The organism is Chitinophaga sp. W2I13 (assembly GCF_050434005.1).
In the GTDB taxonomy this organism is placed as follows: Bacteria; Bacteroidota; Bacteroidia; order Chitinophagales; family Chitinophagaceae; genus Chitinophaga.
In genome coordinates, this window is sequence record NZ_JBNPWD010000001.1 from 692,059 (window position 1) to 749,729 (window position 57,671).

General features: G+C 47.7%; 43 protein-coding genes, 1 pseudogene and 2 riboswitches (2 of these 46 only partly in view). Of the genes and pseudogenes, 34 read left to right on the top strand and 10 right to left on the bottom strand.

Features of this window, described 5'->3' with window-relative positions:
• The 4 genes in view from QFZ48_RS02795 to QFZ48_RS02810 are tightly spaced (at most 11 nt apart) and all read left to right on the top strand, a layout consistent with a single transcriptional unit that may run on beyond the window.
• Window positions 1–1,495 carry the 3' portion of a RagB/SusD family nutrient uptake outer membrane protein gene (locus QFZ48_RS02795; RefSeq protein WP_429061055.1) on the top strand. The gene continues 5 nt to the left of window position 1, outside the view, so the window shows 1,495 of its 1,500 coding nt (coding positions 6–1,500); the start codon falls outside the window, past its left edge; it ends in the stop codon at window positions 1,493–1,495.
• 1 nt (window position 1,496) lies between these two features.
• On the top strand, window positions 1,497–2,546 hold the full coding sequence (locus QFZ48_RS02800) for a glycoside hydrolase family 130 protein (RefSeq protein ID WP_429045911.1): 1,050 nt from the start codon (window positions 1,497–1,499) through the stop codon (window positions 2,544–2,546).
• Window positions 2,547–2,552: 6 nt separating this feature from the next.
• Complete coding sequence (locus QFZ48_RS02805; protein WP_429045910.1) at window positions 2,553–3,815, top strand: MFS transporter; 1,263 nt, start codon at window positions 2,553–2,555, stop codon at window positions 3,813–3,815.
• An 11-nt stretch (window positions 3,816–3,826) separates the two neighbouring features.
• Window positions 3,827–5,443, top strand: coding sequence for a hypothetical protein (locus tag QFZ48_RS02810; protein WP_429061057.1), 1,617 nt, complete (start codon window positions 3,827–3,829; stop codon window positions 5,441–5,443).
• Between the two features lie 151 nt (window positions 5,444–5,594).
• On the opposite strand, the pseudogene QFZ48_RS02815 reads toward QFZ48_RS02810, so the two are convergent.
• The 4 genes and pseudogenes from QFZ48_RS02815 to QFZ48_RS02830 all read right to left on the bottom strand — a co-directional run bounded on the left by QFZ48_RS02815 (window position 5,595) and on the right by QFZ48_RS02830 (window position 10,542).
• A pseudogene (locus QFZ48_RS02815) lies at window positions 5,595–7,388 on the bottom strand (DUF885 domain-containing protein).
• 69 nt (window positions 7,389–7,457) lie between these two features.
• Window positions 7,458–8,258 carry a helix-turn-helix domain-containing protein gene (locus tag QFZ48_RS02820; protein WP_429061059.1) on the bottom strand — a complete coding sequence of 267 codons (801 nt, stop codon included), beginning with the start codon at window positions 8,256–8,258 and terminating at the stop codon, window positions 7,458–7,460.
• Window positions 8,259–8,276: 18 nt separating this feature from the next.
• Window positions 8,277–9,158 carry a nucleotidyltransferase domain-containing protein gene (locus QFZ48_RS02825; protein WP_429045903.1) on the bottom strand — a complete coding sequence of 294 codons (882 nt, stop codon included), beginning with the start codon at window positions 9,156–9,158 and terminating at the stop codon, window positions 8,277–8,279.
• 184 nt (window positions 9,159–9,342) lie between these two features.
• Window positions 9,343–10,542 carry an NAD(P)/FAD-dependent oxidoreductase gene (locus QFZ48_RS02830; RefSeq protein ID WP_429061061.1) on the bottom strand — a complete coding sequence of 400 codons (1,200 nt, stop codon included), beginning with the start codon at window positions 10,540–10,542 and terminating at the stop codon, window positions 9,343–9,345.
• 295 nt (window positions 10,543–10,837) lie between these two features.
• Here QFZ48_RS02830 and QFZ48_RS02835 point away from each other — a divergent pair, with 295 nt between their 5' ends.
• From QFZ48_RS02835 to QFZ48_RS02870, 8 genes are all read left to right on the top strand, one after another.
• Window positions 10,838–11,422 carry a TetR/AcrR family transcriptional regulator gene (locus QFZ48_RS02835; protein ID WP_429045899.1) on the top strand — a complete coding sequence of 195 codons (585 nt, stop codon included), beginning with the start codon at window positions 10,838–10,840 and terminating at the stop codon, window positions 11,420–11,422.
• Between the two features lie 48 nt (window positions 11,423–11,470).
• Window positions 11,471–12,208: an SDR family oxidoreductase gene (locus QFZ48_RS02840; RefSeq protein ID WP_429045897.1), complete on the top strand. Its 738-nt coding sequence runs from the start codon at window positions 11,471–11,473 to the stop codon at window positions 12,206–12,208.
• 46 nt (window positions 12,209–12,254) lie between these two features.
• Window positions 12,255–13,790, top strand: coding sequence for a DHA2 family efflux MFS transporter permease subunit (locus QFZ48_RS02845; protein WP_429061063.1), 1,536 nt, complete (start codon window positions 12,255–12,257; stop codon window positions 13,788–13,790).
• Window positions 13,791–14,036: 246 nt separating this feature from the next.
• Entirely contained in the window at window positions 14,037–14,636 is a 600-nt protein-coding gene (locus QFZ48_RS02850; protein ID WP_429045893.1) for an RNA polymerase sigma factor, read from the top strand.
• Window positions 14,637–14,758: 122 nt separating this feature from the next.
• On the top strand, window positions 14,759–15,961 hold the full coding sequence (locus QFZ48_RS02855) for a FecR family protein (RefSeq protein WP_429061065.1): 1,203 nt from the start codon (window positions 14,759–14,761) through the stop codon (window positions 15,959–15,961).
• 265 nt (window positions 15,962–16,226) lie between these two features.
• Complete coding sequence (locus QFZ48_RS02860; RefSeq protein WP_429061067.1) at window positions 16,227–19,553, top strand: TonB-dependent receptor; 3,327 nt, start codon at window positions 16,227–16,229, stop codon at window positions 19,551–19,553.
• Window positions 19,554–19,571: 18 nt separating this feature from the next.
• Window positions 19,572–21,149: a RagB/SusD family nutrient uptake outer membrane protein gene (locus tag QFZ48_RS02865; protein WP_429061069.1), complete on the top strand. Its 1,578-nt coding sequence runs from the start codon at window positions 19,572–19,574 to the stop codon at window positions 21,147–21,149.
• A gap of 76 nt (window positions 21,150–21,225) precedes the next feature.
• Window positions 21,226–24,129, top strand: coding sequence for a glycoside hydrolase family 2 TIM barrel-domain containing protein (locus QFZ48_RS02870; protein ID WP_429061071.1), 2,904 nt, complete (start codon window positions 21,226–21,228; stop codon window positions 24,127–24,129).
• 4 nt (window positions 24,130–24,133) lie between these two features.
• Here QFZ48_RS02870 and QFZ48_RS02875 read toward each other — a convergent pair whose 3' ends face one another.
• Window positions 24,134–24,796: a dihydrofolate reductase family protein gene (locus QFZ48_RS02875; protein WP_429061072.1), complete on the bottom strand. Its 663-nt coding sequence runs from the start codon at window positions 24,794–24,796 to the stop codon at window positions 24,134–24,136.
• 110 nt (window positions 24,797–24,906) lie between these two features.
• Window positions 24,907–25,461, bottom strand: a complete 555-nt coding sequence (locus tag QFZ48_RS02880) for an RNA polymerase sigma factor (protein ID WP_429045881.1) — start codon at window positions 25,459–25,461, stop codon at window positions 24,907–24,909.
• Between the two features lie 188 nt (window positions 25,462–25,649).
• Between QFZ48_RS02880 and QFZ48_RS02885 the strand changes: the two genes are divergently transcribed.
• Genes QFZ48_RS02885 through QFZ48_RS02905 form a run of 5 tightly spaced genes read left to right on the top strand, consistent with a single transcriptional unit; the run spans window position 25,650 to window position 32,687 of the window.
• Window positions 25,650–26,798 carry a FecR family protein gene (locus QFZ48_RS02885; protein ID WP_429065452.1) on the top strand — a complete coding sequence of 383 codons (1,149 nt, stop codon included), beginning with the start codon at window positions 25,650–25,652 and terminating at the stop codon, window positions 26,796–26,798.
• 55 nt (window positions 26,799–26,853) lie between these two features.
• The gene (locus tag QFZ48_RS02890) at window positions 26,854–30,216 is read left to right on the top strand and encodes a TonB-dependent receptor (protein ID WP_429045877.1); all 3,363 of its coding nucleotides are present in this window, start codon (window positions 26,854–26,856) and stop codon (window positions 30,214–30,216) included.
• A gap of 2 nt (window positions 30,217–30,218) precedes the next feature.
• Window positions 30,219–31,877 (top strand): RagB/SusD family nutrient uptake outer membrane protein, encoded by a 1,659-nt coding sequence (locus tag QFZ48_RS02895; protein ID WP_429045875.1) that lies wholly within the window; start codon window positions 30,219–30,221, stop codon window positions 31,875–31,877.
• Window positions 31,878–31,897: 20 nt separating this feature from the next.
• Window positions 31,898–32,467 (top strand): endonuclease/exonuclease/phosphatase family protein, encoded by a 570-nt coding sequence (locus QFZ48_RS02900; RefSeq protein ID WP_429061074.1) that lies wholly within the window; start codon window positions 31,898–31,900, stop codon window positions 32,465–32,467.
• Complete coding sequence (locus tag QFZ48_RS02905; protein WP_429061077.1) at window positions 32,421–32,687, top strand: endonuclease/exonuclease/phosphatase family protein; 267 nt, start codon at window positions 32,421–32,423, stop codon at window positions 32,685–32,687. Before QFZ48_RS02900 ends, QFZ48_RS02905 begins: the two co-directional genes overlap by 47 nt.
• 42 nt (window positions 32,688–32,729) lie before the next feature.
• Here QFZ48_RS02905 and QFZ48_RS02910 read toward each other — a convergent pair whose 3' ends face one another.
• Window positions 32,730–33,497: a DUF72 domain-containing protein gene (locus QFZ48_RS02910; protein ID WP_429045872.1), complete on the bottom strand. Its 768-nt coding sequence runs from the start codon at window positions 33,495–33,497 to the stop codon at window positions 32,730–32,732.
• Between the two features lie 100 nt (window positions 33,498–33,597).
• Here QFZ48_RS02910 and QFZ48_RS02915 point away from each other — a divergent pair, with 100 nt between their 5' ends.
• The 5 genes from QFZ48_RS02915 (at window position 33,598) to QFZ48_RS02935 (ending at window position 39,265) form a co-directional block, all read left to right on the top strand.
• Window positions 33,598–34,011, top strand: a complete 414-nt coding sequence (locus QFZ48_RS02915) for a hypothetical protein (protein WP_429045871.1) — start codon at window positions 33,598–33,600, stop codon at window positions 34,009–34,011.
• Between the two features lie 42 nt (window positions 34,012–34,053).
• Window positions 34,054–34,524, top strand: coding sequence for a nuclear transport factor 2 family protein (locus tag QFZ48_RS02920; protein WP_429045869.1), 471 nt, complete (start codon window positions 34,054–34,056; stop codon window positions 34,522–34,524).
• A 265-nt stretch (window positions 34,525–34,789) separates the two neighbouring features.
• Window positions 34,790–34,996, top strand: a riboswitch (cobalamin riboswitch).
• Between the two features lie 121 nt (window positions 34,997–35,117).
• Window positions 35,118–37,136, top strand: coding sequence for a TonB-dependent receptor plug domain-containing protein (locus QFZ48_RS02925; protein ID WP_429061079.1), 2,019 nt, complete (start codon window positions 35,118–35,120; stop codon window positions 37,134–37,136).
• Window positions 37,137–37,141: 5 nt separating this feature from the next.
• The gene (locus tag QFZ48_RS02930) at window positions 37,142–38,293 is read left to right on the top strand and encodes a YncE family protein (RefSeq protein WP_429045867.1); all 1,152 of its coding nucleotides are present in this window, start codon (window positions 37,142–37,144) and stop codon (window positions 38,291–38,293) included.
• 24 nt (window positions 38,294–38,317) lie between these two features.
• On the top strand, window positions 38,318–39,265 hold the full coding sequence (locus QFZ48_RS02935; RefSeq protein WP_429045865.1) for a hypothetical protein: 948 nt from the start codon (window positions 38,318–38,320) through the stop codon (window positions 39,263–39,265).
• Between the two features lie 62 nt (window positions 39,266–39,327).
• Here the strand turns inward: QFZ48_RS02935 and QFZ48_RS02940 are convergent, their stop codons facing one another.
• Both QFZ48_RS02940 and metE read right to left on the bottom strand, forming a co-directional pair.
• A complete protein-coding gene (locus QFZ48_RS02940; protein ID WP_429045863.1) occupies window positions 39,328–39,711 on the bottom strand; it encodes an acyl-CoA thioesterase in 384 nt (127 codons plus the stop codon).
• A 20-nt stretch (window positions 39,712–39,731) separates the two neighbouring features.
• The gene (metE, locus tag QFZ48_RS02945) at window positions 39,732–42,023 is read right to left on the bottom strand and encodes a 5-methyltetrahydropteroyltriglutamate--homocysteine S-methyltransferase (RefSeq protein ID WP_429045862.1); all 2,292 of its coding nucleotides are present in this window, start codon (window positions 42,021–42,023) and stop codon (window positions 39,732–39,734) included.
• A 198-nt stretch (window positions 42,024–42,221) separates the two neighbouring features.
• A riboswitch (cobalamin riboswitch) is annotated at window positions 42,222–42,425 on the bottom strand.
• Between the two features lie 119 nt (window positions 42,426–42,544).
• Between metE and QFZ48_RS02950 the strand changes: the two genes are divergently transcribed.
• From QFZ48_RS02950 to trhA, 8 genes are all read left to right on the top strand, one after another.
• The gene (locus QFZ48_RS02950) at window positions 42,545–43,417 is read left to right on the top strand and encodes an SDR family oxidoreductase (protein WP_429061081.1); all 873 of its coding nucleotides are present in this window, start codon (window positions 42,545–42,547) and stop codon (window positions 43,415–43,417) included.
• 342 nt (window positions 43,418–43,759) lie between these two features.
• A complete protein-coding gene (locus tag QFZ48_RS02955; RefSeq protein WP_429045858.1) occupies window positions 43,760–44,356 on the top strand; it encodes an RNA polymerase sigma factor in 597 nt (198 codons plus the stop codon).
• Window positions 44,357–44,406: 50 nt separating this feature from the next.
• Window positions 44,407–45,606 (top strand): FecR family protein, encoded by a 1,200-nt coding sequence (locus QFZ48_RS02960; RefSeq protein ID WP_429061083.1) that lies wholly within the window; start codon window positions 44,407–44,409, stop codon window positions 45,604–45,606.
• Window positions 45,607–45,721: 115 nt separating this feature from the next.
• A complete protein-coding gene (locus QFZ48_RS02965) occupies window positions 45,722–49,075 on the top strand; it encodes a TonB-dependent receptor (protein WP_429061085.1) in 3,354 nt (1,117 codons plus the stop codon).
• A 19-nt stretch (window positions 49,076–49,094) separates the two neighbouring features.
• A complete protein-coding gene (locus QFZ48_RS02970; RefSeq protein ID WP_429061088.1) occupies window positions 49,095–50,624 on the top strand; it encodes a RagB/SusD family nutrient uptake outer membrane protein in 1,530 nt (509 codons plus the stop codon).
• A 36-nt stretch (window positions 50,625–50,660) separates the two neighbouring features.
• Window positions 50,661–52,097, top strand: a complete 1,437-nt coding sequence (locus QFZ48_RS02975) for an aryl-sulfate sulfotransferase (protein WP_429061090.1) — start codon at window positions 50,661–50,663, stop codon at window positions 52,095–52,097.
• Between the two features lie 29 nt (window positions 52,098–52,126).
• Window positions 52,127–53,128 (top strand): c-type cytochrome, encoded by a 1,002-nt coding sequence (locus QFZ48_RS02980; RefSeq protein WP_429045848.1) that lies wholly within the window; start codon window positions 52,127–52,129, stop codon window positions 53,126–53,128.
• A gap of 344 nt (window positions 53,129–53,472) precedes the next feature.
• Window positions 53,473–54,117, top strand: a complete 645-nt coding sequence (gene trhA / locus QFZ48_RS02985) for a PAQR family membrane homeostasis protein TrhA (protein WP_370912824.1) — start codon at window positions 53,473–53,475, stop codon at window positions 54,115–54,117.
• A gap of 14 nt (window positions 54,118–54,131) precedes the next feature.
• Here the strand turns inward: trhA and QFZ48_RS02990 are convergent, their stop codons facing one another.
• A complete protein-coding gene (locus QFZ48_RS02990) occupies window positions 54,132–55,016 on the bottom strand; it encodes an AraC family transcriptional regulator (RefSeq protein ID WP_429045847.1) in 885 nt (294 codons plus the stop codon).
• Between the two features lie 102 nt (window positions 55,017–55,118).
• Here QFZ48_RS02990 and QFZ48_RS02995 point away from each other — a divergent pair, with 102 nt between their 5' ends.
• The 4 genes from QFZ48_RS02995 to QFZ48_RS03010 form a co-directional block, all read left to right on the top strand.
• Window positions 55,119–56,072 (top strand): NADP-dependent oxidoreductase, encoded by a 954-nt coding sequence (locus QFZ48_RS02995; RefSeq protein WP_429045845.1) that lies wholly within the window; start codon window positions 55,119–55,121, stop codon window positions 56,070–56,072.
• An 87-nt stretch (window positions 56,073–56,159) separates the two neighbouring features.
• On the top strand, window positions 56,160–56,507 hold the full coding sequence (locus tag QFZ48_RS03000; protein WP_429061092.1) for an SDR family oxidoreductase: 348 nt from the start codon (window positions 56,160–56,162) through the stop codon (window positions 56,505–56,507).
• The gene (locus QFZ48_RS03005) at window positions 56,422–57,048 is read left to right on the top strand and encodes an NmrA family NAD(P)-binding protein (protein ID WP_429061094.1); all 627 of its coding nucleotides are present in this window, start codon (window positions 56,422–56,424) and stop codon (window positions 57,046–57,048) included. The genes QFZ48_RS03000 and QFZ48_RS03005 overlap by 86 nt, the downstream gene beginning before the upstream one ends.
• A gap of 2 nt (window positions 57,049–57,050) precedes the next feature.
• A protein-coding gene (locus QFZ48_RS03010) for a helix-turn-helix domain-containing protein (RefSeq protein ID WP_429045842.1) crosses the window boundary here: on the top strand, window positions 57,051–57,671 show its 5' portion. Its footprint extends 294 nt past the window's final position; only the first 621 of its 915 coding nucleotides appear in the window; its start codon is at window positions 57,051–57,053; its stop codon lies beyond the right edge, outside the window.

The window sequence follows — 57,671 nt, forward strand, 5'->3', positions numbered from 1 at the left end:
AAAATTAGTTGTTATTATATCAATTGCTGTTAGCATAATGAGCTGCACCAAGCAGCTGGAAAAATTCCCGCAGGGAAAGCTCACAGGAGGCAATGTTTTTACAGAAGCCAATGATTTTGTGATGGCTACTGATGCTGCATATCTGCCCATTACCAACCGTTTCCGCGGTGACTGGGGCTGGGATGATGGTAGCAGCATACCGCGCGATTGGGTAATAGGCGATCTGATGAGCGATGATGCGGTGAAAGGCGGCGGTAGTTTGGGCGACCAGGAAGACATGCGGCGGATGCAGACCTTTGGCATCTTCCCGGAAAATAATAATGTGCTGGGCATCTGGCGTTTTAACTATAAAGGGGTGGACGCCTGTAACACGCTGCTGGCGCAGGACGGCGCCGGCGTTCCCGGCCTGGATCCGGCATTGCTGAAACGGATGAAAGGCGAAGCATATTTTTTGCGCGCTTTTTATTACTTCCGGCTGGTGATCAACTTTGGCGATATCCCTTTGCTGGTGCCTGAAAAAAATATGACCGATAATACCGTGCGCACACCCGTGGCACAGGTGTATGAACAGATAGAAAGTGATCTGGCACAAGCCTTCAGTATGTTACCCGCCACCTATGATGCTGATAACTACCAACGGGCTACTACCGGCGCCGCGCACGCCCTGCTGGCCAAAACTTACCTGTACCGGCAGCGCTGGCAGGATTGCTTAAACCAGATTGCGGAAGTGGAAAAAGGTAATTACCAGTTGCTGGATCATTATGAAGATAATTTTAACGGTGTTGGAGAAAAGGCAGGTGAGATCATCTTTGCTGCCCGTCATGATGCAGGCAAAACACCTTCCCAGGGATCTGTACTAAATGCTGTATTCGCACCACAGGGCAAAGGCTGGGGCTTTGAAATTCCTACCAAAGACCTTGTAAATGCTTTTGAAACCGGTGATCCCCGCAGGGCGGCCACCCTTTTCCAGGCAGGCGATAAATACCTCGATGGCAGCAACTACGATCCGGCCTGGTCGCCGGTAACCGGTTTCAATGTGCGCAAGTTTATGAGCAATGTAAACCCCATCGATGATGGCGGAGTAGACTTTGCGTATATCCGTTTGGGTGATGTAATACTGTGGAAAGCCGAATGTCATGCTAACCTCGGTGCATTCACCGATGCACGCGCCGACCTGGAAAGAATAAGGGCGCGGGCACGCAAGTATGCAGCCAACCCGGCTACTGCCCTGCCGCCTGTTACCGCCAATGATAAAACAGCGCTCCTTACCGCCATCCAACATGAAAGACGCGTGGAACTTGCCATGGAAGGCCATCGTTATTATGACCTGGTGAGATGGACCCTGGCACAGACCATACTGGCCAAAGCCCCGGATGCCGATCCCCTGAAAGGATACAAGGACTACGGCAATGGCTGGCAATCTTTTAATAAGCTGTTGCCTATCCCGCAAAGAGAAGCAGACCTGCTGAAACTTAATCAAAACACCGGCTACTAATATGAACCAGGTTACCGCTAACCGCTTTATCGAAAATCCATTGCTGAAACCGTCGGATGTACGGCCCAGCAGGCCAGGTCTGGAAGTAGCCTGTTTGCTGAACCCGGGCGTTTTTGAGTACGATAATAAAATATGGCTGATCATCCGCGTAGCAGAAAGGCCGCAACAACAGCATGATATCATTTCATTCCCTGTACTGCTCAATGGCGGAATAGAAATCAGGGAAATCTTTAAAAATGATCCGCACCTGGATGCTACCGACCCGCGGATACTGCGTTATAAAGGCGACGACTACCTCACCACGCTTTCCCATTTGCGGCTGTTTTGCAGCGAAGACGGCATTCACTTCCACGAGCCTGAAGGCTATCCACAGCTGCATGGAGAAGGACCGCTGGAAGCATTTGGTGTGGAAGACTGCAGGGTAACAAAAATAGAAGACACCTATTATCTCACCTTCACCGCGGTATCATCAAATGGTGTGGGAGTAGGCATGCGCACTACCCGCGATTGGAAAACATTTTCAGATCAATGCATGATCATACCTCCGCATAATAAGGACTGTGCATTATTTGATGAAAAAATAAACGGCAGGTACTATGCCCTGCACCGGCCCAGCAGCGTGGACCTTGGCGGCAACTACATCTGGCTGGCACAGTCGCCGGATGGGGTGCATTGGGGAAAGCACCAATGCTTAATAAGGACCCGCCCGGGTTACTGGGACAGTGCAAGGGTAGGCGCCGGTGCGTCTCCCATTAAAACAACAGACGGATGGCTGGAAATTTATCACGGCGCCAATGAAAAGCACCAGTACGGGCTGGGCGCCGTTTTGCTGGACCTTAACGATCCATCCAAAGTGCTGGCACGCAGCGATGATCCTATTATGATACCCGAAGCCCCTTACGAGCTTACCGGCTTTTTCGGGCAGGTGGTTTTTACAAACGGGCATATTGTGAAAGGCAATGAAGTCACCATCTATTACGGCGCTGCCGACGAAGTAGTATGCGCTGCAAGGTTTTCTATCGGGGAAATACTTTCATCCTTAAAAAGATAACAACTTATGCTCAAAAACCTTTCTGCAGAAATAAAACATTTCAACCAGCAGCCGCAAAACTTCCGTATACTGGTGCTCACCAATATGATTTATGCACTCGTACTGCCGGTGATCGACATATTTGTGGCGGCTTATGTGATGCGTAACTCTAACGACCCTACGAAAGTGGTGATCTATCAGCTCACCATTTACACCGGTATCCCACTTACTTTCTTATTAAATGGTTTTTTGCTGAGCCGTTTCAACATTAAAACATTGTATTCGGCCGGTATGCTGCTGAGCGGCGTATCCATGATCGTGATGATGTCGCTCAAAACGCTGGACCTCACCGGCATTGGGATAGCGGGTATTATTATGGGCATGTCGTTTGGCTTCTATTGGGCCAACCGTGACTACCTGGCGTTATCCATCACCAATGATCAAAACCGCAATTATTACTATGGTCTTGAAACGTTCTTTTATACTATCATCGCCGTAGTAGTGCCTATCTGTATCGGCTGGTTTATAGAGTCCGGCGGTGAAATCAATGTCAACAATGCCTACCGCATTATTACCGGGCTGGTATTTATCATCACCATCCTTGCTTCGGTAGTATGCTTCAGGGGGCAGTTCCACAACCCGGATGAAAAAACGTTCCTGTACCTGCGCTTCCACCCTTACTGGCGCAAATTGCTGATGCTGGCATCTTTGAAGGGGTTAGCACAGGGTTACCTGGTAACGGCGCCCGCTATGCTGATCATGTTACTGCTGGGAAAAGAAGGGGCATTAGGCACCGCCCAATCGGTGGGTGCCATCATTGCCGCGGTGCTGATGTATATTATTGGCAGGGCGGCGAAACCGGAACACCGGATCACCATTTTTTCAGGAGGACTCATATGTTTTGCGCTGGCGGCTATTTTCAACGGCGCCTTTTATAACGCCACGGGCGTAGTAATCTTCATGCTATTCCTTTTGCTGGCAAAACCGCTGCTCGACATGGCCTATTTTCCTATTCAATTCAACGTGATTGATATTCTTTCCAAAAAAGAAAAACGTAACGTATACGCCTATATCCTCAATCATGAAGTGGGCCTGTATGCCGGGCGCTTCCTGGGCGCCGGTACCTTTATTTTCCTGGCTTACTACTTCTCCACCGAAGTGGCGCTGCGGTATGCCATCATTATCATTGCCATACTGCAACTACTTTCCATTGCGGTAGGCAAAAGTATTATCAAAGAAGGAAAAGCGCTGATCAAAGAAACTACTGAAAAAACCACTGTAGTGGTATAAATTTTATAAGCATGGTAAAATTAACAACAACGGGGTTCGTACTCTGCCTGCTATGGATGGCCTGTAAAACAACTACGCCGTCGCCGGTGGTGCAGCAACACCTGCCCCGCCTGGACTCCATGGCCGATATGCCGCAGCCCCTACAGATCATAGACTGGTATGCCCTGGCCCGGCAGTTCGACAGCACCGCTTACAACTTTAACACCACGGATCCCCATTGGCCACTGGTGTGGTGGGATAGCAGCCGGCACAATTTTGATCAGCCGGTAGTAGGGCTTTATACCGCGATGGACGATCAGCGCCAGGGGCCCCTGCATCACAAGGGAATATTCCATGAAGCGCTTGCTACCATGGGCGCCACGCTGGGCGCTACATTGGTGGGTATTGACAAAAGCCGGCAACAGGGTATTAACTATGTGGCCATGCTGAAAAATTATTTCAACCGCGAAACAGGCTGGGATATTATGATGAATAACACCTGCCCGGAAGTAGCCCTGCTCGGCGGTGGTTATGGGCGCGATTGGTGGTATGATGTATATCCGAACGTTCTTTTTTATGGCATCTATGATCATTATCCCAACATGCCGGGATTTGATACGCTGGCGCATCGTATTGCGGAAAAATTCTGCGCAGCTGATTCGGTGCTGAACGGCAACTATGATCACTCGTTTTTCGACTATGCACAAATGCAGCCAAAAGATAACCAGATCTGTAAACAACAGGACGCCGCTGCCGGTCATGCTTATGTATTATATGCCGCCTACAAAAAGTTTGGCGATCCGCGCTACCTGCAGCATGCCATAAAGGCCCTGCAAACGCTGGAGCAGCAGCCACATAATACCAACTATGAAGTGCTGATGCCTTTTGGCGCTTATATGGCAGCAAGACTAAATGCAGAACAGGGCCAACACTTCAATGTGCAAAAATTTATGGAATGGACATTTAACGGCGACCCTCAATGCCGCCAGGGATGGGGCGTGCTGGCAGGTAACTGGAATGGCATTGACATATCAGGTATTGTAGGCAGCACAACAGACAGGGGCGGTTACGGCTTTCTCATGAATACTTTTGATGCCGCGTGGCCACTCGTAGCCATGGTACGCTATGATCCTTCCTATGCCGCTGCCGTAGGCAAATGGATGCTGAATGCCAGCAACGCCGCCCGCTTCTTCTACACCCAGTACATGCCCGATGACCATGAAACCATCCCGGAAAAAGCTTCTATCACAAAAGGCGTGATTGGCTATGAAGGCATTATCCATACTTCCTCTTATCCTGAATATGCACACCTTAAAGCGCCGGTAGCACAGGGCGATGGCCCGCAATGGGCCAAAGGAAATCCCGATGTATCGCAATTCAGCGTATATGGCAGCGGGCATGCAGGGATCTTCGGCAGTATTATCCGCACCACCACGGTACCTGGTATATTACAACTGAATTTGCTGGCCACAGATTTTTTCAGAGAGAAAGCTTACCCGTCCTATCTCTACTATAATCCCTACATGGAAGAAAAAACAGTCACCGTAAATGTAGGTGATCAGCCAGTGGATATTTATAATACGATTACCCGGCAGTTTATTGCCCGCAAAGTGAAACAGGCTTACAACCTGGTGATACCGGGGGCTTAGCCCTGCAGTATTGGTGTTTACACCACCCGGCGGAAAAGTAAGTAAAGAGGGAAACCGGTTGCTGATAAACGAAGTAACGGTCAGCTTTTAGTTTAAATACACTGGCCAAACGGTTTAAACACTGTCTGGCCAGTTTTCTTCCAATAACCTGCTATTTTTCACTATAGCTTTGCGCCCAGCTGTTCATATAATCTTCGAGCACATTCAACGGCATATCTCCATATCCGAGCAGGGCATCATGGAAATCCTTCAGGCTGAATTTACTGCCCAGCTTTGCGGCAAATCTATTTCTTAGTGCTTTGATCTTTAGTTCCCCGGTCTTGTAAGACAGTGCCTATCCCGGCATAGCCATATAGCGTTCCACTTCGGCGGTGGCAACCGGTTCACTGATAGATTCATGCTGCATCATATAGGCGATAGCTTCCTTGCGGGTCATTTTACCGGTATGAATAGCCACATCTGTTACCAGCCTCACGGCCCGGTGAATCTCCATATTCAATGCGCCCATCTTCTGGTAAGGATCTGTGTAGCAACCCAATTGTTCTCCGAGTGATTCACAGTATAATGCCCATCCCTCAAAGTAGGCATAGAAAGCCGGTTGCCTGCGGAATGCCGGTATATCATTATTTTCCTGCTGGGATGATATCTGAAAATGATGACCGGGTACTGCTTCATGGATAAAGGTGGCTTCCATGCCCTGGAAGGTAACATTGATTTTTGTAGCATCGGGAACCGGCACATAAAAAACGGCTGGTATATTTTCCTGCAGGTTGCCCTTGATATAAAAGGGGCCGCCCTGTGAGGCTTCGCGGTAAGCTTCTACTCTTTTGATCACAAAAGGAGTTTTAGGCTGATGACCAAACAATGCAGTCAACCTTGGCTGCACTTTTTCATTGATATGACGGTATGCATCCAGTACCTGTTCCGGTGTTTTGAAAGGCATGAAGCGCGCATCCGTTCTCAGGTAATGAAAAAAATCAGCTAAAGAACCTTTAAATCCCACCTTTGTTTTTATGACTTCCATTTCCCCGGTAATACGCGCTACTTCTTCCAATCCGGTCTGGTACACCTTTTCCGGGGTAAGACCTGGAGAGGTGGTATACATGCGCAGATAATACTGGTATATCCTGTTTCCGCCCGGAAGGGAAGACAAGCCTGCATGATCCTGCGCGGCGGGTAGATAGGTGTGTTTCAGGTAGGTGGCCAGTTTCCGGTAAGCGGGGATCATGCTGGCGGTAATCACCTGGTGATATAATGTGGTGATCCGTTGTTGTTCCGTTGCTGTAAATGAAGCCGGAAACTGCGACAGGGGTTTATAAAAAATACTTTTAGCGGTATCAGTTTTCGCCAGTTCTTCCATCTGCGGGATCATTTTTACTACAAGCGCTTTAGGGAGTACGATACCTGCGCGGATGCCTTTATTAAAGTTTGCGATGGCGGTGTCTGTCCAGGCCATGAACGCCGTCATGCGTTTTGACCAGTTCTCATAATCCTTTACCGTGTTAAAAGGTTGTGCGCCGCCTCCCGATCCGAATTGTGCCAGTTCCAGTGGTGTAGATATAAACTGGTTCATCGGCATATATTCCAGGTGCAGCTGCAATGATTCCTGGCCGGTGTTGAGGATATATTTCAGGATGTCATAGGAGATCCTGTCCGGGGTACTTAATGCGGTGCGGTTAACCTGTTTCAATGCCTCGAGGTATTTCCCGTAGAACTTTCCGGCAACAGCCACCTGTGGACCGGCGCCATACTCCGGCAGTAGGGCGTCGTACCGGTGGTCACCTGCTGATGTGGCTTCTGTGGGGAACAGTTGCTGGCGTTCATTGTAGTAGTTATCAAATAGCTGGTGCAGCTTTTCATTGCGCTGTTGGGCGCCGGCGACAGAAACATTTAGTATGCTCACTATTACCAGGAGAAACCACCTTACTTTTCTTTTTTCAGACATGACTGCTTTGTTTACCGGGCAAAGCTAGTAAGCACGGGTAGTAAAAAATTGTATAAAATTAGCCTTTTGTCAGATGCTCCTGTATTGCTTGGGAAGCAAACCCGTTACGTGCCAGAAAGTTTTGGTAAAATGCGCCTGGTCTGTAAAACCACACTCATAGGCGATTTCCGTAAGCGAATAATTGCCTTGTTTTATTAAAGGAAATGCCCGTTCTATTTTAATGCGCCGCAGGTATTCCCCTGCTGAGCAGCCGAAATACCTGGGGAAATATTTTGAAATGGTAACCGGATGAAGTTCCAGGTGGGTTGCCAGCAGGGAAAGCGACAGTGGCTGATTCCAATAGTCATTCATGACTGTTTTTATCTTCTTTGTCCATTCCGGGAAATATGCCTCCCCTTCTTTACCGGGATGCACCAGGTTAATGCATAGCTGGTCTATCGCCATCGGCGAGTCTGCATCATCCAGGTAATGTTCTTTCATAATCCTGATAAGCCCGGTGGTATTAAGCTGGTTGCTATCTTCAAACATCAGGGATGCCGATGGAAGTGATAATCCGAAGGTGTTGAAAAATGCGGCATCCAGTTCAAGATTAAATATGCGTGTGCCGGGGCGGTAGTCAACATTCTGGTGTACTATGCCCGGATAATAATACAGTCCCTTACCGGCGTACTGTATATCGGAATTACCGTTCCGGATCTCTTTGCTTCCACCTGCCAGTATATGAGAAAAATGCGGATTGGCGTGATAGTGATATGCGGAACTCATATCAGGCACAAAAGCGGTTTCACTGGTAATAATAGCACCGAATGTCCGTTCCTTTATTTTTGCGCCAACGTACATCCCTTTTTCATACTGAACCGGCTTATGCATAATTACATTATTTTAAATTTACGCAGTATCAACCTGAAATCTTGGCTGATATTGTCCTTCCGTCAAAGCTACGGTTTCCATCCATAGCGCTTTTAACAGATCGGTGCTTGCCATTAACTCCTGTGCCCCTGTACCAGCATGCCCCAATATTTTACTGAGTGTTTCTTCTACATTAAAAGGCGACCGGTTAAAAGCTGTTATTAGCCGCATGGCTCTTTTGTCGCCCAGCGGATACGTTTCATTTATTGCGAACAAGGCGTGGGTAAGATAATTGGCAATTCTTGTAAAACAACCAACGGTATTATAAGTATCCGCTGCAGCCGCAAAAGCATAACATTGTATTAATGTAAACTCCGCCAGCCAGAGACAGTCGGATAGAATGGTTTGTTTCAGCTTAGCGGGATAAGTAGTAACCTGATCTTTAAGCTTCCGGATAATATTTTCTGGATCAAATAAAGGCTTACAAACCTGTGTTTCACCTAAGTAAATCACTGATCTGAATCCGTAAGGCGGTTGCTGATCAAAGTTATGATGCCAGATACCATTGGCGGCATCCGTAATGGTTTGTTGTACCTGGTCGATATTGCGATAGAGCAGATCTACCTTTCCGGCAGCTGTTGTGATCCATGCCCCGCCATTCACCCAGGGCCCCCATTCATAAAAATCGGTAACCAGTGGCAAACCCTGTATGGAAAAACTATTGGCGATTCTTCTGATACTTTCTGTATCAAAAGGATGTTTCCCAAAGTAGTACAGCCCGATATCCAGGTCTGATTTTTCATGAGCTTGTCCTACCGCCTGTGAGCCTCCCAGCACAATAGCCACTATGCCCGGAACATCTTTAAATGCTGAAGTTATTGCATCCAGTATTATCCTTTTTTCATCCGGATCAGATTTCATCTCCTTTACATTTTTCTTCGATAAAATATATCCTCTGCAGCAGTTCGGATCTTCTGATAGCCGAATGTAAATAAAACTATTATAAATTATAGCCGTAACTGACATTTAACTGATCTCTTCCTTTTTCAGCGGCCTCAATATTAACCGGAGCGACTGATCTTTTGTAAAGTAAGCGATCAGCCAGTTATAAAGTGTTTTCACACGGTTGCCGTAACTGATCAGAAAGGTGAGGTGAATGAAAAGCCAGATAAACCAGGCAATAAAACCTTTGAAGTGGAAGTTTGGGTTTGGGGATGTCTGCCACGGCCTTATTCCGGCCGATGATAGCCATATTACCTTTATCGTAATAACGGAACGGCTTACGGTTCTCCTGCTTTGCGAGCGCCAGGAAATTCTCTGCGAGGTGGCTACCCTGCTGTATAGCCACCTGCGCCAGCTGCGGATGCCCGTTGGGAAAAGCAGGGTCGGTGGTTTGTATACACATATCGCCTATTGCAAAAATATCCTTCATGCCCTTTATCTCATTGAACTCGTCTACCATCAGTCTTTTTCCGCGACCATAACATTCCGCCGGGATGCCTTCCGTTACAGTTGCCGTTACTCCTGCCGCCCATACTACCGTTTTGGTGGCAATGGTTTCTCTGTTGGAAAAGATCACGGTATCATCCACATAATCTTTTACCTGCATACCCAGTTTTATTTCCACACCCATTTTAACGAGGGCATCGTAGGCGTCCCGCTGCGACTGGTCACTCATGGCGGCCAGTACTTTGGAGATACCGTCTACCAGGTAAATATGCGATTCAAATCCTTTCCCCGCTATTTCGGGATAGTCTTTCGGCACCACTTCCTTTTTCAATTCCGCCAGCAGGCCGGATACTTCCACTCCGGTAGGGCCGCCCCCTACTACAACGATGGTGAGCAGCCTGGTTCTTTCTTCCGGATCGGTGGTAAGCGCTGCCTTTTCCATTACCTGCAGGAAATGGTTGCGCAGTTCGAGGGCATCGTTCACTGTTTTCACCGGCTTCGCATGCCGCTGTACGCTTTCCATGCCAAAATAATTGGTAGACGTGCCAAAAGCCAGTACCAGGTAATCGTATTTCAATTCAGTGGTAGAGAGTATTACTTTTTTTTCTTCCGGTATTACTTTCTGAAATTCACCGATCACAAAACGTGCGTTTTTGTTTTTGCGCAACAGTTTCCTGAACGGATAACTAATATCAGTAGGATCTAAAAAGCCCATTGACACCTGGTAAACCAGCGGGGGAAAATAGTTATAGTTGTTACGGTCTACCAGTGTAACGGTATATTCCTCTTTGCGGGCCAGTTTCCTGACCAGGTTAACGCCTGCAAATCCACCACCAATGATAACGATATGTTTCATAATATGACCTTTTATCTGTGTTGTTAAAACAGCCAAAAGGCCATTTTGTTGCTGTATGGTCCGCAACAACAACCAGGCCACCGGAAGAAATGCCATAAAAATCGTCCGTTCATTTACCGGAGCAGACACACCTGTCGACACAACTCCCCATCCTTTGGATAAATTTCACGTTATAATAAGCTGCGAGATGGACAAGAATAGGAACTGAGCCATGAACCGTTTCCCTTCTCCACAAAATATATTTTTTATTTTATACCAAATGGTATATTTTTGCTTTGTCAAAAGAAAGAGGGATATGAACAAGGCAGAGAAAACAAAACAGTTTATTGTGGAGATGACGGCCCCTGTTTTTAATGAGAAGGGCTACACCGGCACTTCTTTGAATGATATGACGAATGCTACAGGGCTGACAAAAGGAAGTATTTACGGCAATTTCGCTAACAAAGATGAAGTGGCCCTGGCATGCTTCGACTACAACCTGAAAAAAGTAAACACCATTATCCGGCAGGAAATGGATAAGAAAACAACCTGCAGGGATAAACTGATGGTGTATGTGCATATATATGAGAACTTCCTGAAACACCCGTTCCCTGCCGGCGGATGCCCTATTCTCAATACAGCAGTGGAAGCAGACGACACGCATCCTTTATTGAAACAAAAAGCCGCAGATGCCATCCTTTCCTGGAAGGGCGTTATTACGGGGTTGATCGAAAAAGGAAAAGCCGAAGGGGAGTTCAGAGAAGCAGTAAATGCCGAACAAACTGCACTCACCATGATCGCTACCATTGAGGGTTGCATTATGATTGCCAAATTAACCGGTAAGATAAACTACCGTAATACTATTATGCAGTCGGTTGGAAAAATGATAGACACACTATAACGCTTTTTTTTCTTTATAAATATACCGATTGGTATAAAAAACAAACACATGAAAACAACAGGAAATACTGTACTTATTACCGGCGGCAGCGCAGGTATCGGACTGGAAATAGCCAGGCAATTATCACAACAGGGCAACCAGGTAATCATCACCGGCAGGGACGCCGCCCGCCTGGAAAAGGCCACGCAGCAACTGCCGGGCGTGAAGGGCATCGTGAGCGATGTAACCAGCGATGAAGCAGTGACCCAGCTGGCAGCCACCCTGCACAAGGAATATCCGTCGTTAAATATCCTGGTCAACAATGCAGGCCGTGCATTTGCCTATGAGTTGTCGGACAACGCGGATGCCGCCGGAAAAGCAGCGGAAGAAATGGACACTAATTTCTTTTCGGTGATCCGCCTCACCGAAAAATTGCTGCCATTACTCAGTCAGCAGCCGGAAGCCGCCATTGTAAATGTAACCTCCATTGTTGCCTTTGCACCGGGCGTACGGGTACCCACTTATTCCGCTACCAAAGCTGCGCTCCGGTCCTACACCCAATCCATGCGGGTCACCTTTCCTAAGCTGCACATCTTTGAACTGATGCCTCCCCTGGTAAATACCGATTTTTCACAGGAGATAGGCGGCATTAACGGGATTCCTCCTTCACAGGTGGCTGCTGATCTTGTAACTGCACTCGGAAAAAATGAATATGAAATCCGTGTGGGCAATACCGAATTGATCTACCAGTTATCACTCAGCAATCCTGCAGCCGCACTAGCCGCTGTAAACGGCGGTGGCGAATAAAAAAATTTATATAATAATATACCAACCGGTATATTAAATAGCAACAATGAAACGGACAGTACTGATCCTGGTGGTGATTACAGCGGCCATCATGGAGTTGATAGACACCTCTATCGTAAACGTAGCCTTATCGCATATGAGTGGCAACCTCGGCGCCACGCTGGAAGACACTTCCTGGGTCATTACTGCCTACGCCATTGCCAACGTGATCATCATACCCATTACGGGCTTCCTCGCCGCGAAACTGGGCCGGCGTAATTATTATATCGGCTCCATCATCGCCTTCACCTTCTTTTCACTGATGTGCGGGCAGGCCACCAACATCTGGATGCTGGTAGTATTCCGTTTCCTGCAGGGCATTGGCGGCGGCGCGTTGCTATCCGTATCGCAGGTGATCATCTTTGAACTGTTTCCCAAAGAAAAACAAAATGTGGCCAGCGCACTTTTTGGCGTAGGCGTGTTTATTGGTCCTACTATAGGCCCCACCCTCGGCGGTTATATCACCGAATTTTATTCCTGGCCCTGGATCTTTTATATCAACGTACCCATAGGTATTACAGTGGCAACACTCTGCTATATACTCCTCAAAGAACCCGCTAATGTGCCTGCGGCCAAGCGGATCGACTGGACCGGTATCCTCCTGCTGGCCGTTGGCGTGAGCGCATTGCAAACCGTACTGGAAAGAGGGGAAACCGACGACTGGTTTGAAGCGCCCTATATCACCTGGCTTTCCGTGATCGCCACTTTCGCCATCCTGGTATTTGTGTGGTGGGAACTGCGGATCAAAGACCCGGTGGTAAACCTGCGGGTGCTGAAAAGCAGGAACCTGAGCATTGCCGCGATATTGACATTTGTTTCCGGCATGGGCATTTTCAGCTCTGTTTTTCTTACGCCGGTATTTGCACAGCGACTGCTTAATTTCACACCGCTGCAAACAGGTATGCTCCTGCTGCCCGGCGCCTGTTTAGCCATAGGTGGACTCATTATTTCTGCGAGGCTGCTACAGCGCGGTGTTTCGCCGGTGTTTCTTATTGTAGCGGGAATGGGATTATTTATTCTATTCAGCTGGCAGATGTCGGCATTGAACCAGGACGCCGGCGCCGCCACTATTACTACCTCTCTCATCTGGCGGGGCGTAGGACTGGCACTGGTAACGGTTCCCCTTACCACCCTGGCCGTATCCTCACTGACGCCGGCAGATATTCCGCAGGGCGCTGCTTTAAATAATATGATGCGGCAACTGGGCGGCTCCTTCGGCATCGCCATGGTGAACACCTACCTCGCCAACCGGAACGCCCAGCACCGGTCGGATCTCGTCAGCAACCTCACTACAGATAACCCCGCGGTGGCCAACCGGTTAAGCAGTTACGCGCACTTCTTTCTCAGCAAAGGCGCTACCGCAACAGATGCCCATCATAAAGCCCTGAAGCTCCTGGATAGTTCCGTAGTAAAACAAAGCACCCTGCTGAGTTTCAGCGACGCCTTTTTACTGGTAGGTATTATATTCCTGGCAGCGCTTCCCTTGCTGTTAATGGCTTCCACTAAAAAGAAAACAGCCCATGTAATTGTGATGGATCACTGATACAGGCCAGCTGTTTTAATAAACTGACCGAAAAAAACCAAAAAATAAATCAGAAAAATCTGCCTGATCAGCCTAATCCTGCTCCAAGACAATTTCCGAGTTGAAGGCGCCGCCGGCCGGTACCGTGATTTTTTTGTACTTTGCGATCTGCATCTTTATCGGTCACACCACCTGATTCGTCTATTTTTTGGCCGGATTAACAGCGATAGGGTGATATTTACTTTTAAGGGGAACTGGATCTAACGGATGAATAATGACACAGTACATGAAACTGCACTTTTCCACCAAATTGCCGGGGGGGATGAATCTGCATTTGAAGCATTATTCCACCTCTATGTGCCGAAGATCAGGCCGGTAATTGCCCGTATTATACAGGTAGAAGGGCCGGAGAAAGACATCATACAGGAAATATTCCTGGGCATATGGCTGAGCCGGGAGAAGCTGACAGAGGTAGTGGTTCCCCATAACTGGATCTTCAAAATGGTGTATCACCGCTGCTACAGCTGGTTGCAGAAGCAGGGCGTGCGGAATAAGGCCAGCCAGATCATTACCCGCGAAAGCACTGACCACTCCAATCTTACCGAAGAAAATATTGCTTTTTCTGAAACCGCGCTGCTGGTAAAGCAGGCTATCCTGCAATTGCCGCCGCAGGCGCAAAAGATCTACCTGCTCAGCCGGGAGAAGGATCTTAAAGTCGCCGAAATTGCCAGTGAATTACAGCTCTCCCCCCAAACCATTAAAAATTCCCTGGTCCGTTCCCTCAAATCTATCCGGGAATATCTGACCAGCCAGGGCATCACCCTCCCGCTATTCCTGCTTGGGTGGGGTGTTTTATATTTTTCTTAACTTTTTTTTGAAAGACATAGGTACTCTTTGGCTGCTGACGGTACGTATATGCAGGGGGCTTTCTGTAATTGGGTAGTCCCCGTATATGTCAACTGAATTCCGAATGCTTTAAAACGAGGCCGTTGTCCACATCAGAAAGACTAACATACTTATTGGAACAGGTACGGCTGCGTCGTGCCACCACCGGGGAGTACAGGGAACTGTTACAACTGATCAGTGAAGATGAGTCGGGGGAAATAATCCGCCAGCTGGATGCGTTTCATGCGAACTGGCCAATGGAAGCTGCTGCCCATGCGGATCACGACCGCGACTACTGGCAGCAGGCCGTCAAAGAAATACTGGCCGCAGATAAGCTTGCGCAGCAGCCGGAAATGCTGTCCTCAACCCCGAACCGGGTCTATTTCCTGCAACGCTACTGGTGGGCTGCTGCCTGTATCGTTGTGCTGGCAACGGGCGCTTATTATCTTTCAAAGCAAGCCCCTCCCACGGCTGTAGTGGCTACTTCCCCCGTAAAGGATATTGCACCGGGCGGCAACAGGGCGGTACTTACGCTTTCAGATGGTACCCAAATCCCCCTCGACAGTGCAGGCAATGGCGTATTGGCGCAACAGGGCAATACCCGGATCACCAAGCTGAATAACGGGCGACTGGCTTACAATGGCTCCGGCAGTTCGGAGGATAAAGTATTATATAATACCATGAGTACCCCCTTGGGTGGACAATACCAGCTTATTTTGCCCGATGGTACCGGCGTATGGCTGAATGCCGCCTCTTCCATCAGTTATCCCACTGCCTTTACCGGCAACGAAAGAAGTGTAACCGTTACCGGTGAAGTGTACTTTGAAGTGGTGAAAAATGAAAAGATGCCTTTCCGTGTAAAGGCAGGCAATACGACCATCGACGTACTGGGTACGCATTTTAATATTAACGCATATAAAGACGAAGCCAGCATCAATACTACCTTAGTGCAGGGATCTGTGCGGGTAAGTGTACAACAGCAACAGCAAATGCTGAAACCCGGGCAGCAGGCCAGGGTGGCGGCAAAGGGGGAGTCTATCCAGGTGCTGGACCATGCGGATCTATCCGAGGTGCTGGCCTGGAAAGCAGGGTTCTTCTCCTTTAATGATGCGGATCTTCCGGCTGTAATGCGGCAGCTGTCGCGCTGGTACAATGTAGAAGTAACATATGAAGGCAAGATTCCTCAGCGTGTATTCACCGGGGAAATAGGCCGGAATCTCACCTTATCGCAGGTGTTAAAAGGACTTACAAAAACAAGAATTAAATATAGAATTGAGAATGGTAACCGGATCGTTATCCAACCATAGTTATGAACAATGAACAATGAAAATTGGGAACAATGAAAAACACCAGGCTATCGCCATTGGCATTCCATGCGCATTGAATAAAAACCGGGGCTGAGATTGGCGTCCTACCCCGGCCGTCGTTCAATTTAATCAACAAACAAGTCGGTAAACATTATTTATTAATTCAACCAAACATTGCAAAAGTATGCAACTTAAGGCTATTTGTAATTCCGGTACCCGCAGATATTGGAAATTTGCGGGGCTCTCAACCAAAACACTGTTAGTTATGAAGCTAACTTCTTTTATGCTGCTCCTTGCTGCCTTGCAGGTAAGCGCTAAGGGCAGCGCCCAAACGGTGACTTATTCCGCCAAGGCGGTGAGTCTCCAGAAAGTGCTGAACGTCATTAAAGCACAAACGGGGTATGTTTTCTTTTACGATAAAGAGGATCTGAAAAACAGTAATCCTGTTTCGGTAGACATAAAAAACGCATCGCCGCAAGCAGCGATGGAAGCAGTATTGCGCCAGCAGCCATTGAGCTTCGAAATCCAGGGCAATACCATCTTCATTACAAAAAATGAAAAACCGGCAGCAACACCGGTAACGGCCCCACCTGCCGCCAACATCACAGGAAGGGTAATAGATGATACCGGGGCGCCACTTCCAGGTGTTTCCATCGTGATAAAGGGCACCCAGAAAGGCGTTGTATCCGGACCGGATGGTACCTTCCAGCTGGCCAACGTGCCAGACAATGCGGTACTGGTGGTAACCAGCATCGGGTACATCACCCAGGAAATCAAGGTAGCCGGAAAAACACAGATCAATATTTCAATGGCGCCGGATGTAAGTGCGCTGAAACAATTTGTGGTAGTAGGTTATGGCACGCAGAAAAAGGCGAACCTCACCGGGGCCGTTACTTCTATCACCACAGAGCAACTGACTAACAGGCCGGTAACAAGCCTGGGTAACGCATTGCAAGGTACGATGCCAGGTATCACCGTTACCGCCGCCAAGAGCGGACAACCGGGCAGTGATGCAGGACAAATCCGTATCCGGGGTATTGGTACGCTAAACAATGCCGACCCGGTAATTGTGGTAGACGGAGTAGTTACCAACCTGAGTAGTCTTAATAATATTAACCCCGACGATATTGCCACCTTATCGGTACTGAAAGATGCGGCATCTGCTGCCATCTACGGTTCCCGTGCAGCTAACGGCGTTATTCTCATCACTACCAAACAAGGCAGGAAAGGCCCCCCACAGGTTACCTATACCGGGTATGTGGGCAAACAACAAGCCACCGGCTTACCGGACTTTTTACCTTCCTGGCAGGCAGCTACGTTATATAACCAGGCGCTGAGCAATGAAGGAAAAGCAGCACGCTGGACCGATGCAGAAATCCAGAAATTCAAAAATGGCTCTGATCCTTTTAACTATCCTAACACCGACTGGCTCGACCTGTTTTACCAGGGCAGCGGTTTACAACAGAACCACTATGTAGGTGTTTCCGGCGGCAGCGACCATACACAATATGCTTTCTCTTTAGGTGTATTTGATCAGAATGGCCTCATGGAAAAAACAAATGCCAAACGTTACACCAGCAGATTGAATATTACATCTGAGATCAACGATAAAATAAAAGTAATCGGCAATATCGCCTTTACTTCTTCCGGCAGAAATGAGCCCAGCAATCCTTACACCGGCGATTTTACGCAGCTGGTAAGACAGATCAACCGTATCTCCCCTACCATTCCTTATAAATATGAAAATGGCCACTACGGCTATATTTCAGATGGCAGCCCGATGGCGTGGCTGGAAGGAAACAGCCTGAATAAATATAACAACTACGACCTGATAGGTAATGTAGGCGCCGACTGGGAAATTGTAAAAGGCCTGCATTTCAAGCCCTCTCTTGCTTATGTGATGAAGATCGCTCATAACAAGAAGTTCATTGCTGACCAGCAATATTATGATGCTGCCGGTAATGAAACTTTTTACCAGGGACCCAGCTATGTAACCGACGAAAACACCTTCGGCAATACGGTTACACAGCAGGCATTGCTGGACTATACCAAATCCTTCAGTAAACACAACTTCAAAATACTGGGTGGCTATTCCCAGGAGCTGACCAAATTCAGCTTTGATGATGGCTACCGGAAAGGCTTCCTGAATAACCAGTTAACCGATATTAACCTTGGTTCTACCGACGGACAAAAAACCACCGGCTACTCTTACGAACTGGCGCTTCAGTCTTATTTTGGCCGGTTAAACTACGACTACGACGGTAAGTACCTGTTTGAAGCAAACCTGCGGTATGATGGTTCCTCCCGCTTTGCTCCCGGCAACCGTTGGGGTTTATTCCCTTCCTTTTCCGCCGGCTGGAACTTAGACAGGGAAGATTTTTTCACACCACTGAAGAAATATGTTTCCAATCTTAAAATAAGAGGTTCATGGGGACAGCTGGGTAACCAGTACATTACCGGTAAAGATGATGTCAATTACCCAAGCTATCCGTACTACCCGTATATTGCCACTATCAACGGAAGCCAGAACTATACTTTTGGTGGTACCGCGGCTGCTATTGCCGCAGGTGTAGCGCCGGTTAATGGTGCCAACGAAAACATCAAATGGGAAAGCACCACCGCCACAGGCGTGGGTATTGATGCGGGATTCCTGGACGGGAAACTGAATTTCACTGCCGACTATTTTCATAAACGCACTTCCGACATCCTGTTATCAGTACCGGTTGGCGCCGTATACGGCCTGAATGCGCCGGTTCAAAACGCAGGTTCTGTCATCAACAAAGGTTGGGAGTTTGCACTGAGCTATGCCAGCAACGCAGGTGATTTCAAGTACAATGCTGCCGTAAACGCGGCCTTTATCAACAACGAAGTAACCGATCTCCACGGAACAGGGCCGATTATCGACGGCTATACCTTTAAACAGGTGGGTTATCCGATCAACTCCCTGTATGGATATGAAGCAGATGGCATTTTTCAATCGGCCGATGAAGTGACCAAAGCGCCTTATCAATCCAACAGAACGGCTGCCGGTGATCTGAGATACAAAGACAAGGACGGCAATGATACTATTAACAGCGCCGATAAAGTATACCTCGGCAACTACTTCCCGAAAGTAACCTTTGGCCTGAACCTGGGCGGTACCTGGAAAAATATAGACCTGAATATCTTCCTGCAGGGTGCTGCTGGCGTAAAAACATACATCGACGCCGGTAAACTGGGCAGTGTAAGTTCTTCTGCTGGTAAACCTACTTCCGCTTTACTGGATACCTGGACACCGGAAAACACTTCAGCCGCGCTACCACGCATCTGGAACGGCTATACGCAGAATGATCCCGGCGGCACGCCGTCTTCCTTCTGGGTGAAAGACGGATCTTACCTGCGCCTTAAAAACCTGCAGGTAGGTTATACACTGCCGGAAAGAATAGTAAAACGGATAGGCATCAACAAAGTACGTTTCTACTACAGCGGGCAAAACATCCTCACCTTCGACGGCCTGTATAACTGGATAGATCCGGAAGCATCTATTACGAGCAGTATCTATTACTACCCGCAGGTGAAAGTGCACACGTTTGGCGTAAATGTTAGTTTTTAACGAAAAGCAATCAACATCATGAAAAGGAACATTCTCTATATAATATTTTTATCTGCTGCACTGCTATCTGCGTGCAATAAAGATTTCCTCGACAGGCAGCCACTGGATGCCTATAATAACGACGTTCTCTGGAAAACGCAGAACGATGCAACCGCTGCACTCAATGGCTGTTATAAAGAATGGGAAATTGACTATACCATCCTTTATATGGACGCTGTGAGCGATAATATGTACAGCCAGTATTACTGGGAAGGCTATACGGATTATGGCAATGGCAACATTACGCCTGCCAATACCAGTGCCTCCAAGCGCTGGAGTTATACCACCATTCAGAAATGCAACTGGTTCCTGGAAAACATCGACAAAACACCGATCGACGAAACCTTAAAAACGCAGTTTAAAAGTGAAGCCCGTTTTCTGAGAGCTTATCAGTACTTCACGCTGTCACAGCTTTATGGTGATGTACCGCTGGTCAAAAACACTATTACCAGTGAAGAAGCTAATACCATTTCCCGCACAGCCGCTACCGAAGTACGCAAATTTGTACTGGACGAATTGGAAGCGATTGCGCCTACCCTCCCGGCAAACTACAGTGGTAGCGACGTTGGACGTATTACTCAGGGCGCGGCTATTTCCCTGAAGGCCAGGCTGGAATTGTATGATAAAAACTACGCCGCCTGTATCGTTGATTGTAAAAAGATCATGGCCCTGGGTTATGAACTCTTTCCAAACTATCAGAACCTGTTTCGTATACAGAACGAAAACAATAAAGAAGTGATCCTCGATGTGCAGTATAAAGAGAATGACTATTCCAATGCCGACATCGGCGTAATGCCTTCTTCCTCCTTTGGTGGCTGGGGCTCGCTGGATCCCACTCAGGCGCTGGTAGACGCTTACGAAATGAAAAACGGCAAACTTATTACTGATCCAACATCCGGCTATTCCGAAAATGATCCGTACAATAACAGGGATCCACGCTTAACAGCTACGATCGTATGTCCCGGCCAGTTGTATGAAGGTAAATACTACAACTCTATTCAAAATACCTCCGGTGATTATTATAATGGAGATAACAATTCTAAAACAGCTTATATCCCGAAAAAATTCACGTCTAACCTGTCCGACTATACGGATATGTGGAACACCGGGCTGAATATGATCGTAATCCGCTACGCAGAAATACTGCTCACTTATGCCGAAGCACAAATTGAATCAGGCATTATTGACAATACCGTGTATGATGCAATAGATGCCATCAGAAAGCGCGCTGGCATGCCAGTGATAGACAGAACCGTGTATAACACCGTTGATAAAATGCGTACGCTCGTAAGACGCGAACGCAGGGTGGAACTGGCACTGGAAGGCTTACGCTGGTACGATATTCAACGCTGGAAGATAGGCACTGCCGTTAGATCCGGCACCGTATACGGCGCACGACTGGGTACTGTAGATCCTGCCAACGGCAAGCTTACCCTCAGCGGAGACCACGTCACCGTTGAGCAGCGCACCTTTGTGGAAAACAGGGATTACCTCTGGCCGGTGCCTCAGACAGAAAGAGATATCAACAAAAACCTGACACAAAACCCAGGTTACTAATACAACTGTAACAATCAAAAAAAATCCCGCGAGTTGAAAGATGAGCGGGATTTTTTTATGCTTAAAAAGTATTCACATGTATCGTTTCATTACCGGCCTGCTGGTTTATTTTATTTGTCCTTTTACCTTATGCGCCCAGCAAAGCAGAACCGTTCTTAACTTCAATACCCACTGGGCCTTTCAAAGAGGCGATATCACCGGGGCGGAGCAGGCAACATTTAATGACAAGAATTGGGTGGGCATCAGCATTCCGCACGTAATGCGTATTGAAAAAAAGCACAACGGCGGCAATGCCGTGTACCAGGGCATCGGCTGGTACAGGAGATATTTTAAAGTACCTTCCTCTTTCCGCAATAAAAGGATCACTGTTTGTTTTGAAGGCGTGCAAACCACTGCGGATGTGTATCTCAATGGTAAAAAAATAGCGACCCATACAGGTGGTTACATGGGCTTTGTAGTGGATATCAGCACGTATGTGGATTTTGAAAAAGACAATGTGCTGGCAGTGAGGGTATCCAATAAAGATAACCCGCAGATCCCACCCGGAAAGCCGCAGTCGAAGCTCGACTTCAATTACTTTGGCGGCATCTATAGAAATGTGTCACTGACGGTTACCGGCAAAGTATTTATCTCCCATCCACTGGAAGCTAACAAGGTAGCCGGTGGCGGCATATTTATCACCTATCCTTCCGTTGGCAAAAACGCTGCAGCTGTTGCGGTAAAAACCAATATCGTGAATGCTTCCGGTAAACCGGTACATACCACGCTGAAAACGACATTGATTGATACCAGTGGCATGCCGGTAGCAACAGCAGCCATTGAACAGCCCATTCCTGCACAGGCAGATACAGATATCCGGCAATCGCTGACGGTGACCGCTCCTCATTTATGGCATCCGGATCATCCTTACCTGTATCGCCTGGTATCTGTTGTTTATGAAGACAATGCACCAGTGGATAGCCTGATCACCTATACGGGTATACGAAACATCGCTTTCGCTGCCGACGGTTTTTATATCAATGGAACGAAATTATACCTGCGCGGCGCCAACAGGCACCAGGCGTACGAATACACCGGTGATGCCGCCACAGACAACCTGCAATACCGGGATGCTCTTCAACTGAAAATGGGCGGGTTCAATGCCGTGCGGGCCGCACATTATCCCGCATCGCCCGCATTCCTGGAGGCATGCGACAAAACAGGTTTACTGGTGATTGAGTGTGAGCCGGGATGGCAATTTTTTTCCAAAGATTCCCTCTTCGTTGAAAACACTTACCGCGACATCCGGGAGATGATCCGCCGCGACCGCAACCACCCATCTGTTTTCCTGTGGGAAACTTCCCTGAATGAATCACCCACCAGCGAAGCATGGATGGAAAAAGCCGTACAAACCGCACGGGCTGAAATGCCCGGCAACCAACTGTTTGTAGCCGATGATTTTAACGCACGCAGCAAAGACCATTACAACGTTTCCTACAAAGTGGTAAATGAAGATGGCACCGACCCTATGCCATCACGCCCGTTTATTACCCGTGAGTGGGGAGATAGCTGGATGGCCGATGCTGAAAAAGAAAACAGCCTGCGCGCCAGCAGGATGTACACAGAGAAAGGATTGATCAACCAATGTATTTTACGGCAAAATGCGTTGAACGGAGAAACATCCGAAGCGTTGGGCGGCTATTGGGATCATGGCGGACTGGATGCCAATCCAAGAATTGGCGGTTACTTTGTATGGAGCTACAATGATTACACGCGTGGCTCCGATCCCATCACCGCTTTCAGCGGCGTTACCGATCTTGACCGCTATGAAAAGTTCAGTTACTACCAGCTACAGGCAATGCAGGATGCCCGCAATCCGGCATATGGCCCAATGGTATACATTGGCAGCTATAATAACCAGCCAGCACTGGATAGTTCCATCATGGTATTCTCTAACTGTGATGCCGTACAACTTTACCGGAACAACAAATTCTGCGGCGAAATAACAAGGACGCAAAATGCCCGTACCGCTCCTTTTGTAGCGGCCAAAGGCGGTAGTCCTTATTTTGTTTTCCACACCGGGAAATACGAGCCTGGAGAGTTGAAAGCCATCGGTATCCTGAATGGAAAAGCCATCTGCACGCATATTGTAAAAACACCCGGCACGCCTCATCACCTGGAAATTGAAATTCCTGCCAGCGCTGCCACTTCCACCGCCGACGGATTTTCTATGACGCCGTTTTATGTGAAGGTATGCGACCGGAACGGCACACTTGTATCTAATCAAACAGCCGGGCAATCCTATACTGTTCAGATCAGTGTATCAGGACAAGGCACCCTCATAGGCGGAAATATTCCGGCTGCGGGTATTGCCTTGCAGAAAACGGAAGGCGGCATTGCCTATGGTGTTATCCGCCACACTGCTACAGCAGGAAACATATATATCAACGTAAAGAGCGCCGGCATGGCTCCAGGCAGTAAGGTGATTAAAACCACCGCAACACCCTATGAATATGTAAAAGACGGTATCCACCGGCCATGGATACACGAAGATAAAAAAACAATGACTGCCTATTATACGGATACCATTGCCGCCAAACAGCTCCGGGAAATTAAACTCGCCGGCAAGGCCAGTTTTGTTCAGCCTGCGGATGAAAGTCTTAACGCGGTTATTGACGGCAACACCGCCACAGGATGGATATCCGGCGCAGGAAGTGTTCCTGTCAGCATTACCCTGGATCTGAAAAATGAATACCAGCTGAGCGGCAGCCGCGTAGTATGGGGGAAAGACAGCGACTGGTACACTTACAGTATCGCGGTATCTGCCAATGGCAGCGACTGGACAAGTGTAAAGAGCACGGAACGGGTATCCGGGCAAAATTATCAGCCGGTGCTTTTCCATCGCACAGCGGTAAGATATGTCCGTTATCTTATTACCGGTATCCAGCCAGAAAGCAGCAGGATAGCGGTAAAAGAAATACAGCTGTACGGGACGATGTAACCGGTCATCCGCCTTCCGCTACCCGTTTGCGTCTTGCCAGCTCCGCTTCGCTGGGGTTATCCCCTACAAACGAGCCCGGTTTGATTTCTCCTCCCGGTTCATAGCTGGCAATGATCACGCCTTTCGGGGAGCTTTTTACGTCCACTAATTTCCAGTCCACCGGTTGGGTCCCTTCCCGGAATAACCGTTTGCCTTCACCGATGGTTAACGGGAGGGTCCATACGGTGAGTGTGTCCACCAAACCATTCGCCAGTAAGGTTTGTACCAGTTTGCTGCTGCCGTGCACCAGCAGGTCGGGACCGTCCTGTTGTTTGAGTTGCCGGAGGCCTTCCACTACATCGCCGGTGATCAGCGTGGAGTTTTCCCAGCTCAGATCCATTGGTTTGCCGGACACTGCATACTTATGGATACTATTAAACTTGTCGGCGATACTATGATCCTGTATAAAAGGCCAGTAAGCCGCAAATATCTCATATGTTCGTCTTCCTAACAACAGATCAAAAGATTGAGACATGAGCGCATTCATGATCCCATTTGTGAAGTCGTCGGAATAAGGCGTCATCCAGCCGCCCCATCTGAAGCCATTACTGCGGTCCTCTTCGGGGGCTCCGGGCGCCTGCATAACGCCGTCCATAGACATAAAAGTGATGACGATAATCTTTCTCATAGTAATCTTTGTTATTTGATTCAAAGATACTTTCAGTAAGAATGGCCGGGGCTGTGTAAATACGACTTTATGAAGGGTGAATTGCGACAATTTGCCGGAATCATCACTATTTACAACATCAATAAATGTTTAAGATAAAGCCTCAGGTGTTGTAGCGCGTGGGTGATCTGGTTTTCCACGCTTCTTTTGGAGATATTTAACCGTTCTGCGATTTCCTGGTTGCTGAGTTGTTCTTCCCTGCTTAACAGGAATATTTCTTTACTGCGTTTCGGTAAATTGCTGAGGGACGCGTGCAGTTGCTGGCGGAAAGACTGTTCCTGGATTTTTTCTTCTGCGGTATTCCCGATAGCCGCCATATGTTCTTCTGCTTCCACTACCTGGAACGCTTTCCGTGTTTTCAGCACCCGGTATACATGATAGCGGGTGGCGGAAATAATATAGTTACGGAAATGAACGATATGCAGTTCTTCTCTTTTAAGCCATAAGGTGAGAAATATATCATGCACAATTGTTTCGCTCGCTTCCGGATCGTTTAACAGGTTATTGGCGGTTTGATACATCTTTCCCCAATAGCGGTTAAATAACAGGTTATAGGCTGTTTTTTCACCGTCTCTGACTGCAAGCCATAAATCAGCATCTGCTGTGTTAGCATCCCACCTAATCATGTCACAAAAATTGACAAAATAAAATTACCTGCATGTTAAATTAAGATGAACTATATAGGAATTGATCCTGGTTGATTGTCTGTGTAACACCTGTTGGCGCTTCCTTCCCCGACAAAATACTCTTTTTTTTAAAAAGTAGGTGTGTAAGGGAAAATAATTGTCTCTATAGAATAAATGAATCGCCTGTGATGACAAAAGAAGAATACCTTGATCTGTACGAAAGGTCCCTGAACGGGGATTGCAGCCCTGAAGAGCTGATCCGGCTGCAGCAGTATGAGGATGACTTTTGTTTTTCCGATGACGCTGATTCCGACGAAGTATTAAAAGAAAAGATATACAACAGGCTCTCTGCAAGTATTTCGCAGGAAGAGAACGTAAAGCGGCTATTTCCCTGGAAAGCAGTAGCAGCGGCAGCAGCAGTATTGCTGGTGGTTGCTTCGGGCTTCCTGTATTTTAACGGCCACCTGCAGCAGCGGAATAAGCCATTGGCGGCGGTAGCTGAAAAAACACCTGTAATAAAACAAGACATTACACCTGCAACCAGTAAGGCCGTGCTTATCCTCAGCGACGGCACGGAGGTAGAGCTGAACAAGGCCACAGAAGGGCAAATAGCCGCGCAAGGTAATACCACGGTGAATAAATCCGGTAACGGGCAACTGGTTTACCAGCTGACCGATAAACCGCCAACAACTTCCCTGGCAGTATTTAATACCCTGGCCATCCCACGTGGCGGGCAATACAACCTGACATTGCCGGATGGCAGCAAAATATGGCTGAATGCCGCCAGCAAACTGCGCTTCCCTACCCAGTTTACAGGAAAGGAAAGAATGGTGGAGCTGGAGGGAGAAGCCTATTTTGAAGTAGCGCATAACCAGCAGCAACCCTTTGTGGTGAAAGTTAAAGGCATGCAGGTAGAAGTATTGGGTACTCATTTTAACGTAATGGCATATGCAGATGAAGCTAGTATAAACACCACGTTACTGGAAGGAAAAGTAAGGTTACGCAACGAAGGAACAGCGGCGGTCATACTGAATCCCGGGCAGGAAGGGATATTTACCGGGAGCAAAGGTTTTAAGGTGAACAAAGCAGATATAGAACAGGTAATGTCGTGGAAGAATGGCTATTTTATTTTTAATGATGAAGACCTGACATCCATCATGCGTAAAATTTCACGTTGGTACAACGTGGATATTGAATATAGCAGTGGCACAAAAAAATTATCTTTTGCGGGTAGCATCTCGCGCTTTAAAAATGTTACAGAAGTATTAAATATGCTGGCATTAACAGGAACAGTACAATTTAAAATAGAAGCAGGAAAAATCACTGTCATTAATTAACCTATCGTCCACAACATATCGGCCAGGTCAATAATTCGTAAACTAAACTTTATTTATGAAGCGTAATGCTCATGCCTTGAAAAAGGCAGGTCTACTGTCATGGGAGACACTCAGGTTAGTCAAGCTCTCCTTCTCTCTTGTTATTTTCCTTTCGCTGCAGGTAAGCGCTGTTACCTATGCGCAAAGGGTGAATCTTTCTGAGAAACAAACCCCGTTAAGGGAAGTGTTTAAAGAAATAAAAAAACAAACCGGTTATAATTTCCTGCTCAATACGGAAATGCTGGCAGACGCCCGGCCGGTAACCCTTACCCTGGTGAATGCCACGCTGGAAGAAGCATTGAACAAGTGCTTCGAAGGGCAGCCTTTCACCTACACCATTAACAACAACACCATTGTTGTAAAAAGAAAGGCCATGCCGGTTGTGGCGGCCCAGGAAATAACCGGTACTGTTACCGATGAAAAAGGTGTTCCGGTTCCCGGCGCCAGGATCCTGAATCAATCCACCAATAAAGGCGCTATCACCAACGATAAGGGGGAGTTCAGGATCGCGGTGAATCCTGGTGAAAAGCTATCCATAAAAATGCTGGGATATGAAGAAATTATTATTACGGCAGATAGTAAACAAGACTACCACATCCGCCTGAAGCCATCTACGGTGGGCCTGGATGCGGTAGTGGTGGTAGGCTATGGCACACAGAAAAAAGCCAACCTTACCGGTGCGGTGAGTATGGTGAGCAGCGACGACTTCAAAGGCCGGCCGGCTACCTCCGCTGTTTCAGCGCTGCAAGGTCAAATGACAGGTGTTACCGTGATCAATGCCACGGCTATTCCCGGCGGCTCCGATGAAAATACGATCCGTATCCGTGGTATAGGCACGCTCAATGATGCCGGCCCGCTGGTGGTGGTAGACGGTATTCCCGGCGGCAACCTTAATATCCTGAACCCCGACGATATAGAAACGGTGTCTGTGCTTAAAGATGCAGCCTCCTCTTCTATTTACGGGGTACGTGGCGCCAACGGCGTTATTCTTGTGACCACAAAAAAAGGTAAAAGCGGCAAGCCGTCTTTAACGTATGCCAATTACTTTGGCGTACAAACGCCTACTGCCTTACCTACTTTCCTGGGTTCTGCGGATTATATGACGCTGCTAAATGAAGCCAAGGTAAACGCCGGCAACAATCCTACTTATACACAGGAACAGATTGATATCGCCAAAAACGGCAGCGACCTGAATTATTACGCCAATACCAACTGGCTGAAAGAAATGTACAAGTCGGGCGCACCACAGCAAAATCATATGCTGAACCTTTCCGGCGGCGCTAATAATATTAACTACTACCTGTCTTACGGCTTCCTGAAACAGGGCGGCCTTATCACCGGCGATAACTACAACGCCAAAAGACACAATGTGCGTTTAAGACTTAATACCACGTTGTTCGACATTCTTCAACTGGATGCCAACATTGGGTATATCGACCGGAACCAGACCGGTTCCAGTGCTGATGTAAGCGGTTCAGGCGGGCCTATTCAATCTGCCCACCAGATCTCTCCGCTGGTACCGGTAAGATTTACCACCGGCGGATGGGGATATCTCGGCGGATCCGTGAATCCCGTTGCACTTGTAACCGATGGCGGTACCAATGACTTCTCCTCACAGGAAATTACCGGTAACATCCAGGCGACGCTGAATATTACAAAAGACTTTCGTTTAAGGGGACAGTATGGCCTGGTGAAAAGTAATTCTTTCAGACAGATCTTTACAAAAACCATTAACTATTACAGCCCGGAAGATAATTCACTGATTTACCAGACCAATAATCCCAACAAGATTGACAACCGCGATTATACTTCTTTGTACCAGACCGTGATCGGGATGGCGGAATATGAAAAGACGTTTGCAGGAAAGCATTACGTGAAAGCGCTTGCTGCGGCTTCTTCTGAAGAAACGGTGAGCCGCAATTTCACGGCTAGCAGAACCAACCTGCCTACGCAGGATTTGGGCAGCATCAATCTCGGTACACTTAATCCGCTTAACGGTTCAGACGGCAGCCAGAATGCATTGCAATCTATCTTTGGCCGCGTGAACTACGCTTACAGCGACAAATACCTGCTGGAAGGTAACTTCCGTTACGACGGGTCTACCCGGTTTGCCGCAGACCTCCGCTGGAACTGGTTTTTCTCCGGATCTGCAGGATGGGTGTTTTCAAAAGAGTCCTTCTTCAAATCACTGGAAGGCATTATCAATTTTGGTAAGATCAGGGCCTCCTATGGTACGCAGGGTAATGATAAAGTGCAGGATGATTTCGGATATCTTTCTTCCATCAGTTCTGTCGCGACGATGCCAATCGGAAATGTGCTAACCCTTGGTTACAGGCAAACCGGTATTCCCAACCCGTTGCTTACCTGGGAGTCCATGACCAAACAGGATATCGGCCTGGATCTCACCTTCCTGAACAACCGGTTAAGCCTCACGGCGGATTACTACATCAACAACACCAACGATATTTTGCTGAGAGTACCGTTGCCGGATGTACTTGGCATGAATGGAAGCTATCCGTACCAGAATGCCGGTAAAGTGCGCAATAAAGGATGGGAGCTGATGGTAGGCTGGCAGGACAGGATCGGTGATGTGAGCTATGGTGTGAGCGGCAACTTGTCTGATGTAAAAAATGAAGTAATGAGTTTAGGTAATGCGCCGGCCACTATCGCCGACCAGATCAGAACAGTAGGTCAGCCGATTGATGCCTTCTATGGTTTTGTGGCCGACCGTATTTCGCAGATCTCCGATTACTCTTATGATGCCGCTACCAACAAATACACGCCGCTGTTCCCTTATGATGCCAGTTATCCTATGATGCCCGGCGATATCATCTACAAAGATTTAAACAACGATAAAAAGATCACCGCCGCAGACGACCGCCAGGTGATAGGCAGCGCTATCCCCAGGTATACGTATGGCTTTAAAGGAAATGTTGCCTATAAAGGTGTTGATTTCAGCTTCTTTTTACAGGGAGTAGGTAAAGCAGATGGATGGATTACCAGTGCCGCCCGTCATGCTTTTATTAACGATGGTTCCAATCCGCAACCGATTCACCTGGACCGGTGGACGCCTCAGAATCCCGGCGCCAGCTACCCACGGCTTGCCTATGGTTACTCATATAACCAGCGCTTATCAACCTTCTGGCTCGAAGATGCTTCCTATCTCCGGTTAAAAAATATCCAGGTAGGATATACGCTTCCGGCGCACATTACCGAGAAGCTGCGGATAGACCGCTTCCGGCTTTATTTCTCTGCCGACAACCTGTTTACTGCTTCCGACTTCTTTTATGGATATGATCCGGAAACACCAGTGAGCAGTGGTGGTTTTTATCCACAGGTGAAAACATTTGTATTTGGTTTAAACATCAACTTTAAATAATTATGAAAAAGATATTGCTATATACCTGCGTGTTATTAGCGGTAACATCTACGGGTTGCCGGAAAGGATTCCTTGACCGGACTCCGTTGGATGCCATATCTGATGAAACGTACTGGACAACAGAAGAGCAGCTGACATTAGCGTTGAACGGGCTTTATGCCAATGTGAAAAATAATAACACGGTGGCGATGGACCAGATGGGAGACAACAGTATTAATTCTTCCACCGGAGATACCTACCGTATTTTTGGCAGCGGCAACTTCGGTCCTGACCTGTCGGCGGTAGATGCAGAATGGCGCAGTCAGTACACCGGTATCCGCCAGTGTAATGTATTTCTTGCCAATTACGAGCGTGCTACCAGTGTATCACAGGAAATAAAAAACCAGATGGCCGGCGAAGCTAAAACCATCCGGGCATACATGTACATGAACCTGGTATCTTACTTTGGCGATCTTCCGCTGGTGACCAAACCGCTGAATATTGATGAACTGTATGGTCCGCGTAATAAACGTAAAGAGATCATCGACTTTATATTATCTGAACTTGAAGAAGCTGCCAGCCTGATGAAAAAAGAGCGGCAGGTTGGTCCCACACTGGGACGCTTCAGCAAAGGCACTGCGCTGGCGTTCAAAGCCCGTATGGCGTTGTACGACAGTCGCTGGGACGTTGCTGAAAAAGCGGCCAAAGATGTAATGGATCTCAATGTATATTCCCTTTACAGCACGGGTAAGCCTGCACAGGACTATTACGACCTGTTCACTTACAAAGGTAAGCTCAGCGCCGGTGTGAATAAAGAAACCATTGCCGCCCGTCTCAATCTCACGGATGTAAGCATGCATAACATCAGCCGTGAATCGCAGGTGCCTGACCAGGCCTCCCGTTACAATCCCACCAAAGCATTGGTGGATGCGTATCTTTGCAGTGATGGCTTAACCATCGATAAATCGCCGCTGTACAAGGAAGATACCTATGCTAACATTTTTGAGAACCGCGATCCGCGCATGAAGCAAACCATTCTTGCACCGGGTGCTACCTGGGGTGGTAGAAAAGATGGCAACCCCGCCAATACCAATCCCGCTATTTTTACGGCGCCGAAATTTGTGTCTGATAAACTGGGATGCGTTACCATCACCGGTTATTACTATACCAAATACGTGGAAGTAAGCACCGTATCACAGGTAAGCAAAGACCAGAACGATATACACGTGATGCGCCTGGCGGAGGTGCTGTTAACCTATGCAGAGGCGAAGATGGAACAGGGTACGCTTACACAGGGCGATATAGATCTGACCATTAATAAACTCCGCGACCGGGTTGGCATGAAAAGGATGATCCTCACAGAGTTGGCCGCCAACGGGCAGGACCTGCGCACGGAGATCCGGAGGGAACGCAGGATTGAACTGGCGCGCGAAGGACAACGCTGGTATGATATTATCCGCTGGAAACAAGGTAGCCTGCTGGGTGCTGATGTGAAGGGTATGAAGAAATCGCTGGCAGCAGTGCCATCACAGGTAAGCAATATTGCGGCAGACGCCAACGGTTATATTATTGTAATGACCGGCAGGCAGTTTGTAGATCCGAAACACTACCTCTTCCCTGTTCCGCTGACGCAAATACAACGTAACCCTGCTCTTGGTCCACAAAATCCAGGTTGGGAATAATGCTAAAAAAGATCAACATCATGAAAATATCTCTGAAAATATTATCTGCGCTCCTGCTGTGTGCCTGCTTCAATAAAGCATCAGCAAGCGACACCTTGCGTGTGATGACTTACAATATTCATCACTGTAATCCTCCAACAAAAAGTAAAACAGGGGAAATTGAAGTCGATGCCATTGCCAGTGTTATCAACAGCCGGCACCCCGACCTGGTGGCGTTACAGGAAGTGGATGTAAACACAAAACGTTCCGGCAGTATTGACCAGGCTGCACAACTGGCTGCCAAAACCGGTATGCAGGTATACTTTGCCAAAGCCATTGATCATGATGGCGGCGAATATGGCGTGGCTATATTATCTAAATTTCCCTTAACCGGTACGGAAACCATACACCTGCCGGAAACCGCGAATCCTGCCAGTGAAGACCGTGTAGTGGCATTGGCCGGTATTACTTTACGCAGCGGCAAAAAATTAATTTTTGCCTGTACACATATGGATGTGAGCAATGCAGCGGTAAGAGATGAACAGGCAGGTGAGATCAATAAAATTGCTGCCGCCAAAAGCCATTCCTTTCCTGCTTGCCGGCGATCTTAACTGCGTACCGGAAAGTGCATCTTACCAGCTACTGCTGAAAAAATTTACCCCTTCCTGTACCGGTTGCGGGTTCACCATCCCGGTGAACAACCCCAATAGGGTGATTGACCACATTATGTGGACAAACGCCCCGGGCTTTACGGTAAAAAGCAGCAGTGTAGTAAATGAGCCGTATCCCTCGGATCATTTACCGGTGATAGCAGAAATTGTTATCAAATAGTATAATAGAGCCGCACAAGTCGCAGGATTTGTGCGGCCCCTATTATTCGCGGTTAACATGCAGCATCCCGTTTAACGTCACCAGGTTTTTAATGGCGTCCCCGATAGTGTTATTAAAATAAACATACACTTCCTTTCCTTCTTTGATCCACGCGCGGATCTCCTTTGCCCGTTGCGCCAGGTAATCATCTGTATACCCACCCTTATAATCGCCGGCGGGCCCATGAAACCGCAGGTATACAAAATCAGCCTTTGCATTAAGTCGTTCATTCCTTGATTTTGGAATGTCATGCAGCACGATGCTGCATTCATATTCATCTGCCAGCTCATACACTTCCCCGATGTACCAGGAGCTGTGCCTGAACTCCAGCGCTACTTTCCAGCCATCCGCGGGATTAATGCCCTGTACTATATCCAGCAGTTGTTCTACCTGGCCATATTGCTCCACCGTTACACCGGGTGGAAACTGTATTAACAGGCATCCTTTCTTCGCTCCGGCCTCATTGATCACTTCCATAAAACGAATCACATCCGCTTCCTGGAATGCCAGCTGCTTCACATGGGTGATGTCGCGCCATAACTTGAAGGTGAAAACAAAATCATCCGGTACTGAGTCCGCCCACTTTTTTACCGTTGCGGCCTGGGGTACTTTGTAGAAGGAGCTGTTGATTTCAATGCTGTTAAACAGGGAGCCATAGTAAGTGAGCCGGCTTTTATCCCGGAAAGCGGGAGGATAGGCCAGCTTGTTAGGCACGGGTAGTACGAGTCCGCTTGTGCCCGATTTATAGATGCCTTTGGTTTTTTTTGCCATGCAAGGGGTAAAGCAAAAATCTAACCAGTGGGGATGGTAATAGCCAGGAATACTTTTTGTATAGAAACCGTAAATCCGCTTCCCCTAAAAACTATCCGTTATGACATCATTCACCGACTTCTTCACCACTTATGGCCGGGCCTCCTTAGGCAACGATACAAGTATCATCGCCAGTTGTTATGCAGAAAACTTCATGGCCGCCGGGCCATCGGGAAGCATGACTTTTAAAAATGATGAAAAGTTCACGCAATGGCTGGAAGAGATGTTTAAATTTAACCACAAGGTCGGCATGCAGGAAATGAAAGTCATTAAAGTAGAAACGTCGCCGATGGGGAAATACTATACCAGGGCGCTGGTCAGATGGGGCGCTGTTTTCTCAAAAAATCCGGAGGAAGTCATTGAATTTGAGATTACTTACATTTTACACCATCTTAATGATGCACTCAAAATAATCATGTATATCAGTCATGAAAACGAGGAAGATGTTTTAAAAGAGAAAGGCATCATCAGTTAGGCGCTGGTACAAATACAAAATCAGTATATTGTAAGAAAAAAAATGCGCCGTATTATACTCAGCTTCGTACTTATCATCATGGGTGCCTCTCTCTACGCCCAGGCACCGGAGGAAGCAGTGAAAGCTGCTATTAACCAGCTGTTTACTGCCATGAATAATTCAGATAGTGTAGCGGTGGCCGCCTGTTTCGCGCCGGGAGCGATATTGCAGTCGGTGATGGAAGACAAAGCAGGCAAGCAAACTATCCACACCACGCCGGTCAATGAATTTTCCTCTTTTATAGGCAGACTCCCGGCCCAGGCGGCGGACGAGCGTATTGTATTTGGCTCCGTCCTGATAGATGGCCGGCTGGCTGCTGTATGGACACCCTACCGCTTCTTCTTCAAAGGACAGTTTTCCCACTGTGGGGTAGACTCCTTCCAACTGGTGAAGCTCCCGGATGGGTGGAAAATCCAATATCTCATCGACACCAGGCGCAAAGACAATTGTGAAGAATCAGCCATGGCAAAATAATACCTGCACCCGCCCTGACCCGGTATTACCTCGCGCATGCTTCACAGATGCGTGAAACCAGCGTATTCGTTGCGTAACCCATGCACTATGCATACAGTCCGCATGCACTACTCATGCACTACTCATGCACTCATGATGCACTCCCATGCACTATCAATGCACTATCAATGCACTATCCCTGTCAAAAACCAGGGTTTCGGTCAGCTTTCAGGGTGGATATGCCCACATGGATACCGCTCCCGTTTTGAATCGATCAAATAATAACCTACTTTTGCCCCGCTATGGTTCAGGCATGTCCACTCCGGATATACCTGATTAAAAGGGAACTCGGGTGAAAATCCCGGACAGTCCCGCTGCTGTAAGTCTCATACAATGCTAAGGCATCGCCAATCAGACCACTGTTGAACATTCAATGGGAAGGTCGCCTGAAGCAGAGATAAGTCAGAATACCTGCCATACAACTACTTTTTTAAGCTTTCGTGGAATGAAGCTTGGGAATAAATTCAATCTGCGGGTATCCCCCGTATCTTGTCTCTTTCCTGATTATTTTTCTTATTGCGAAAGCTGTTGATGGAACATTAACAGGCTTGGGAATGATGCGTTTTAAAACACCGGCGAAAACCGCCGGGATGTTGCTGGTATTGCTCTGTGGGGTGGTGAGTGCCCTTGCACAACAGGCCGACAGCGTAAAATCCAAGGACCTCCGGGAGGTATCCGTTACAGCCCCGCGTACGGCCAGGGAAGTAAGCCCGGGGCAGAAAATGCAGGCGAAAGAACTGGAGCGGCTGGGCAGCCACTCCGTGGCGGATGCTATCCGTTTTTTTGCCGGGTTGCAGGTAAAGGACTACGGCGGTATTGGCGGTCTCAAAACCGTTGATATACGCAGCATGGGCACCAACCAGGTGGGCGTATTTTATGATGGCATTCAACTGGGCAATGCCCAGAACGGACAGGTGGACCTGGGCCGGTTTTCGCTGGATAATATGGAGGAAATCGCCCTGTACAACGGGCAGAAAAGCAACATCTTTCAGCCGGCGAAAGACTTTGGATCAGCCGGGGCCATCTATCTTACTTCTCTCAAACCTAAATTTGCACCGGGAGAAAAAACACATCTCAGGGGTACTATCAAAACCGGCTCCTTTGGCCTGTTTAATCCCTCTTTGCTATGGCAGCAGAAGATCAGCAGCAAAGTATCCGCCTCCTTCAGCACCGAATGGATCAATGCTACCGGCAGGTATAAATTCTCCTACCAGAAACGGGATGAAAACGGGCACCTGGTATATGATACCAGCGCTTACCGGAAAAACGGCGACATCAATGCCGTTCGCATGGAAGGCAGTTTCAATGGCCTGCTGAATGGCGGGGAGTGGAGCACCAAAGTGTATTATTACCAATCGCAGCGCGGCCTGCCCGGGTTCATTGTAAACGGTGTGTTCGGGCATGTGGACCGTCAATGGGATCAGAACATCTTTGTGCAATCCAGCTTCCGCAAAGATATTACCAAACGTTACAGCATCCTGCTGAACGGGAAATACGCCTACGACTATACGCGGTTCCTGGCGCCGGATACTGCCCGGCTTTATATAGATAACCACTACCGCCAATATGAAATGTATTTCTCCTTGGCACACCAGTATGCCCTTACCAACTGGTGGACCATTGCGGCTTCGGGCGACTTTCAATGGAACCGCCTGGATGCGGACCTGACCAACTTCAGCTACCCTACCCGTTATACCACACTGGCTGCTGCCGCCACAAACATCAGCTTCAACCGTTTCAGCGCACAGGCCAGCCTGCTGGCCACCTTCGTGAATGAAACTGTAAAGAAAAATGCTTCGGCGCCCTACCAGCAGAAATTTACACCGGCAGTATTTGTTTCCTGGCAGCCCATGCGCTCACCGGATTTCCGGCTTCGTGGGTTTTACAAACAGATCTTCCGCATGCCTACATTTAATGACCTCTATTATACCGAGATCGGCAACCGCTTCCTGGAACCCGAATTCGCCACACAATATGATGCAGGATTCACCTGGAATAAAACCTTTGCCAGCAGCTGGCTCACTCAGGCAGGTATCGAGGCAGACGTCTATTACAATGAAGTAAAGGATAAGATCGTAGCCGTTCCCGGCGCCAGCATGCTCAGCTGGCAAATGGAGAACCTGGGGTTTGTAAAGATAAAAGGCGTGGATGTAAAAGCAAAAGCGCTATGGCTTATAAAAAAACAGGTGCAGTTCAGCACACGGCTCACGTATACGTACCAACGCGCACAGGATTTCACCGATCCCTCCGGCAGTTTTTACGGCGACCAGATCGTTTACATTCCCCGTCACAGCGGCTCGGTGATACTGAGCGCCGACTATAAACAATGGGAAGCCAACTACAGCTTCATTTATACGGGAGAACGGTACAACAGCAAAGAAAATAAGTTAAAGAACTACGTGGAGCCCTGGTATACCAGCGATATTTCACTGGGCAAACAATTCAGTTACAAACATACCCGGTTCCATGTAACGGCACAGGTAAATAATCTCGCCAACCAGTTCTATGAAGTGGTGATCAGCTACCCCATGCCGGGGAGAAATTACCGCTTCATTTTAACCGTGAATATTTAATCGTCATGATGAAACAGCTAAGGAATACAGTATTGGTGGCCGCCCTGGCAGGACTGGCCATCACCGGTTGCCGGAAAGGAGAAAAAATTGTTCCGCCGGAAGTAACACCCGTGGATACCGCCACACCAGGATCCCTGCTCAATGGATTTTACCTGCTGAATGAAGGCAATATGGGCAGTAATAAAGCCTCTCTGGATTATTACGACTATACCACAGGCATCTACAAAAGTAATATCTATGCTACTGCCAATCCCACTACTGTAAAGGAACTGGGCGATGTAGGCAACGATATTGAAGTATATGGTACGAAGTTGTATGCCGTGATCAACATTTCCAACAAGGTGGAAGTGATGAATGCAGCCAGCACCAAACGTATCAAACAAATTGATATCCTCAACTGCCGCTATATAACTTTTGCCAACGGCAAGGCATACGTAAGCTCCTATGCAGGCCCCGTACTGATAGAACCCAATGCACCCATTGGTTTTGTAGCAGAGATAGACACCACTACCCTGGAAATTACCCGTAAAGTGATTGTGGGTTACCAACCGGAAGAAATGGCTGTAGTGGGCAACAAACTTTATGTAGCCAATTCCGGCGGCTACCGCGCACCAAATTACGACCGCACCGTGTCGGTAATAGATTTGAATACTTTTAAAGAGATAAAAAAGATTGATGTGGCGATTAACCTCGACCGCCTCAAGGCAGACAATGATGGCGATGTCTACGTGACTTCCCGCGGCGATTATTATAATACACCATCCCGCCTTTTTGTGATAGATACAAAAACGGATGCGGTAAAAAAACAATTTGATATTCCCGTGAGCAACCTGTGTATTTCCGGCGACACCGCTTATGTGTATGGTTCTGTCTTCAGCTATAACACCGGCAAATGGACCATCACCTATAATATGGTAAATGTAAAAACGGAGACTGTGTTAAACACCAATTTTATCGCTGATGGTACCGACAAATCCATCCGTATGCCTTACGGCGTTGCAGTAAACCCCATCACCAAAGAAATTTTTGTGACGGATGCAAAGGACTACGTTTCTTCCGGAACCCTTTACTGCTTTGATAAAACAGGTAAAAAGAAATGGTCGGTCACCACCGGCGAGATACCCGCACACATTGCATTTGTTTCCGCAACTAAATAATCATAACCAACTAAATGTATACAAATGAAAAGTAAACTTCTACTTGCTGCCACGTTCATCGCTGCTATGGTAAGCAGCTGTTCAAAGGATAAAGACGTAACCCCGCCCATTGAGGACCCTGAGCCTACCGGTCCTTTCCTGAATAAGGTGACCAAAGTTTTTGAGTACTTCCCCGCACCCGGACAGTTCACCAATGAACTTCCCATGTGGAAGCAGGGCGATTCAGCAAAACAAATGGCGGATTACGCACTGGCGGCTTTAGGAAAAGAAGATATGATTTCCCTCGGCGGATTCGGCGGATATGTAGTAATGGGCTTTGATCATACCATCAAAAATGTACCCGGCGAATACTCCTTCGTGGTATTGGGCAATGCTTTCAACCAGTTTGCAGAACCCGGCGTGATCTCCGTATCCGTGGATGCCAATAAAAATGGCCTCCCCGATGATGAATGGTATGAAATTGCCGGCTCAGAATACAACAGTTCCAAAACCGTAAAGAACTACCAGGTCACATACTACAAGCCCAACGAAACAAAAGAAAGGGTGACCAATCCGGATGATCCCTATACCAGCGACACGGAGTATATCCGCTGGAAAGACAACCAGGGCAACACCGGTTACCTTGCTAAAAATGTATTTCATGATCAGTCGTATTACCCGCAGTGGAAAGGCGACAGCATCACTTTCACCGGTACTAAGTTAACAGACATCAACATTAAAAATACTTCCAGCGATCCTTTCTCTCCCTTCTATGTTTCACCCGCTTTCTCGTGGGGTTATGCAGATAACCATGCGAATGAAGATACCGATGCGAAAATAAAACTGGATTGGGCAGTAGATAAAACCGGCAAGCCGGTGAAGCTGACAGGGATCAACTTTATTAAAGTGCATACGGCTATCCGTGCAGAAGCTGGATGGTTAGGGGAAATTTCTACAGAAGTGCTGGGCGTAAAAGATCTGAACCTCGAATAATATCCATGAATAATCTAAAAGAAGGGGGCGTTTGTTTACAAACGCCCCTCTTTCTTTTTCGACTATTTCACGCTTACCGGGTGCTTATCGTCGCCAATGGCCACCAGGCTAAAAGTGCCGGTGATGGCTTTTTCCCGTGAATAGGAATACATTTCCTCAATGTATATTTCCACCAATACTTTAACACTGGTATTTCCTACTTCGATGATTTTCCCGATCAGTTCCACGATGGTGCCTGCCGGAATGGGCCGGTTAAAATCTATTTTCCCGGAAGATACCGTTACCATTTTTTTACGTGCAAAACGGGTAGCAGTAATAAACGCTACTTCATCCATGAGCGACATGGCCGTGCCGCCGAACAAGGTATCATAGTGGTTGGTAGTGCTGGGAAATACGGCTTTAAAGATCCGGGTTTCCGAATGAAGAATTTTTTCTTCTATAGTCATGATTGTACTGTTTTTCTTTTTTACAAAGATGCTTTTCCCCGCATCACTTCCGCTGCTCGGACCATATTCGACAATGCCACTTTTGTTTCCGGCCATTTACGGGTTTTCAACCCACAATCCGGGTTTACCCACAGGTTCCTGGCAGGAAGTGTGATGGCGGCTTTCTCCAGCAGCGAAATCATTTCTTCCGCAGATGGCTGGCGGGGAGAATGGATATCGTATACGCCGGGGCCTATCTCGTTAGGGTATTTAAAATCAGCAAATGCATCCAGTAACTCCATCTGCGAACGCGAGGTTTCGATGGTGATTACATCTGCATCCATCGCTGCAATATGCTCAATGATATCGTTAAATTCACTGTAGCACATGTGTGTATGGATCTGCGTTTCATCCTTTACGCCGCTGGCGGAAATGCGGAACGCCTGTACCGCCCATTCCAGGTAAGCTGCGCGGTTTTCTTTACGCAAAGGTAAGCCTTCCCGGATAGCAGGTTCGTCTATCTGGATCACCTTAATGCCTGCCTGCTCCAATGCCACTACTTCATCGCGGATAGCCCACGCGATCTGGTTGGCCGTAGTGGAACGGGGCTGGTCGTCCCGTACAAAGGACCATTGCAAAATGGTAACCGGACCGGTGAGCATGCCTTTCATCAGTTTATCGGTATGCGCCTGCGCAAAACTGCTCCAACGCACGGTCATGTTTGCCGGACGGCTTACATCTCCAAAAATAACCGGTGGTTTTACACAACGGCTGCCATAGCTCTGTACCCAGCCATTTTTTGTAAACAGGAATCCCTGCAGTTGCTCACCAAAATATTCTACCATATCATTCCGTTCAAACTCACCATGTACCAGTACATCCAGGCCAATCTCCTCCTGCCAGCGGATCACCTCTATGGTCGCTTTTTCAATGGCGGCTTCATATTGTTCGGTGGTCAGCTCTCCTTTTTTCAGGCGCGCCCTTAACTGACGGATATCATCTGTTTGCGGGAAAGAGCCGATCGTAGTTGTAGGAAACAGTGGCAGTCCAAACTGCTGCTGCTGGATGTTTTGACGCACCGGGAACGTACTGTTCCTGCGTGCATCTGCGGCGGTAAATGCCGCTATCCTCTCTTTCACTTCTTTCCTATGAATCAGCGGCGAGGTGGCCCTGTTATGGATAGCTGCTTTATTGGCTTCCAGCAGCGCCGTATTGCCGTTCACAATATCACGCAGCTCATTCAGTTCCTGCAATTTCTGTTTGGCAAAGGCCATCCAGTTTTTAATTTCGGGAGACAGGGCTGTTTCGTTATCCAGGTCGCACGGCACATGCAGCAATGAGCAGGAAGGAGCAATGGCGATACGGTCTTTTCCTAACACGTTTACTGCCTTTTGTATCTGCTGTAAAGATTTTTCATAATCATTTTTCCAGATATTCCTGCCATCCACTACACCCAGCGAGAGGTGCAAAGAAGTATGGGCAATAGCTGTATCGAGGATATCTTCCAGTTGCAACGGGCAACGCACGAGATCGAGGTGCAATGTTTGCACCGGCAATGCCAAAGCCACCGGCAGATTCTTTCCATAGCATTCAAAATAAGAAGCCAGGAGAATATGCAGTTGGGGGAAGGCTGCATGAATTTTCGTGTAGGTATTCGTAAACACCTGCAGGGCTGCTTCATCCAGGTCGAGCGACAGGCAGGGCTCATCGAGCTGCACAACTTCTGCGCCGGCTTGTGTGAGCTGCGACAGCACCTCCAGGTATACCGGCAGCAGTTTATCTATCAGCGATAAACGGTTGAAGCCGGCCGTTTTCTCTTTTCCGAGTAACAGGAAAGATACCGGGCCAAGGATCACGGGTTTAGCAGCATAGTTTTCTTTTTTTGCCTCGAGAAACTGCGCTGTTACTTTGCGGGAGAAGAAATGAAATGTTTGGTCTGCCGTAAATTCCGGAACGATATAATGATAATTGGTATCAAACCACTTTGTCATTTCCATGGCGGTGATATCGTCGCCATCGCGCTGGTAGCCGCGCGCCATGGCGAAGAGCAGGTCTGTTTCAGGAAGTTTCTTCTCCTGCAAGGTGCGGTAGCGTTGTGGCACAGCGCCCACCATCAGGGAAGTGTCGAGCACCTGGTCGTAAAAGGAAAAATCATTGCAGGGAATCCAGTCGATCCCTTTCTGTTGCTGCAGCTCCCAGTTGTGTAAACGGATATTACGGGCGGTTGCCTGTAATTCATCAAGAGTAATTTTGCCTGCCCAGTAGCTTTCGCAGGCTTTCTTCAATTCACGCTGGCTACCTATCCTCGGATAGCCTAAGTTGTGGATAATCATTACTGATTGTTTAAAAGGTGATACATGACGTTCACGCTCTTTTATATAGTACAGCAATGTTTTTGAGAAAATAATACGGAAGGAGAAGGTATGGCAGATACAAGAACAAGCATATAGTATACATGATTCCATCATGCATACGCCTGTTCTGATAATTACCGATACCGAAACCTGACACGCTTCAATCCCCGAAAGCATTGTCAAAGTGAAATAAAGGCAGGTCTCCTGGCTTGTTCCGCTGGTAAACACCTTCCCATTCCTGGCCGGAACAGTGGCATATTATTTACCAGTTGCAGTGCATGTGCGCTGCCGGAAGCTTACAGTTGCGGGACAGCCTGTGATTTGCACACAGTTCCCTTTTAATCCCGCTTTTCAGCGGGAACCATTATTTGCTTCGATTAGTAATACATAAAGAACCGGCGCGAAGATAGTAAATCCCCGCAACTATCAAATCCGTTTCGTTTTCTTACAATTTCGGGCCGGGCGAAAAGCGGAGTTTTACATCATAAAAACAAACAGCTATGAAACAGACAAACATACTGATCACCGGCGCCACCGGACACATTGGTACTACATTGGCTAAACAGTTATCGGCACAAGGCATTCCCTTCCGCGCCATGGTGCGCACAACAGACAATAACGTAAATGCCCTTGCCGCCTTACCCGGCGCTGAAATAGTAACCGGCGATTTCAACGATGCCAACAGCTTAGCCCTTGCACTTAAAGGAATAGAGCGGGCTTTCCTGCTTACCAACTCTTCTGAAGCAGCGGAAAAACTGCAAAGCAATTTTGTAACGGCCGCCGTTAAAAGCGGGTTACCGCATATCGTAAAGCTCTCGCAACTCCATGCGGACGCACAATCGCCCGTACGTTTTTTACGGTATCATGCCGCTGTAGAAGAAAAGATCCGTGTATCCGGTATGGCATATACTTTTCTGCGGCCCAATTTATTTATGCAGGGGCTATTGGGTTTCCGTGAAACAATTGCCAGCCAGAACAAATTCTTTGCTACCGCCGGCGACGCTCCCATCAGCGTAGTAGACACCCGCGACATTGCCGCCATAGCTGCGGCTGCCCTCACCGGCAATGGGCATGAAGGCAACACCTACGATATCACCGGCCCGCAATCACTCACCCATGCCGCACTCGCAGAAACGCTATCCAATGCACTGGGGCGCACTATCCGCTACATCAACGTTACCGCAGCAGAGTTACTGCCCGCCCTTCTCCACGCCGGATTCCCCGCCTGGCAGGCAGAGGGCCTCATCGAAGACTATGCCCACTACGCACGCGGCGAAGCGGCGGCCGTTTCCTCCGCTGTAATGGATATAACCGGCAGGCCGGCGCGCGACTTCGCCGCCTTCGCCGGCGAGTATGCACCGGCGTTTACCTGAGCGGATTTTGTCTTTCTCAGGATTACGCTGATTATACTGATTAATTGGATTTTGTTCTTTGGGATTTTTAAAGGATTTGGGGAGATAGAAGCGGATTTTGTCTTTCTCGCTGATTACGCTGATTATACTGATTTTACTTTTTGGATTTATAAAGGATTAAGAGAGATAGAAATGGAAATATTTGCTTTTATCTCCCTTAATTATTATCAATCTAAAAATCCAAAAGTAAAATCAGTATAATCAGTATAATCAGCGTAATCAGCGAGAAAGACAAAATCCGCTGCAAAATTTTACACGAATTTCCCGCCAATTGCTTACTTTAGTTATCAAATCGAGCAACCAGTGAGCAATGAAGAAGCGGTTTTGCTGCAACGGCTACAGCAAGGGGATACTGAAGCGTATATCACCTTATATGATCAGTATTACCCCTCACTTTACACTTATATTCTCCACTTCATCAATATCCCGGAACTGGCCGAAGATGCACTGCAGGAAGTGTTTATAAAGATCTGGGAGATTAGGGAGCGGATCAACCCTGAATTGTCATTCAGTGGTTATCTGTACCGTATTACCCGGAATCATGTATTTAAGTTAATGAAGAAGATCAGCGCCGACGCAGCGCTCCGTTTACAGGTAATGCAGGAACTGCAGCATCAGACGGAAGATGCGGACACCCGGTTATTATGGAAACAATACGAATCTTTATTACATAAGGCCATTGCGCAATTGCCCCCTCAGCGGCAAAAAGTGTTCAGGCTATGCCGGGAAGAAAGCAAAAGCTACGAAGAAGTAGCCGTAGAACTGGGCATCTCCCGCAATACAGTAAAGGAACATATGGTGCTGGCCATGAAAAGTATTAAATTTTTCTTCTATACTAATACCGACGGTATTCTTCCCCTGTTACTGGTTTCCGGGGTTCTCCTCAACTCCTCCAAATAATTTTTTTTCTCCCGGACCACCCTACCTGCTTTTTTTGGGATAGTATATATATGCCCACGGAAAGGAACAATGAATATTACCAATTATTGCTGCAACGCTGGCAACAACGGACTTGTAGTCCGCAGGAAGCCCTTGAACTGATGGATTACCTGCGGGACAAGGATTCCGACAGGACGCTCCTGAACGAAATGCAGGCCGCATTCCGGCAGGTGAAGCCGGATAACGGCTCCCACTCCGGCGAACCCGGCGAAAGGGTCCGGAAAGGGCTGTTACAGCATATCCAGGGCGCCCCGGTAATATCCATGTCCCGCTCCCGGAGGAATTATGGTCCGTTTAAACTCGCCGCCGCGGCAGCCGTGATAATCGGGCTCGCTCTTCCGGCCATTTATTTTTTCAGGCAGCCAGTGGTTAGCCCGATGGCCACTACAGCGAAAAAGACGCCCGCAGATGTGGCGCCCGGTCAGCATAAAGCGGTACTCACCCTGGCCAACGGGGAAAAGATAGTGCTGGACAGCGCCGGTATCCAACAACTGGCACAACAGGGCAATAGCGCCATCCGCAACCAGGGCGGACAACTGGTATATGTAAAAACAAAGGGAGCCAGCAGCGCTCCTATCTATAATACACTTACCACGGCGGCAGGTGAAACCTATCCGCTGGTATTGGCCGATGGCAGCAGGATTTGGCTGAATGCAGCCTCTTCGATCCGCTTCCCGGCTACTTTTTCAGGCGATGAACGCCGGATTGAGCTTACCGGCGAAGCTTACTTTGAAATTGCACATGATGCGCACCGGCCCTTCCGTATCCAGGTAAACCAGATGACCGTGGATGTACTGGGCACAAATTTCAATATCAATTCCTACGCCGACGAAGCCACGATCAACACTACCCTCCTGGAGGGGGCAGTAAAAATAAACAGTAAAAAGGGCAGCATACAACTGGCGCCGGGCGAACAATCGCAGGTAAGCCCTAATGGGAATGTAAAAAGAGTAACCGGCGTAAATACCGCTGAAATAATAGCCTGGAAAGAAGGATACTTCCAGTTCGAGAGCACAGATCTGACCACTGTATTACGGCAATTCTCCCACTGGTATGACGTGGAGATTGTATACGAAGGCAATATCAAACCCAGGAAATTTTTCGGGATGATCAGCCGTCGCAGCAGCCTGGTGAATGTGCTGAAAATGTTGAATGCCAATGATGTTAATTATCGGTTAGAAGGAAAAAAACTGATTGTACAGGGCGATTAACGCCCGCAGGTGAACAATTATATCAACCAGCATGACGGAGATGTCATGGTAACAAGGATTTATTAAAGCAGATAGCACAACCAAACCATTCTCTCAATCAAAACTCAGCACAAGTATGCAATTACGTACTATTGCCAGTTCCCGGTGTAAAAACAACCGGCGTCCAACCAAACATCTAAAGGTCAGTCAGTTCCTGGCCCTGCTATGTTTCGCCACCACGGCACAGGTGAGCGCAGCCAGAAGCCAGAACCAGGTAGTAAGTTTATCACTGAAAAACGCTACCGCCAAAGAGGTCTTCCGGGAAATCAATAAACAAACCGGCCTCAATATCCTGGCCGATGAAGCCTTGCTGGAAAAAAGCGGCAGGGCCAATATCACAGTGAACAATATGCCTGTAAGTGATGCGCTGAATATTTTCATGCGTAATCAGCCGCTCACCTACAGCATCGAAGGAGGTGCTATCATTGTAAAAACAAAACCGGTGATACAGCCGGTCACTACGCCGCCGCCACCTATTGAAGTACATGGCGTGGTAACCACCGATAAAGGACAGCCTTTACCCGGTGCCACCGTTACCGTAAAAGGTACCAAACTGGGAACTGTTACCAACACCGACGGCAGCTTTAAGATCAATGCCAACCCAGGAGAAACACTGGAAATTTCTATGGTGGGTTTTAAAACCTGGTCTGTGAAGTTTGATGGCAAAAACACCAGCTTTAAAGTAACGCTTTCTGAAGAAGTATCTAACCTCACCGACGTAGTGGTAGTGGGTTATGGTACTACCAAAAAGAAAGACCTCACCGGTTCTATCAGCTCTATATCCAGCGACCAGATGAACCTCGGCGGTGTAACCAGCAACGCTGCGCAGGCCATCCAGGGCCGGGCCGCAGGGGTGCAGGTGAGCCAGTCGAACGCGGCGCCAGGCGGACAAACCATTGTGCGTATCCGCGGCGGCAATTCCATCAAATCCACCAACGAACCATTGTACGTGGTAGATGGCTTCCCTTCCGAAACCGGGAAAGACATCAACCCGAATGATATCGATGATATACAGATCCTCAAGGATGCCTCTTCCACCGCTATTTATGGTGCCCGCGGCGCCAACGGCGTGGTAATGATCACCACCAAAAGAGGTAAAAGCGGCAGGGCATCTATTCAATATGATGGCTACTACGGTACGCAAAGGATCATTAAGGAATACGATAAAATGAATGGCCTGGAAAATATGCAGGTCACCAATGCAAAAGCTATTGAAAAAGGGCAACCTGCTTTTTATACCGCTGCCGACCTGGCCAGTGGCCGGGACAACGACTGGTTTAAATTAACCACACGCCCCGGAATGGTGCAAAGCCATAACCTGAGCGTAAGCGGCGGTACCGCGGAAGACAGGGTTGCCTTATCCGGCAGTTACTTCAAACAGGATGGTGCATTAAAAAATACTTCTTTTGAAAGGTATTCGGTAAGACTCAACTACGATAAGCAGTTCGCAGCACGATTTAAAACAGGAGCCAGCGTATACGCCTCACATGCTTATACCAATTTTAAAACCTACGATGGAAACATTGTACCCTCCAACGTGATGTATGGCGTACTCACCGCTTCTCCGGCTATTCCCGTATACAATGAAGATGGTACTTATGCCCGCTTCAAAGGAAGGGACAACCCGCTGGCCTGGTTAATGGCGCCTACCAACGACCGGTTTGAAAACAAGGTAAATATTAACGTCTATGCTGATTACCAGATCCTGGACGGACTTAATTTCCGTGTGAACGGCGGTAGCGAGTATATGACTACCAAGGAAGGCACCTATCTTCCACGCGACCTGGTAGACGGTGAAAAAGTACAGGGTAAAGCCAGCTTAAATGACATCGCTGTTACGCGAAACCTGGTGGAGGCCTACTTCACTTACAGGAAAGTGTTTAATGCCATCCACTCCTTCAACGTTGTAGCAGGGGTATCTTATCAGTCTGACAAAACCGAAAAACATTATTCGCTGGTGCAGAAATTCAGTACAGATGCATTTCTGTACAAGAACCTGGAAGCAGGTACAGAGCGGTTATCCAGTACCAGCAATTTGATTCCATCCAAAATGGCTTCTGCCTATGGAAGGATCAACTATTCCCTGAAAGATAAATATCTCGCTACCTTCACAGTGCGCCGGGATGGATCTTCCCGGTTTGGTGGCAACACCCGTTTTGGTATCTTCCCTTCCGGTTCCCTCGCCTGGAGAGCAGGTGAAGAAGAATTCATTAAAGACCTGAACATCTTTTCCAACCTGAAAGTAAGAGGTGGTTATGGCGTTACCGGTAACGACAGGATCGGTGATTATATTTACATGCCCACATTCGGGCCTACCAACGTGTCGCTCGGACAAGGCAGCGACAGTTATGGAGGAATTGTTGCCACCCGTTTAGCTAATGCAGACCTGCAATGGGAAAGCACAGCTCAGCTGGATCTTGGAATAGACATGGGCTTTTTCAACAACCGCGTTTCTGCTACTATTGATTACTATCGCAAAAAAACCAACAGGCTGATCTTCGATATGCCTATAGGCGACTGGAATGGTTTTGCGGTGCAAACCGTGAATGCCGGCAGTATTGAAAATAAGGGCGTTGAATTATCCGTTACTACAGAGAATATTATCAATCATGCATTCACCTGGAATACTACCGTGAACGTTGCCTACAACAAACAAAACTGCCTGGACCTGGGCGGCCGTCCTTATATCATTACACAAACAGCTAACCTCTATGGCGGTCGTGGTATGGACTTCACCAAACTGGAACCGGGAAGGGAACTGAGTACTTTTTATGGTTATGTTTATGATGGCGTGATAAAAACCGGTGAAGCACATCCCGCACAACCGAATTCAAAAGCAGGTGATCCTAAATTCAAGGATATCAGTGGTCCCGGCGGAAAACCGGACGGTGTTATTGATGCCAACGACCGCACGTATCTTGGTCATGCGAACCCGCACTATATCTATGGCATCAATAACAACTTTGCCTATAAAGGTTTTGAACTGAACATTTTCCTGCAGGGCGCACTGGATTACAGCCTGTATAACGGAACCGGTCTTGTACTGGAATCCGGGCCGGGTAAAGCGGCACTGAACAGGTGGACTACCAACAACGAAAACACCGATATTCCGAGAGATGGATACGCGATTGCTTACGGCGGTATGATGAACTCCCGCTTTGTGGAAAACGCCTCTTACCTGCGCTGTAAAATGCTGATGCTCGGTTATAATATCCCGGTGGCCAAAACTTTTCTGAAAAGCCTGAGAGGCATTAAAGTATATGGCTCCGTACAAAACTTATTCACCATTACTAAATATACAGGATCGGACCCTGAGGTAAACAGCAATCTCAATAGCAGCGGCAGCAACGCCAACCTTTCATCAGGATTGGATTATACAGCTTTCCCTGCGTACCGCACCTTTACCGCGGGTCTTAAATTGAATTTTTAACCTGTAAATTCCGGAACAAATGAAATACGCATATATCGCATTAGCCACCTTGCTGCTCGGCGCCAGTTCGTGCAAAAAAGAGGTGGAACCTAAAGTATACAGTTATCTCACTGATATGAATGCCTTCCTCTCCCTGAGTGATGCCAAAGCTGCAGTGAACGGCGTTTATTCAAGGCTCAAACAACCCAGCGGCAGATCGGATGCATGGATGTATTATGCAGGCTTCCAGGTTACCATTTCAGATCTGACCACTGATGTAGGGCACGCCAGCTCCGGCGGAGACGTAGGACTGATGTCTGATTGCCAGTGGGCCCCTGTCAATACCTATCTTGCCTTTGCCTGGCAGCATCAATACAAGCTGGTAGCAGATGCCAACATCTCTTTATACTATATTCCTAAAATGACCAGCATCACAGATGCACAAAAAGACCAGTTCACCGCGGAACTCCGTTTCCTGCGCGCATTGGGATATGTAGATCTGACAGATGCTTTCGGGCCGGTGCCAGTGGTCACAGAAGAAACCGTAGCCAAAAATATTGAAGCACCGGATTATGAGGCAGCACTGCCAACCACACCGGTAGCAGAGATCAATCAATTGATCATCAGCGACCTGGAATTTGCGGCCACCCATCTTCCTGTCAACTATTTAAGCAACCCTATCTACAGCTCCAACGATATAGGCCGTGCTACCAAGGGCGCCGCCATGTCTTTACTCTGCAAACTGTACATGCGTGAACATGAATGGCAGAAGGCACTGGACCTCACTACCGAAATCATGAAGCTGGGTTACGGACTGTATCCAACCTATGCAGGACTATTTGCAGAGAAAAACAAGTGGTGCCAGGAAAGTATTTTCAGCGCCCTCGCCGATCCATTGGTAGATGCCGTGGAAATCATGAACCACTTCGGCCCTCTCAACAATCCGCAGGTAACTGACCGGTGGCAGTATTTCGCTTTAACCTGGTACTTCTGGAATACTTTTGCGGCTAACGACGACCGTAAAAAGATGTTCTATTCCGATTATATCGGCACCGATGGCTTACATTACATGCAGGCGCCTCCGGGACAAACCAATCCACCGGATGGTTACTACTACATGCCAGACGTAGCCACTACCAAATTTGCCGATCCTAACGGCTCTACCACTTATTACGATGGTCACGTATTCCCGATACTCCGCTATGCAGACATCCTGCTGTGCAGAGCAGAGGCCCTGAATGAACTGAATGGTCCAAACAGTGAATCCATCACGTTGATCAACCAGGTAAAAGACCGCTCCCATGCTACCAACCTGGGCGCTGCCGGTACCTTCACCAAAGAAACCCTGCGTAATGCTATCCTGCAGGAACGCGGATGGGAATTCTTCTTTGAATGTAAACGCAGGCAGGATCTGATCCGTATGGGTAAATACGAAAGCGTGGTAAACACCTACCTGACCGCGGTAGGAAAAACACCGACCATTAACCTGGCAAGAGATAAATATTTCTCTTATCCACAGGCGCAAACAGATCTTAACAAAAATCTCAGCAACAGTGGCCGCCGTCAATAACGGCTTGCTATCTTTCTGAATTATTCAATATTGCAAATGATTAAATTGAATAAAATACAACGCCTGCTGCCATTGTTATCAATGGCAGCAGCGTTGTTGCTGTTTGCACCCGGTTGTATGAATAGTGGCGGCAACGATATTGTTTCCATTACGCTCAACCCGCAGGGACAAAATGCCATCAAGGTAAAAACAGATATCCTGTGTACCGACACAGTAGACGCAGCAGTAGAATACTGGCCAAAAGGACAGGAACAACAACGCACTATCACGCCATTGTCCGCGCACCGGATCAGTCATACCATTGTGCTCACCAACCTGCTGCCGGAAAAAGCGTACGAGTACCGTATCTTAACCGGTCATGGCAAAGATCTTTATCCCAGCAAAACTTATACTTTCAACACTTCCGGTTTCCCGGTATGGATGAAAGATATGTTCAGCGTGGTATGCCCCGATAGCTCCGTATTACCGGCAACCTTCAGGAAAGGCTATGTAATGCTTACCCGCCGGGAAGATCCCGGTGTGCTTTTCCTCCTCAATGCAAAAGGAAATGTTACCTGGTACCACCAGGTAAGCGGCACCGGTTTTAAAGTAGCCAGGTTTACAGACAACAACACGTTCCTCACCCTGCTGGGCGGTCCCGGTTATGAAACCAGCTACGGCGACCAGATCCTGGAACTTTCTGTTTCCGGCGATACATTGGCCAATCTCAAAAAAGGACAACAGGATTTCAAACAAACCATTCACCATGAAATACTGTTGAACCCCAACAATGAGTTTGTAACACTTTGCGTGGAAGAAAGGATCTGTGACCTGAGCAGTAAAGGCGGCGGCAAACAGGATACAGTAAAAGGCGATGGCATCCTGGTGCTGAACCGGCAAGGCAAACAGGTGTGGAAATGGACCGTGTTTGATGCACTGAATCCGCTGGACGATAAAAACATCTTAAAAGAAAAACAAGACTGGATGCACGCCAACTGCATCGCATTTGATAAAGATGGTAACTACCTCATCTCTTTTTATAATAACGGGCAGATATGGAAGATAGATGCCCGCACTGGTAAGCGTCTCTGGACATTTGGAAAAAACGGCGACTTTGACCTGCCAGCCACGGCCCTGTTTGACCAGGCGCATGGACTGCATATCAACGAGCATGGTGAGCTGATGTTCTTCGACAATGGAGTGAGCAAAAAAACATCAAGAACGCTTTCCTTTAAACTGGATGAAAACGGAAAAAAGGCGCAGCTTCGTATCAATACCCAACTGCCACGGGAAAATTATAATGAGAGAATGGGAAGCAGCTATTTAGTGGGCGACACTACCCTGCTGCAATGCGCTACGAAAAGAAATACCGTTATACTAACCAACTTCGACGGAAGATTTCTCTGGCTGCTGAGAACAGGCATGTCGTCTTACCGGGCCTCTTTTATCCCGGCGGAAAGACTGGCACCTTATATTGTTCAGCCAGGCTATTAACAATCATTGTGCACTACAAAAAAAATATCATGAGAAGCTTAATTGTGATTGGTGTGATCGGTTGCTGGGGGATAATAGCCATCATATCTTCCTGTGGATCGCAGGTAACAGGAGAAACAAAAGCAACCGCAGCTACCCTACCTGAAAAAGAAACATACATCAATATCGACACCACCCTGATACCAAATGACCAATTCGGCGAGTCCGTGAAATACGGCCGGGAGCTGATGCTCAATACGGCCCGTTATATCGGGCCTGATGGCAGTGCCGGCAAGTATCTTGGTAATAAAATGAATTGTACTAATTGTCACCAGGATGCGGGCACCAAAGCTTTTTCCTTCAACCTGATGTCATCGCACGATAACTACCCGCAATACCGGGGCCGGGAGGGCAAAGTACTTACGCTGGCGGAAAGGGTGAATAACTGCGTCATGCGTCCGCACAACGGCAAACCACTGCCGCTGGACAGCAAAGAGATGGTGGCATTTCTTTCTTATTTTAAATGGATCAGCACTTTTGTCCCCAAAAACAAACCTTTCAAAGGCGCTAAAAATCTGCATGTCACCTTTCCGGATATCGCCGCCAATCCTGAAAACGGACAGGTACTTTATCAAACCAACTGTGCACGTTGTCATGGTCAAAACGGGGAAGGACAATGGACTGCAGACAAAAGCACTTATGTATATCCGCCGCTGTGGGGCAACACCGCCTATCAACCCGGCTCCAGTATGCATCGTGTAATCAAACAGGCGGAATGGCTGAAAAATAATATGCCTTACGATAAGGTAACACCCGGCAAGCCATTCCTCTCCGACAAAGAAGCAATGGACATCGCCGCATTTGTAAACAACGACAAGATCCATAGCAGGCCCAATCCCAAAAGCTTTGACTACCCGCATATTGCGGAAAAAGCAATTGACTACGATCACGGTCCCTTTGTGGATACCTTCTCCGTAGCACAACACAAATTCGGCCCCTACCAACCGATTATCGACTACTGGAAGGCGAAGGGGTTGAAGCCGATTTACTAATGCCGCGGATTTTGTCTTTCCCGCTGATTACGCTGATTATACTGATTTTGGGGATTGATCATTTTGGATTTTTTATGATTTTGGGAGACATAAGCGGATATATCCGTTTGTATAGATTTTTTTTATGATTCGGGGAGATATAGGCGAATATATCCGCTTATGTCTCCCCGAATCATTTTATAAAACCCGCTTATATCTCCCCAAATCATAAAAAATCCAAAATGATCAATCCCCAAAATCACTATAATCAGCGTAATCAGCGAGAAAGACAAAATTCGCGTATAGATAAACTCGATCTCCCTCCTCGCTAATATACCTTACTTTTGCCTTGAAAAAAGGAAGGAATGGCAGTTATAATGAACGAAAAGGGGTATAGCCGTAAACAGGAAATCGTGAACGGGCTGATACATGGAGTGGGCGTTATTTTTGGGGTAAGCGCATTGCCCATGCTGGCAGGTATTGCCGCCACGCATAATAATACGCCCGGCATTGTAGGCGCCTGTATTTACACTTTCTGTTTTATATTGTTGTTTACGAACTCCACTATTTACCATTTATCGCAGGAGTTGGCCGTAAAAAAGCTGTTCCTGATATTTGACCATATCAGTATTTACTTTTTAATAGCTGGTACCTATACGCCTTTCCTGCTGGTGTATATGAATAATGCCTTTGGGATCACGCTATTGTCGATTTTATGGGGACTTACGCTGGTAGGCGTCTTATTTAAAACCTGGTTTACGGGAAAATACGATATTGTGTCCACTATCATTTATCTGTTGATGGGCTGGATCATGGTATTTGGCGGCCGCCGCTTTTTCGATAACCTCCCCCTGCCGGTGATCATTATGCTGGCCATTGGCGGCGGTTTATACACGATAGGGGTTATTTTCTATATCTGGGATAAATATACTTATACACATGCCGTGTGGCACTTGCTGGTGCTGGCGGCGGCTATTTGTCATTATGTGGCGGTATTGATGGCCATGTAAAACCAGGGAAGTTATCAGCCGCTCAGTCCCGGTTGATAATTTCGCTCTGCCCACATTTTTTTCCGGTAGTCGGTGGGGTTAATACCGGTGTATTTCTTGAACGTCCTGTTTAGATGGCTTTCGTCTGTAAAGCCCAGTTCATCCACAATTTCGCTCATCCGCATATCGCTGTATTGCAGGCGGGTTTCTACCAGCTTCAGCTTATAATTGGTTACGTACCGCTGGATGCTTTCTCCCGTTAACTTCTTCACATATTCACTGATATAATTTGGAGAGATATTAAACCGTGCCGCCAGTTTTTCTGTACGCAGGTTTTCCGGGTAGTAAATATTCTGGTGGATATAACCGATAATATCGTTGGAAGCTTCGCTGTTTACCGCTGCTATTTCTGGTGTAAGCAACGATACATTACGTGCCACTATGGTGATAATGGTATTTACCAGCTGCTGCACCACTTCGTTGCGCAGGGATTGCTCGCGCGGGTATTCCAGCATCAGTGCGTTAACAAGCGCCCGTACAATTGGTTTATCTTCCGTATTATGTAAAATACAGCCGGGGAAATGGTAATTATTATGGAAGATAAATTCCAGTTTCTTTGCCCAGTCGCCCAGGTTACTATGGGTATTGCCCGTACGCTGCGCTTCCAGGTAGATGCCGTTAAAACGGATGAACAGGAAGCCGGTCCGGCTTTTTATGCGGGTATACTGTACATCCTGCGGCATAAGCAGGAACAGGTTCTCCTCCTCATAGGGAAAAGCATGCTGGTTGTTGTGGAAGGTGCCGGTACCCTTCAGGATATATACCAGTTCAAAGAAATTATTGCGATGCTGGCCCATCGGGCATACATCTTCCTCAATGTATATGATGTCAAACGGCTTAAAAAGATTAATTACTTCCATAACCTATGATTGTACAAAATGTACCCTGATTCGTACAAGGGTATACCTGCAAATTTATTGGAATTTTGACTCATCAAATCACAAAAAAAACAAAATAAGGATATGAAAGCAATCGTATTAAAGCAGGTAGGCGGTACAGAAAACCTGGAAATCAGGGATATTCCTGTTCCCGTTATTAACGATAATGAAGTGCTGGTGCGCAACCATGCAGCAGGCATCAACCCGGTAGATGTTTTTGTAAGAGCCAATGAGGGTGCGCTGAAAGGATACCTGCAACCACAGGAGGGCGAGGATATTATCATTGGGTGGGATATTGCGGGAGAAGTAACCGCAGTAGGCAAAAATGTGAAGCAGTTTAAACCAGGTGATGCTGTATTTGGCATGGTGAATTTTACCGGTCATGGTAAAGCCTATGCGGAATACGTGGCCGCCCCGGAAAGCCACCTGGCGCTGAAACCGGCCAACACCTCCTACGAAGCCGCAGCTGCCGCTTCCCTGGCGGCCCTCACTGCATGGCAGGCGCTGGTAACTTATGGCAACATAAAAAAAGGCGATAAAGTGCTGATCCACGCAGCCGCAGGCGGTGTGGGACACTACGCGGTACAAATTGCCAAACATTTTGGCGCTTACGTGATCGGTACGTCTTCCGCCGCTAAAAAAGAGGCTGTGCTCCGTTTTGGTGCAGATGAGCATATCGATTATAACAGCCGGCAATTTGAGGAAGTAGTGAATGATGCTGACATCGTACTGGATTCCCTCGGCACCCCAGGTCACCTCAACCGCTCCCTTGCTGCCGTAAAAAATGGTGCCCGCCTGATCAGCATACTCGCATTTTTCAATGATGAGCAAAAACAACAAGCAGCGGCTAAAAATGTGTATATACACCGCGTGTCCGTGGTTTCCAGCGGTGATGATATCAAATCCATTGCAACCTTACTGGAACAGGGCGCCCTGCACTCTGAAATAGCACATGTGTATCCTTTTGAGGAAATAGCCAAAGCGCATGAGCAGGTAGCGACAGGGAAAACACAGGGAAAAGTGGTGGTGAAGATATAGCCTGCGATTTGACTACAACAATAGCAGATCGGGCTACAGCTGTTTCTTTGCCGCTACGGAACTTCGTAGCAGCAAAAAAACAGCAAAATGAAAATCATTGTTACAGGTTCTTTAGGGAATATCAGTCAACCGCTGACAACGGAGTTAGTACAAAAAGGCCATACCGTGGTGGTAATCAGCAGCAGCCCGGAAAGGCAGAAAGACATTGAAGCACTCGGTGCTGCCGCCGCCATCGGCACATTGGAAGACGTGGATTTCCTGGCCGCCACATTTACCGGTGCAGACGCGGTGTATTGTATGATACCACCCGGCCTCTCTGAACCCGACCGGTTAACTTACTACAGCCGGATTGCCGGCAACTTATGCAAAGGCGATTCAACGGTCGGGGGTAAAGCGGGTCATCTTACTCAGCAGCTATGGCGCTCACCTGGATAAGGGCACCGGCATTATTCTTGGCGCCCATAAGGCAGAGGTGACGCTGAACGGATTGCCTGGTATCGCTGTTACGCATATGCGGCCTACCTATTTCTACTACAATTTATTTAGCTTTATAGCAATGATAAAAAGCGCGGGCGTGATGACGGCCAGTTATGGCGGTGACGATATGATTCAATTGGTATCGCCAATGGATATTGCTGCTGCCATTGCCGATGAAATAGAAACGCCCACTGCTACCGGCCATAAAGTACGCTATGTGGCAAGTGACGAACGAACTGCCAACGAAATTGCCGGCGTTCTGGGGGCTGCCATCGGGAAGCCGGACTTAAAGTGGACCGTTATCACCAATGAGGAAATGCGAAGCAGCCTGGAATCACACGGCGTACCCGCAGTGCTGGCAACAGGGCTCCTGGAAATGTATGCGTGCATTCATAACGGTACGTTAGCAGAAGATTACTATCTGCACAAACCAACGGTAATGGGAAAAGTAAAACTGGAAGATTTTGCAAAAGAATTTGCTACTGCTTTCAAAAAATAACAATGGCGAACATGCAACCTCGTAAGATAAAAACGATCAGCGAATTTCACCAGCTCAGGAATTTGCCCAGGCCCCAGCATCCGCTAATCAGCGTGATCAATTTTGAAACGATTAAACGCATACCGGACGACGAGCCCAAAAGCCAGGTACAGGATTTCTATTCTATTGCGCTGAAAAGGGCCGTGAATACGAGGATGAAATACGGCCAGCAGGAATACGACTTCGACGGGGGAATACTTTTCTTTGTTGCTCCCGGACAAGTGTATTCCATTGAAACGCAGAAAGATTTTCAACATTCGGGATGGATTATACTCATCCATCCCGATTTTCTCTGGAATACGCCGCTGGCGAAAAAGATAAAGCAATATGAATACTTCGACTATTCAGTGAATGAGGCCCTGCACATGTCAGAAAAAGAAGAAGTAACGATTACAGGCATTGTGCAGAATATGGAACAGGAATATCATAACAGCATTGACAAATTCAGCCAGGATGTAATGATAGCGCAACTCGAGCTATTGCTAACCTATGCTGAAAGATTCTATCATCGCCAGTTTATAACCAGGAAAATAACCAACCACACTATCCTCGATCGTATGGAAAGTATCCTCACCGAGTGGTTT

Coding starts and splice junctions, on each gene's coding strand:
- QFZ48_RS02860 (WP_429061067.1), top strand. CDS start 16,227: ATGAAGCTAACTTCTTTTATGCTGCTCCTTGCTGCCTTGCAGGTAAGC.
- QFZ48_RS02975 (WP_429061090.1), top strand. CDS start 50,661: ATGATTAAATTGAATAAAATACAACGCCTGCTGCCATTGTTATCAATG.
- QFZ48_RS02850 (WP_429045893.1), top strand. CDS start 14,037: ATGAATAATGACACAGTACATGAAACTGCACTTTTCCACCAAATTGCC.
- QFZ48_RS02950 (WP_429061081.1), top strand. CDS start 42,545: ATGAAACAGACAAACATACTGATCACCGGCGCCACCGGACACATTGGT.
- QFZ48_RS02940 (WP_429045863.1), bottom strand. CDS start 39,711: ATGACTATAGAAGAAAAAATTCTTCATTCGGAAACCCGGATCTTTAAA.
- QFZ48_RS02990 (WP_429045847.1), bottom strand. CDS start 55,016: ATGGAAGTAATTAATCTTTTTAAGCCGTTTGACATCATATACATTGAG.
- QFZ48_RS02995 (WP_429045845.1), top strand. CDS start 55,119: ATGAAAGCAATCGTATTAAAGCAGGTAGGCGGTACAGAAAACCTGGAA.
- QFZ48_RS02820 (WP_429061059.1), bottom strand. CDS start 8,258: ATGCATAAGCCGGTTCAGTATGAAAAAGGGATGTACGTTGGCGCAAAA.
- QFZ48_RS02825 (WP_429045903.1), bottom strand. CDS start 9,158: ATGAAATCTGATCCGGATGAAAAAAGGATAATACTGGATGCAATAACT.
- QFZ48_RS02875 (WP_429061072.1), bottom strand. CDS start 24,796: ATGAGAAAGATTATCGTCATCACTTTTATGTCTATGGACGGCGTTATG.
- QFZ48_RS02865 (WP_429061069.1), top strand. CDS start 19,572: ATGAAAAGGAACATTCTCTATATAATATTTTTATCTGCTGCACTGCTA.
- QFZ48_RS02805 (WP_429045910.1), top strand. CDS start 2,553: ATGCTCAAAAACCTTTCTGCAGAAATAAAACATTTCAACCAGCAGCCG.
- QFZ48_RS02970 (WP_429061088.1), top strand. CDS start 49,095: ATGAAATACGCATATATCGCATTAGCCACCTTGCTGCTCGGCGCCAGT.
- QFZ48_RS02800 (WP_429045911.1), top strand. CDS start 1,497: ATGAACCAGGTTACCGCTAACCGCTTTATCGAAAATCCATTGCTGAAA.
- QFZ48_RS02900 (WP_429061074.1), top strand. CDS start 31,898: ATGAAAATATCTCTGAAAATATTATCTGCGCTCCTGCTGTGTGCCTGC.
- QFZ48_RS02845 (WP_429061063.1), top strand. CDS start 12,255: ATGAAACGGACAGTACTGATCCTGGTGGTGATTACAGCGGCCATCATG.
- QFZ48_RS02895 (WP_429045875.1), top strand. CDS start 30,219: ATGAAAAAGATATTGCTATATACCTGCGTGTTATTAGCGGTAACATCT.
- QFZ48_RS02915 (WP_429045871.1), top strand. CDS start 33,598: ATGACATCATTCACCGACTTCTTCACCACTTATGGCCGGGCCTCCTTA.
- trhA (WP_370912824.1), top strand. CDS start 53,473: ATGGCAGTTATAATGAACGAAAAGGGGTATAGCCGTAAACAGGAAATC.
- QFZ48_RS02890 (WP_429045877.1), top strand. CDS start 26,854: ATGAAGCGTAATGCTCATGCCTTGAAAAAGGCAGGTCTACTGTCATGG.
- QFZ48_RS02960 (WP_429061083.1), top strand. CDS start 44,407: ATGCCCACGGAAAGGAACAATGAATATTACCAATTATTGCTGCAACGC.
- QFZ48_RS02810 (WP_429061057.1), top strand. CDS start 3,827: ATGGTAAAATTAACAACAACGGGGTTCGTACTCTGCCTGCTATGGATG.
- QFZ48_RS02870 (WP_429061071.1), top strand. CDS start 21,226: ATGTATCGTTTCATTACCGGCCTGCTGGTTTATTTTATTTGTCCTTTT.
- QFZ48_RS02880 (WP_429045881.1), bottom strand. CDS start 25,461: ATGATTAGGTGGGATGCTAACACAGCAGATGCTGATTTATGGCTTGCA.
- QFZ48_RS02965 (WP_429061085.1), top strand. CDS start 45,722: ATGCAATTACGTACTATTGCCAGTTCCCGGTGTAAAAACAACCGGCGT.
- QFZ48_RS02885 (WP_429065452.1), top strand. CDS start 25,650: ATGACAAAAGAAGAATACCTTGATCTGTACGAAAGGTCCCTGAACGGG.
- metE (WP_429045862.1), bottom strand. CDS start 42,023: ATGATTATCCACAACTTAGGCTATCCGAGGATAGGTAGCCAGCGTGAA.
- QFZ48_RS02910 (WP_429045872.1), bottom strand. CDS start 33,497: ATGGCAAAAAAAACCAAAGGCATCTATAAATCGGGCACAAGCGGACTC.
- QFZ48_RS02925 (WP_429061079.1), top strand. CDS start 35,118: ATGATGCGTTTTAAAACACCGGCGAAAACCGCCGGGATGTTGCTGGTA.
- QFZ48_RS02935 (WP_429045865.1), top strand. CDS start 38,318: ATGAAAAGTAAACTTCTACTTGCTGCCACGTTCATCGCTGCTATGGTA.
- QFZ48_RS02835 (WP_429045899.1), top strand. CDS start 10,838: ATGAACAAGGCAGAGAAAACAAAACAGTTTATTGTGGAGATGACGGCC.
- QFZ48_RS02840 (WP_429045897.1), top strand. CDS start 11,471: ATGAAAACAACAGGAAATACTGTACTTATTACCGGCGGCAGCGCAGGT.
- QFZ48_RS02930 (WP_429045867.1), top strand. CDS start 37,142: ATGATGAAACAGCTAAGGAATACAGTATTGGTGGCCGCCCTGGCAGGA.
- QFZ48_RS02830 (WP_429061061.1), bottom strand. CDS start 10,542: ATGAAACATATCGTTATCATTGGTGGTGGATTTGCAGGCGTTAACCTG.
- QFZ48_RS02980 (WP_429045848.1), top strand. CDS start 52,127: ATGAGAAGCTTAATTGTGATTGGTGTGATCGGTTGCTGGGGGATAATA.
- QFZ48_RS02920 (WP_429045869.1), top strand. CDS start 34,054: ATGCGCCGTATTATACTCAGCTTCGTACTTATCATCATGGGTGCCTCT.
- QFZ48_RS03000 (WP_429061092.1), top strand. CDS start 56,160: ATGAAAATCATTGTTACAGGTTCTTTAGGGAATATCAGTCAACCGCTG.